Raw genomic sequence first — 53,325 nt, 5'->3', positions numbered from 1 at the left:
CCCTCATAATTGGGATTTTCAATAATAGGTCTTGGAACCATCAGCTTTTCTACACCCGGCTGGCGAAGCTGACGTTGTTCTGGCACAGTAATTGGAATGTCTTCATAACGTGTGATTTTCCCGTAGTTTGGATACATTGGATAACCTTGTTCATCTGTGTTTTTTTGATATTTTTGAGACATAGTAGTCCTCCTCGAAATATCCATTCTTCGTTACTTTATGTAGTATGGGCTAATCAAGTGCATAGTCAACCTCCATTGTATAAATACTATTGCTGGTACGGGCTCAATACTTTGAAAGGTTGAATAAGGTGAAGGAATAAGAAAAACTCTAGGGAGGTTATCACTTTGTATTATTATAGTCCAGAAGTAAAATTTTTGTTGGTGGATCATTCTGATGAAAAGATTGAAATGGTATACGATTCCAACCCTCATACTTGGCAAATGCCTAAAATCGGACCTAGACCGCCATATTATTGTAATCCACGGTATGGACAGTATTATCCTGTTATTTAGTTGTATTTTAGTTTATAAGAAACATACTCCTGTAAGTGTTTTGATTAGAGTTGTTTCTCTTTACATCTGATAATACCGTGGCCGTGGTAAGGTAAATCTTAAAATAGAATATTCGTGTTTAATCTCATTATTTCTTTCCTAATTCGGAAAAGGATTGAAACAATTGAATTTATTATTACCTTTTTAGCAGCATTTGTTTTAATATTTTGTAGGAAACTAATGCTTATTAAAAGGGCGCTTTAATGAAGTGACTAAAGCCTAATTTCTCACTTATAACACCGAGAAAATAGGCTTTTTTATATTTGGATTTCCTTAACGTTGTAAATATGCATTTTCCTGACACTACCCCTATACAGAGAAACGCCATACAAGTGAATTATTGTAGAGGATTGTCCGTTAAATGCAGTTTAAATCAATGAGAAGTTGGGCAAATATGTTAAATAATACCCTCCCCATCAGCAGAAAAAACAGCAGGGTAAACAACTTGTTTGTTACAAGTACGTTTCAACAGTTGCGCTTTGGTATGTTGTTGAGATCCTTAATATTAGGAGCAAGACAATGGTTAGTGAAAAAACACAATGATGAAAGGCAAATTCTAAGGAGAGATAGAATGAGTGAATTCAAAACTAAGATTCCAGACCTTTCTAATTAGTAAAGTAACAGAGAAAAACCTTAATAAAGTAGTTGTTTATGATCTTTGGACGCAATGCCCTGAATGTGGGGCAAATGAAAGTGAGCTAGCCCCAGAAGATCTTCACTTCTCATAATTAAGGTTTAATTCATATGGCATCTTGATTCTTTCTATCAAGATGCCATTCTCCTATCCACTTCTTCTTTGATATTTGGCTATTGATTATAATTATATTACTCCTACCTCACTGACTCAATCTCTATTCTTGGTTTAGCGTTATACTAATTACTTACCTCGACATCTACTCGCCTATTACAATACCAGTTATTCAAAGAAAGCCTCCTAATGCTTTAGCATAATGGGCCACTCGGGCTTAGTGATCGGTCTGTATAAACACCTCCCTCAGCCTCTGCTGTACACTTTATTGTAGAAGCCTTTAAGTGTGGGTTTAGCTTATGCTTTTACTTGAATTACTTGTCTCGCTGACAAAAATTTGTATCGTCAGCCCATCAGATTTTTGTGAGGACTTTCAATATATATTCTTTAGTCTTCTGCATTGAAGCTATTTTCTTTTCTTTCAAATTCTGGATAAGCTATTGATTTGGCTTCTCTCAACTCCTCCCTATCAGAAATCGCGGATAATGTTTTATCAACTATGTTATAATAACCAGCTTTATTATCCGTTATAGAAGCTATTTCCCATAGAATATAATAAAATTTCTTACGATCCAAACTGTGCACATATTCTTGTTCAAAACCTTTAACCGTATATACCACAAACTCCCAAACAGACTGATGATCTCTTGCCCTCACAGCTTGAGCGATTGCATGAAGGACATTTAATAAATCCATGGTAACCACTATATTTTTCCTTGAGTAATGTCGTATAGAGGCAAAGCTGATATACAAATAATCTTCGAATTTTAAACTCTTTAGTATAACACGAAGATTACGCTGATTATCTACTAGATAAGGAGTAAAGTTTGCGTTCTGTGAAATATTTATCAGCAAGTCCCCTAGTTGGTAGATCGTACCAGATGCTGTTTTTGGATCATGGTTACCTAAAGCTCGTATAGCAATTTCTACAAATTTATTTAGGCTAAATTCAATATCTTGAATTTCTGTTTGCTTTTTTCCAAATCGAAACATATCCATATATTTTTCTATATCAATATTTTCACTTGACGCACTTTTCTTCCAATAGGTGAATAACGGAGTAGAATTAAATACAAAACTACCCACTTTGTATTCTAATCTTAAAACTATGGCATCCTTTTTTGCTTCCTGAATTAGCCCAATAAAATCAACCTTTTGCAAATATCCAGAATTTTGAATTACCACCTGGGTTCCTTCAGATTTAGGGATATCCTCTTTAACTACATTTATGTTTTCAACACGGTAAGTCTCCAATACTTTTATTAATGAATTATCCATAATATTTATCGATTCCGTTTTCATATCTAATGTCATGTTTGTTATTTGTAACCAGGTAATTATATGGTTGATAAAGACCACAAAAGCTCCTAGTGAAATGACAGCTACAATAGTTGCGAAAGTCGGTATAAAAAAGTAGTTTGCTTCTTTATTCAGAAATAGTAAGCTCAGAAGTACATATAAAAAGCTTCCTATAAAAATCCCTAACGTCCGTTGAGTTCTCTTTGTAATCATAAAGTTTCTTAAGATTCGGGGTGAAAATTGACCAGAAAAGGTAGTAAGCGCGGTCAACACCCCATAAAAAGTGAAAGAAGTTAGTGATAGAAGACCAGCAGTCAATGTACTTAAAATGTTGCGAGTTAATTCATAACTTGGATTTAAGAATGAAGGAACTAGAGAGCCAACATTCATCCAAAGATCAACCCATGAAGTAAAAAGAAATAGTATAAAGGCCATCACTGAAAAAATAACAGGCGTCAGCCAAAGGTTAGAAAATTTATAAATCCACCTTTCTCTCTTGGACATATTAAAGTATTTTTTTGTTTCTTGTTTTAAATTCACTCCCATTATTAAAAATCCTCCATCCTTCGCTTCCCTAATATTATTAATTCAGGTAATATGGTACATATACTGACTAAATTACGAATACACAATGATTTTTAAATAAGTAGAGGAGGGAATAGAAAACGTCCCCTAGCGAGGAGGCAGTAAAATGGCTTTTTCCTACAACTATGAATACGACAAGTTTGGAAAGTTTTAATTTCCGTAAACGTCCTTCTAAATCCAAGAATTACTTTGAGTAGACCTTTTCTCTCTGGGGCCATGTTTCCAAGACCTCTATATCTTTAATATCAAAAGCTTTACCTTCATAAGATGCTGCGAAATCAGCACAAAATCGGCTAAAAATCCTTCTTGTAATTTACCTTTCACTTCTTCTTTGAATTCTAGTTGTGCGGAAATTTCAGTATAAGCTTTATAGATGGTGTCGATGCTTACTTTTTCTTCTGGCATCCACCCCCATATAGGCTGCCTCCCTGATCTAAATTGCAGGAAACATTTGAATCATGGGAACAGGGGACCAATTGGACAATGCTATTGAACAGGAGGAGAGACTCATATGCGCCATCGGATCCTCCATGCTCAGGTTCTTGCTCCTGATCTACTCGAAAAGCTGACAGAAATTAAACCATACTTAGAAATTCAATCGGGATTTATGATGAGTGAATATAATGATACAGCGAAATGGGTTTTGGGAAGAACGAGTAAATTATTGCAATATATGGAATACGGTTAATAAAAGAGCGATTCCATATACGTGCAGTCCAGACAAGAGCAACTTCTACGCCCTGTCACCTATTGCATGCATCGTTACCTGAAGATTATTTTCATCTACCAAACGTAATATATCTTTTAATTCTCTTTGAGAGTAATTTAGGATGCCATCTGTATCAGGTTTATCTGTATATGGTTTCCTTAATGCAGTTGTATGGATGGGCTGTGTGCCATCAAGAAAAATCTTAATAGCTCCTACCTTAACCCATGCGTTCCATCTCCCATGCGCATATTTGATTCCTCAATGAAATTCTTTATATCATTTATGTTGAAAATATAATGATGAAGTTGGACATCTATGGTAGCTTTCCCTCTTCCTCGAGTTCTGTATAGGTATTCTATAAAGTCGAAATGAACCAACATAGTTTAAGTCATCTGTATGTACAGAGGTTATCCCTATTTTCAGTCAATCTCCATCTTCAACAGCTTCTTTTATCTCCTTTTTGATTTTTGTCTGAAGTGGAATTTATTAAAATGTACAACGTCATTCTCCTCCATTTTTTCATGATTGAATTTCTTCTTGACCAATTTTTTGATTTCTTAAGACGTAATCTCTCTAAAACCCAATTCTTTATCCATCAATCCAAACCTAAGTAAATGAAGATGTGTATCATTAAATGAGGGAGCCAGTGTCTTTCCACGCCTTTGATTATTTCCGTATTATCATCTTTATCGTAGGGACCTTCCTTAATTTCTCTGAACTTGCCATTATCTAAAACAGCATGATACAGTCCATTTTCATGCTCACTATTAAATGGCTTGTATAATCGGACATTGTCAATTACCTTCATCTCTTCTTCCTCCTTGTGCTTCTATTCTGTTAACAGTTAACTGTTTCCCCGTATCCTTTGGTATAAACGTAAACAGAAAAGCAATTAAAGATAATTACATTTTGTTTTATTCAGATGACCTTTCGATATTTTTATCATTCAGAAGAGGGAAGTTCTACCGAAAATGGCAATACAGAAATTAAAATAGAAAATGGGTGAACGTTTCCTGATCATAAAATAAATTGAAAACAAGGATAAACCTAGGCTGAACTGCTATAACCATAATAAACCAAGGTCAAGTAAAACAGCCATCTTAAAAATCGGAAATTATGTTGAATAAAATCGGTTTATTTTTGAAAGGGGGAATGGGGGAACCTATATCTTTTAAGATATATTTGAATGGATTTACTACTAATTACAGTAATTGTCATTCCTTAAAGCATCCATCCTCCTTAATGATCCTACATTGGACAATTTGTATATCCTCTTTTGGCAGTTTACATTTTAATGCGATCTCTTTTTGGGTTGTCTCTCTTAACTTCCCTTCTCTCTTATATTCTTTTTCAACCGTTATATTTTCAATTATTTTAAATAATTGTGGACGATCCAATTCACTTTTTTTATGATAATTAATCCATTCTACTTGCACTAACATTTTTATCACCCTAACCTTTGTAATATAGATGATGACTGACAAGAAAATTCCACTCCAATAATAGGCGGTTCCTGTATTATTAAGTGAACCAACCACCTAAATTCATTATAGTTAATTTCTTAAAGTATTTTTCTTAGTAATCTTCAGTTTTTTTTTCACTTTCCTTCTTTTTTTGTACCCTCTACTTCACGGCTGTGGATCAATATCACGATTGGGGTCCTTCTCCTTCAGTTTCTGTTCAGGAGAAAGTACGTCCCGCTTTTCTTGCTTCTTATTATTTTCGGCCATAAATAATATTCCTTTTTAAACCTATTGGCTATTAGTGGGCATATCCAGCACCATAACTGCCTTTTTCAAATCATGGTTGACCTGCTCTTTCACATCATAGGTATGATACAATCATATATGTGACAACCTTATGATCCATATCAATCGCATTATTTAGTTATTTTTCTAAAATTTTGTGTACTTCAGGACGAGCTGTTTCTGTAATGGCCACAGAATAATTTCTAACGGCCGTTTTTCTAAAACCAGCAAGTCTCTTGCGATAACTTCATCAGTAATTAAATCTTTATTGTTGATTTTATTTAATAATCCAGCCATGATTTCATCCTCCTTTTTTTATTTAGCTTCTTCAAGAATACCCTTCAATTCTTCTATAGCTTCCTGGGCAACTTTAGCGTCTTCCTCAAGCAGTTCCTTCAACCCACTATCCGTCGCTAATCCCTGCATTAGTGAAGATTTAGCCGCGCAAGCAGATTTTTTATTGTCAGCATTTCATGTACTTCCAATATTTCATGTTGAGTTGAGTATAATTGTTGTTTTTAACCATGTAACATCCTCCTTTTATTTATAAATTCCACTCTTTTCCTTGCTCTTTGGCGGTGTGCCATGCATATAGGAAGGCGCTGATTTCAACTCTTACTTTCCACCATGTACTTGCGGTTCTTTCACATAACCAAACCTTCTCCATCTGGGGTTTTCCCAGACATCCAGCTCCCCTCTTTACTTTCTTCTCCTTCAGAGAAGTTAAGTAAATCATAAGAGAAATCAGTGGCTTCCCACTCTTTTGGCACAGTGGACGACGGAACGGTCGTTTCATGTTCCTCTTCCAGCTCCTTGAGAGCCGCGATCCATTGATTCTGATGCATCGTATCAAAAGAATCCCTCCTTATAATTGAAAGGCATTATTTTAGGATGTCTTAATCCAATACGCTGCGTCATTATCTGATGGAGACGGTGGGAACTGTTCTCCTTCATTAAGTTTGATAGACTGTTTACTTTTGCTCGTGTTCCCGTTCACTAGGCTGTCCACTTTATATGTTCCACTTTCGGGAGGCTTTTTCACCTGTTTTAAATTGCTCATTCTTTGCCATCTTAAAACACCTCCATTGATTATTTAATATTTTACGGCTAATGTGGCTTCTCTCAAATCAGGCATTACGAGTGGAGCCGTTTCCTACTTTATGACCACCTTTTTGGCCGATTTTCTCATTATTCCCCATATTTCCAGCTAGGGGTTTCTCCACCCTTTCGAGGATACTTTCAAAAGTTTCTCACTATACTCTTATGCCACTTTTCCCCGCTTTTCGACCAACTTCCTCTGTAGTTACTTCTTTGATTATTTGTTGTCATGTCGATGGACCTCCTATAGAGATTTATCGTGTCATATAGAGTGCTTTCTCGTTTATCTATTAAATCAAACCAAATCTTGCCATGTAATATTATTGTAATACCTTATTTTCATTCATAGCCCTCAAAACCATAAATAGAACTTCCTAAATTTGGCGTAACGTTTTTCCCATCACTGTTTTTGGTGTTTTAAGTTTACAAGCTCGAGAGGCAGGAAATAGAAGCATAAATCCATTGAAGAAAGGAGTTTTAAAGAAATGGAGCATGTTAAAGCTTTATTAGTCAAAGGTATGTTAACGTTAGTCGCCCTTTATTTAGTATTAGGTGTGGGGTACGGAGCTCCTTTCGTTGGAGTATTGCTACTCACTCTTGTGCTTGGGCTCGTGTCCTACTTTTCAGGAGATCTCTTTATCCTTCCAAAAACAAATAATTTAACAGCCACATTCTCTGATCTTGGTATAACATTTCTTATCGTGTGGCTGCCGTTAGTTGGTTTATAAATGTGGATAGATCAGCCGTCGTGGCAGCATTATTTTCAGCCGTCATTATTGCTATTGCAGAGTATGGATTTCACATTTATTTAGCTTCACATGTTTTACCCAAGAATACTCGTGTACGCTCCTATACGCACTAAGCATTACCCATGAAACACAGCTCCTAACTTTCAATCGGGAGGGCATCGCAAAAGGGTCACATGAGACGCGGGGAAGCAGCTTTTTAAAAGGAAAGAAGAAATTCCAATAAACTGAAACGAAATTGTAACAAGATTCTTTCCTTCATTAGGTCTTCTAAAAAAACTAAGCTAAGAGGCATGCCCACCTAATTCTTATCTTTAGTGGTTAGGGGAAACTTTCTTTAACTCTAATCAACACCATGGGTGAAAAAATTCTTCCCCAGGGGTTCTTAAAATTCAGTTAATGGGATACTCTATGTAGCGCCTCATGCTTCACTTTAACAAAGTTATAGGATATATGATTATATACCATAGATATTGTTTGAAGTGGCCCGTAAAAGTAAATGTAATTTAATGTAAACAAAAAATTAACTAGAAAGGTGGTTGGAAGATGACAGCATTAAGAGAATATATGAATACCGACTCGGTATCTCGTGAAGCGTCCGACAACTTATCTACGCTTGCTAAATGTATAAAACAAGAAGATATTGGTTTTGTGCCTATTAAGATCGAGATATCGTGGTTAAAGGGTTAGCCAACGGCTCTCCTGAAGATTTAAAAGCTTCCGATGTTATGACAGAAAGAGTTGTGACAGGGTCTTCCGACATGGAAGTAGCTGAAGCAGTTCGGCTGATGCAGGATCATCAAATTCGCCGCCTGTTAATTGTAGATGAAGATAAATTTAGCGGTGTGGTCAGTATAGGAGATATTGGAATCAAGGGTGCAGATAAAATAGCAGGCAATATTGTAAGGGAAACAGCCAAAGAAACAAGTAACAATTAAAAGATTATGATCGATAGATATAGTTATAAGAGTAAAACTATATCATTAAACTAAAACCTCCTAAAGTACATTAAGAAAATATGACATGTAGAAATCAAGTTTAAATTACCCATTATGGGTGGTAAATATTTATATACATTTTAAGGAGGTATATGAAATGGCTAAGAATAACAATCAAAACAAAAACCAAACCATGACAACGGAAGAAGCAGGCCGTAAAGGCGGAGAGAAGGTAAGCCGCAAATACGATCAAGAACACTTTGAAAATATTGGTCAAAAAGGTGGAGAAACTACCGCTCAAGAGCACGATCAAGAATTTTACGAAGAGATTGGCCAAAAAGGCGGAGAAACTACAAGTAATAAGTACGGAGAAGAACATTATGAGAAGATAGGTAAAAAAGGCGGCCGCAACTCAGGTAATGGTTCTAACAATAACTAAGTCGCAGCCGCTTGTTCAAATAAAGCTAGGTACTTTATTTAATTAATACAATTATAACGGAGGTGTTTGACTATGGCCAACAAACAGTTTAAAACAGGTGAAAAAGCTCCAGAATCCGGTAACTATAAAGTCGATAACCTTGTAAATGGAAATAAAACAGATGATAATACTGAAATCAGCTTAAATGTAGGAGATCAATTCCCACCTTCCCCATCTGAAAATGAAGCAGCTTATTGGGTAAAATCATCTTAATAGTTTTCTAAAATTACCCTGCCTTACGTGGATCAACACAAAAGGCAGGATAATTTTTTGCATTTGAGTTACTAATTGGCATGTTAGTAGGTTATTATTTACATTATCACCTTCATTTAATTATAAAACTTTAGTAAAAGCCGGATTACATTGCTCATAGACTAATTAGTACCTCTTCTACTTCAACAATTCCCCTCATTATCCATACATTACATATACGACATTAATCTAATTTAGTCTCAAACTGTCTGTTATTTCAAAACGGAGTCTTCAGCTATCCTCCCTCTATAAAGAATGGACAATCTTACGATTTCTCTGGTTTTCTTAGAATTTCATAGTTATCCATATCGATTCCTTATTTAAATAATGGAATTAAGTTGTATTTATGTCTAATTTTTACTTTTAGAGCCTGACCGTTTACACCCAATTGCTTATCTTTTAAAAAAATGGGTTATGACTGAATTATGAGTGCACTTATGGATGTCCACAATTCTCATGGAGGTGAACCCTCCCATGTCTCACAGAGTCAATGCTCTAAAATTCCTTCGTACAACCTTTCCATGAGGTGGATGTCAGTAATGCTGCCCGACAGGATCAACGTCCGTAGTATAGTTGGTTTGACTGACTAATCCGTGCTCCAAATGTCTCCATAACTAAAATATCTAAGACTCCAAAAAACTAAGCTGCTGTCTGCAATTCTTTCATATGAGGAATATCCCTTAACATCTTCTCTTCACTAAACTCAAATTGTTTCTTACCAATGGCAAACAATATTCTTATTAGCTTGTTACACAAGGCAATCATGGATTGCATCTTTTTAAGAGGATTGTTGGGTCGTTTCGTATAATATTCATGTAGGGATTTAAAAGCAGAATTCTTGGCGACAAGAGGCATGACGACTTTAAACAAAAGGGCTCTCAATTTCTTTCGGCCTCGCTTTGTAATTTTCGTCTGACCTTTATGTTGTCCTGAAGTATTCTCTTTCAAATTCAAGCCTGCTAACTTTATAATCTGACGGGGATGAGAGTAGTAGCTAAGGTCTCCGACTTCTGAAAAGAACCCAACCACAGTGTCTCTTCCTATGCCTGTGATTCCAAGCATTTGTTGCACGCCAGGCACCTGTTCAAGTAGAGAGTCCATTCTGGACTCAAGCTCTTCCAACTTTTGATGGATCAATTGATACTTCTCTAACAGGGTATGGAGTTCTAATTTAGCCATATCCGAACCTTGACGAATGCCTACTGAACATCCAGCCACTCGCTTTAATTCCTGCATCTTCTCTAAGCCTACGCCACGTTTGACTGTCTTTCGAAGGTGCATCATTAGTTCTCGATCTGTGAGGTTCATAAGTTCATGTGGAAGTAAGTTAAGTTTCAATATTTGAAGAGCTGTTTTACCTTCCCAATTCTTAAACACGGTTAATAATTCAGGGAAATTACCGATCAATCCAGTTATGGATTTGTCCCTGCACCACTTGAAGGTCGACAGATAGAAGATCGCGAATTTTTTTGGCCCCACGGAGTTCTGCATAAACTCCTTGCGGAATGTTTGATTCAGCGTATCTCCCATCTTTCACTAATTGTGCAATTACCTTCGCATCCTTGATGTCATTCTTTGTAGGTGAATTATCATCCAACTCTTTCGATTTCTTCACATGTGAAGGGTTCACGACCACGAACTTGATATCCTACTCCGTTAAGAAATGAGCTAGGTTGAGCCAGTAATGACCGGTAGGTTCCATACCAATCAAGATTTGGTTCATATTATGATCAGTAAGTAACTGTTGAATCCAGTCAAGTAAGCTATTGAATCCTGCTTTTGTATTCTCGAATGTTAGAGATGATCCTAGTTCTATACCTCTAAAATCTTGAGCTCGTGCGACATGATTGTGTTTCGCAATATCTACGCCTACAATTAGAGTTTGCGAAGTTATTTGAGCAAGTTTCGTATTTTGGTTATAATTCATTTCGTGGCCTCCTGGTATATGAGTTTGTCCTTTGTGCTGGCCAGCTACAGGACATATCTATCATACCAAGAGATCATTTTTTGGTGAAATACGATATTTCTTCATAACAGGAATGCTGCCCGTTAGCACAATAAGCGATAGCCACTGTGCAGCTATTGCCCCGTCTCTGAAGACTTGTTCCGAGATATCTTGAAACAGATTTTAAACTAAAGTACCCGTTAGTCATTCATGTAGCGCAAGACCAGTGCTACACCACAGAGAATGAAAATGGACTTGATCTGACTATACTGATTCTACGGCTGGATGAGGAAGGTCGATCAACTTTGGTGAGTTAGAGCCCTTCCGTTAGTCTGACTCCTTCGACCACGGTGCATCACAGACTGTCGCTCCCTTACGGGAAGCACTCATGGTAGATTAATCCTTTTCTGGTTGTTGCACCAGCCTCCAATAAATTTTTGCCGTAGAAAGGATGATTTCAATGGATGTCATCATTGAAAAAGCCTGTGGTATGGATGTCCACAAAGACAACATTACTGCATGTATCATCACTCCAGAAGGAAAGGAGATTAAAAACATTTTCAACTAAAACGGTATTTTTGATCCAATTGGTTGACTGGATTAAGGAACATAGGTGTACCCATGTGGCAATGGAAAGTACAAGTGTCTACTGGAAACCTATTGTCAATTTACTAGAAGCAGAAGATATTGAGTTTTTAGTTGTGAATGCCCAACATATTAAAGCTGTACCTGGACGTAAAACAGATGTAAAGATGCTGAATGGATTGCCAAACTATTACGCCACGGTTTACTCAGAGCTAGTTTTATACCAGACCGAATCCAACGAGAGTTACGTGAACTTGTTCGTTATCGTCGAAGCATCATTGAAGAGCGTGCTAGACAACATAATCGGATTCAAAAAGTTTTAGAAGGAGCTAATATCAAACTTGGTTCTGTTGTTTCCGATGTTATGGGAGTATCAGCTCGTGATATGCTTCATGCAATCGCCGAAGGCGAAGACAATCCAGAAACACTAGCTAACTTTGCAAGACGAACAATGAAAAAGAAAAAAGACGAACTTAAGCTTGCGCTTAAAGGTTATATTAGTGATCATCAACGTCTCATGATAAAGACTATTTTAAACCATATTGATTTCCTAACCGAACAAATTGAGATGTTAGATCGAGAAGTAGCAACTAGGGTAAGTATCTATCAAGAAGATGTAGAGCGCTTAGATTCCATTCAACTAGAATGGCTGAACAAATGCTTGCTGAACTTGGAACAGATGTTAAGAATCAATTTCCTAGTGTATCCCAAATGTGTTCTTGGGCAGGGTTAGTTCCTGGAAACAACGAAAGTGCAGGAAAACGGAAATCCTCTAAAACTAAGAATGAAAACAAATACTTAAAATCAGCATTAATTGAAGCAGCTCATTCTGTCAGAGGGTCAAAGAATTATCTTGGCGCACTTTATCGTCGTACTGCTGCACGAAAAGGTAAAAAACGAGCAGGAATTGTAGTCGCTCATGCGATATTACGTATCTCTTACTATCTATTAACCCGTAAAGAAATGTATGTAGATTTAGGAGAAGATTATTTTGATAAGCAAAAACAACAATCTATTATTCGGCATTCACTACGAAGACTAGAACACTGTTTCAATTGTAGAACCAGAAGCATCTTAAACTCATCCAGTCAACTTCAATAGATATTTGAATTGGGGCGCACTTCCTTTTAAAAAACAATGTGCTGCGTCTTCTTTAGTTTTGTCTTTTTACTGATATTGAGTAAGTTAATTTTCATGGTAGTTAAAAGGATAAAATAACGTTGACGTTGAATTATATATTAAATAATCAAGGGCCTTTTTTGTTTAAAATGAAAAACTAAAGGGGTATTCTAATGAATAATATTTTTGAAATCACATATACCGATGAAATATTAAATCGTATCGAAAACTTAAATGTAAATTCACAACCAAAATGGGGAAAATGGATGTCTCTCAAATGTTAGCTCATTGCTCATCTTTCCAAGATATCGCAATGGGATATTCTTTCCCCCCAAGAGGTTGGTTAGGGTTATTAGTAGGTAGATTTGCAAAACCCATCTTTTATAATGACAAACCTTTAGACCACAATATGTCGACTATTCCAACCATTTTAATTACATGTAAAAGAGATTTTGGAATAGAAAGTGAAAAACTGAAACAAAAAATAATAATATTTCAAAAGAATGGACCAGAGGCCTGTACAGATCATCCACATCCTTTTTTCGGAAAACTTACTTCCGAACAATGGGGAAAAGGAATCTACAAGCATCTTGACCACCATTTAAAACAATTTGATGTCTAATGACAGGCGTTTAAATATATCGTACCATCTTATTAAAGTAACTTTCTCCGTCAGTTAAATAGTTTATTGCCCTGATATCCCTTGTGCTTATGTAATAAAGGGCTGAGGCTCTATTCTATTAAACAATTGCCCCCGTTGAATACTCGACTTTGAGCAGGATTCTTTTCACTCTTTGTTTAAATAAGTTATCTTAGTTCATTTTATAATATCCCTTTTGGTTTAGGTTCCACCTAGAAAAAGGCCACGAAAAAGTACCAAATACCTGTTGATATCCATTCGCCTATAAGTGTATTAGGTCCTAAAGAATGGTCAAAAGAGATAAGAACCATTAATAAATAAATTTAACTCTTTCATAAATACGAAAGGGCTGCTGTATTCATCTTTATCATTAGTAACAGGCATAAGAAGGCCCCGCAACGCTCCATTTAATGGTGGCATTCTTTTCATTGCCATCTCTCCTACACCTTTCTTAACAAGCTGCTCTTTTATTCCAAGTGCATGAATCAGTATTGGGCCACCTTCCGCACCATAAGTTTTATAATTATTAAAAATATAGGGAAAGGAAGCAGCTAGTCACAGTGCAATCCTTTCCTCGGATATGAAAGTACTTATTTTGATTTAATTCCTGCGCCACAAAGGGGTACGATTATTTTTTCTTCTGGTTCTTTCTTATATTTTAAATATCCAGCATAATTTGCGGCTGTTGTCACTTCAACATAAAAACCTTTATCACTAAGTTTCGCGCGGGCACTCAGAATTTCATCTTCTTCAATAGTTATAAAATCACCATTAGTTTCGCGTACAGCTTCTAAGATTTGCGGGGAACGCGCTGGTGCTGCTATAGCTATCCCTTCTGCTAAAGTGTCTTTATTCATAACACGCTGGGCTGATAAATCCCCATTGTTGAAAGCCTCTACTAGCGGGGAACAGTTTACTGCTTGTATGGCAATAATTTTCGGCATTTTATCGATTAAGCCATTGGCAAGTAACTCTTTAAAACCATAGAATGCACCTAGTAGAAGCGTACCGTTACCAACAGGAATAATTAATGTATCGGGCGCACCATTCAACTCCTCGTAAATTTCGTAGGCATACGTTTTCGTTCCTTCATAAAAGTAAGGATTATATACATGACTTGCGTAAAAAACTGCTTCTTCATTTACCGCTTGTTGGGCAGCTTCTGCAATATCTTCTCGTGACCCCTGAATTTTCTTGATCGTGGCACCATGAGCTTTTACTTGTGCCATTTTTTTTGGAGACGTTTCATCCCTTAAATAAATGTCGCAAGCTATATTGCAACGTGCAGCGTAGGCTGCGATGGCAGTGCCAGCATTCCCACTACTATCCGCAATAACTTTTGAGACCCCCAATTCTTTCGCCTTCGTCATTAAAACTGCAGCTCCTCTGTCTTTAAAGGATAAAGTAGGCATCATATAATCAACTTTTACATACGTATTTGGTTCAAGAGTGTCTAGTACAATTAAAGGGGTTTGACCTTCTCCCATTGTTATGGATTTCCATGTCTTTGATTCCTTTTGGAATGGCATGGTTTCTAAGTAACGCCATAATGAGTTCGGATAGCGATTCCATGAGTCCACATTTATTTTAGGAGTGTCTTTTTCCAAATTTAATAAACCGCCACACGTACATTTCCATATAACGGATGTGATAGCATGCTTTTTTCCACAATTATTACAAATATATTGTTCCATCCTTCATCCACCCTTTAGATATTTTTATATATAATAGATTTTTTTATATGCTCGTTCCAAAAAAATTTATATATACGTTGGTATCCATTTCAATTTTTAATCCAAAAGTAATTTATTTGTTTTGGTAAGACCGTACGAGCCGGTTACTTTAAAAATACTTTTCATTTTTTCTCCTTAATTTGATTTATTTTTGATTTCATCTAAATAACTGTATACGGTGACCTTAGAAATGCCTAATAAATCTGCAACCTTATCGATAGATCCTTTCATTGAAAAAATACCTTTTTCATCCATAAATCGAATCAATTCAACTTTTTCATGACGTTTCATAGCGGGATGAGCACTATTTTGAATAATTTGATGGATCAGTCCATCAACGATTTCTTCCACATTTTCAACCTCAGGGCTTCGTTTCTCTTCTTTCTCTTCCCCTACATCTGGTGTTGGTAAGAATGTATTCATTAACTGTTGTATTTGATGTAATGCCTCAACATCAAAATTGATACAGAAAGCCCCGATTACTTTCTGATTGAAGTCACGAATTAACGTTGTTGAAGAACGAATGGTACGCTTATCTTCTGTAACAAATGTATATCCTGCCAGGTAATCTTCTTTAAAGTCTTTTGATTGTAATACCGTGCTCACGAGATGATCAAAGGATTGACCAACTTCCCTTCCCGTTACATGATTATTTACTGTAAAAATGACGGAAGCATGTGGATTTGTTAAGTCGTGTATGACAATTTCACAATGATGTCCAAACATTTCAGACGTAGATTTTGCTAAAGGAATGTATTTCTGCAATATTTGTTTCCTTTCTTCCATGTCACTCTACCTCTCCTATTAATTCATACCTTTTTATATAAAGATCCGATCAACTTTTTTGATAGTTTCAGAGCAGCTTCTACTATCGTATTTAGGGTTAGAAGGATATAAAATTCCAATTGACTAATCCATCTTAACATATAAAATTTTATATGTTAAAGGCGAAAAAATTAGTTTGCGTAGATTTTTTTATAAAGTCAGGTTTATTTAGGAGTACTGCTTCTCATTCCATTAATTTTAATTCCAGGGGATTACACATTAATTATCTCCTTTTCTAAGCGTGAGTCTTACCCATTATCTCGAGATCAAGTCTTCCTAAATCCTTCCCTTAACTTGAGGACTCAGTTTCGGGATATTTAAGGACTATTCAAAGATTCATGCTAATTCTTCTAGGGCTTTTTGCATATAGATGAAAAAGGGTCACTAAAATTCGGATATTTCCATTCAAAATAGAAATAAAGGTCCAGCCCTTTGATATCAAGGAGTTAAGTGATGACAGCAACGTCCAGTAACTCCCTTATATCCCTTACCGATCTTTATCTCATTTTCTAGGGAGCAACATGATTCAGTATGGCGGCAGGATTTCTTAAATCCATTATTTTTAGGATGACGTTTGATCATGGAAAGGAGTTTTTCTATGCCCATCAAGCCATTTGCTTTACAGCGTGGAGATACGATCGGTATTGTCACATTGGGAAGCCCTCCAGAAAGAAACGAGGTTGAGACAGGTGTAAAAATGTTGGAAGATATAGGGTTTAATACAATCCTTAGCCGTAATGTTTACGCCCGAGATGGTTTCTTAGCAGGTACTGAACAAGAACGCGCTATGGATTTAATGCACATGTTTGCCAATCCTCAAGTGAAAATGATATTACCTTCCAGGGGAGGAGTAGGAGTTGCTGGAATACTTCCCTATCTTGACTATTCATTTATACAGAGAAACGCAAAGATTATAAGTGGTTACAGTGACATGACGGTGTTATTGAATGCATTGTATCAATTTGCCCATTTAACTACTTTTCAAAGTCTTATGCTTGTTGATTTCAATCCAAATACCCCCAATTATAATTTTAATCAATTTTTTTCTGCCGTTTCCTCCTCTACACCAATTGGACAAATACAAACTCCCCCTGACATTCCTTTAAAGAGCAGAATACCAGGGAACGTCACTGGGCCTATTGTTGGCGGTAATCTTACATCACTCATTGGCACTATTGGTACTCCTTTTGAAATAGATACTCGAGGAAAGATCCTGTTGCTTGAAGATACACATGAACCCATTAATACAATTTTTAGATATATTGAACAATTAAGAATGTCTGGGAAATTCCGGGATTGTATTGGAATCGTTATGGGCGAATGCACAGAGTGTGATGAATCTTATGGGAAGACGTACGAGGATTTGATTAACGAATTTATAGTCCCCTTAGGTAAGCCGCTTATGACTAATCTAACCACCGCACATGGCACTTATAAAACAGCCATTCCTATTGGGGCGATGGTCAACTTGAATACATTCAATAACACCCTAACCGTTCTCTCCCCTACTACGACTCCTTCTTTCTACTGAAAAAACAAATGGTTATGGTTTGACTTGATCATCTGCTTCAAACACACCATATCTAGTAAACGACCTTAGGTTACTAATTGAGTGTTTGACCATTGAATAAAAAACGCTTGCTTCCGCCGCTGAAAATTGGATGGAATATCCCATTTTCAGGTGGAATGCATTCGTACTATATGTTTTCAACAATGCATATCTTATGAAAGGTAATGATCTAATCATCAGGGAGGTTTAGCCATGCCATATTTCAACGTGGAGGATCAAGTAGATTTGTATTATGAAGATGGCGGGGATGGGACAGTAGTCTTATTCATTCATGGAGTGTGGATGAGCAGTCGTTTCTTCAAAAAACAAGCCGATTATTTCAGAAAGAATTATCGAGCGATTTTACTCGATTTAAGAGGGCATGGTCAATCTTCCAAGGTTCATCATGGTCATACCGTTGCTAATTACGCACGGGATTTACATAGTTTCATTGAACATTCACAGCTGAAGAACGTCGTCCTTATTGGTTGGTCGATGGGCGCCTTCATTGTCTGGGATTACCTCCAACAATTTGGTGAGAAAAACATCAAAGGAACGGTCATCGTTGATGAATTACCCTCTGACTTCAAATGGGATGATTTCCCTATGGGGGCTTTTGATTTCCCAACATTGATCCATCTCATGCGAGAAGTCCAAAACAATCAGGACGGTTTTCTCAAGCATTTCATTCCCCTGATGTTCAAGAAAGAGTTACCTAAAAAAGAATTGGAATGGATGCTTGAAGAAACAACGAAGGTCCCGGCATCGATTGCAAGTGCAATCCTTTTCGATCAGACGGTGGTCGACTACCGGAAGCAATTCAAGGACATCAAAGTGCCAACTCTGTTGTGTTTCGGCCGAGAGGATAAACTAATCCCGGTCGAAGCAGGGCACTACCTTCAAGAACAAATCGATCATTCCCGCCTCGTCTTTTTCGAAGACAGCTGTCATTGTCCATTTTTAGAAGAACCCCATACTTTCAATAATGTTGTAACAAAGTTCATTGATTCCCTTTAAATAAAATCCCTAGATAAATTATAAAAAACCGGTCGTTTCGGAGAAAGCTCTTTCCGAAACGACCGGTTTTCTATTTAATGGTAATAGTCTGTTAGTTGGTTTGTAAGCCTGATTCTGTTACCGGTTCTTGTTCTTCCTTTTTCGGCGCACCCGTGATGAAGAAGGATAAAAGAATCCCCACAATCGCAATAATCGTTGCGACCATGAAAGCGACATCGATTCCATGGATCATAGAATTGGACATGATTTGTTCACGCGTGGCACCAGCTGAAGGTTCATAATCTTTTGATGCATTGGTCATGACTGTAACTAAAAGCGCTGTGCCAATCGATCCTGCGATCGTACGCATCGTATTGTTCATGGCTGTACCATGAGGAATCCATTCGTTAGACAATTGGTTCAGACCAGCTGTGGACACAGGCATCATGACCATCGCCACTCCCATCATCCGGATCGCATAAATAACTAAAATAAATGAGTAACTCGTGGTTGCTGTCAAGTTCGTGAATACCAAGGTTGCCCCTGCAATTATCGTCAGGCCGATAATGGCTAACCAGCGAGCCCCTACTTTGTCAAAAATTCTACCCGTAATAGGGGACATCACGCCCATAACAATGGCACCTGGTAGAAGCATTAGTCCAGATTCAAACGCTGTAAATCCACGCATTGTTTGCATGTATATGGGAAGTAACAATTCTGCTCCCAACATAGACATCATCACGATCATACTGATGACTGCGGCCAAGGAGTAAATTTTGTTTCCAAACACTCGGAATTCCAGAATAGGTGTGTCTAAACGGAATTGTCTTATGATAAACGCAGCCAGTGATAGTACACCGATGATGACTGCAATATATACATTTGCACTGCTCCATCCATCATTACCCGCACTGCTTAAACCATAGAGAAGTCCGCCAAAACCAAAGGTTGATAGAATGATAGATGTAATGTCAATCGTTGGGTTCGTCTGTTTCGTAACATTCTTAAGAGCAAAAACACCAAAGGCAATCGCAGCCAGGGCAATTGGAATAATAACCATAAATGGTACACGCCATGAGTATTCTTCAACAAGGTACCCAGAAAGTGTCGGTCCAATGGCAGGTCCAAAGGCAATGACAAGACCTGCCATCCCCATCACGGCCCCTCGTTTTTCAACCGGGAATATCATTAACATAACGGTCTGCATGAGCGGCATCATGATACCTGCCCCACTCGCTTGAATTAGGCGCCCTGCCAGCAATACTGGAAAATTAGGTGCGATAGCTGCCACCACTGTGCCCAAGGTAAAAAGGCTCATCGCCGTGAAAAATAAGCTTCTTGTCGTAAATTTCCCTATTAAAAAAGCCGTAATCGGGATCATTACTCCATTCACGAGCATAAATCCTGTCATTAACCATTGAGATGTACTAGCTGAAACATTTAATGTTTCCATAATATTAGGTAAAGCCGTATTCAGTAATGTCTGATTTAAAACGGCTACAAAAGCACTGACTAATAATACCGATACAATCGCTATTCGATTAATCGGCTGTTCTTCTTTTGTATGATCCATCTGCTGTTTAATTTCAGCCATTTTCTATTCCTCCTTCTTCCTATATGGAGATCCCTCTTTTCAGAAGGTTCAGTTCAATCGTGAAATTCTTCATTGCTTGTTCTTTGGATAATCCTTTCGCAAAATGCCTGATGATATTGTTAAACATCAACATACGTACGAGATGGATAGCATGATAGAGTTCCTCTTCATCCTCCGTGTTTAACTGCTTCTGATCAATGTACTCCTTAATAGTGTTTAAATACCTTAGAAACTTATCTTCAGTTTCCCCGTTTGTAAATGTGCTTTGAATTTTATGATTCATGTTTAAGAACACATGCTTGAAAAAAGAGCGATTTTCCTCTTTTTCAAACTCCTCCAAAATCAGTCCAAACAACCTGGTTGTGGCTTCAAAAATATCGCCTTCTGACTCTTTAAGATAAGCAATAAACGTCTCTTGCCTTTGCTTCGAATGATTTTTTAACAAGTAATAAAACGCATCTTCTTTATCCTCAAAATACTGATAAAAGCTGCCCCTCGATATTCCACACATTTTTATAATGTTGGAAATAGAGGCTTCGTGTAAGGGAGCTCTGGAAAACTCGATTCTCGTAGCCTCCAATAAAGATTGCTGTTTATTTTCAGGTAAATTAAAAAACGTCTGTTTTGGCATATCCTATCCTCTCCCCACAATGTGACACAGTGTCACATACAATTGATACTTTGCTATCCTAAACCCTGAAGAAGAAAAAGTCAACAAAAAAAGTGACACATTGTCACTTTTTTGAAAAGCTTTTACATACGTTTGTCCTTTTTCGATTTAAGATGGTTGTTTCAGCTTCGTATTATTCAAATCTACCTTATGCATCCGACCACACACACGGAACTCATTCGTGTTTAGGCGAAAGTAGTGGCGTGCACCTGTATAAGTGGTGTACCAGAGATTGTTGATCACCAGGATTTCTCCTGTTTTTCTATCTCTCTTGATCGGATGAAAAGAAGAGCCAAATGGATCACTCTTCTTTTCGATCACTCCTAAATTCTCTTGATCATCCAACCAAATGGCCAAAATATCCTGCATACATTCCGCCTCCTTTTAGAGAGGAATCAAAGACAAATGCCTTTGTTCTTCCATTCTGATGATTCCTTTGTTACTTATTACGACTTCTAGCAGGAGGAACTTTCTTCGAAAAGATCCACCTTCGTCCTGGTTCAACAACCAAAAGATAGCTGTCTGTTTCTTCCTCTCCAATAAATTTTCGTGCAGACGCTCAACCGGATCATGCTCCCTGGACGTCACCCCTTATGTAGACAAAAAAGCAATATGATCGCATGTTTTTTCCCCATTGATTCCCTTGATAAATGGCAGTACGCTGCGGCCAACCTTAAGAAAAAAGGCACCCGCTTTTTGTTCCAATAAGGGAACGCCAAGAACATCTGTATAAAACTTTTCTGATAGGTTCTTAATGGAACTGACTCCATATCTATCCTCCTCCTGTGTACTATCTTAAGAATAGCGGATTCCTTTAAAAGAGGCTTCAGGTACCCGTAGGATATCTTCTACGACTTAAGTTGGAAATCGATCACTCAAATCGTTCAGAAACATCCGAAACTTCCAACTTCATCACCCGTATATATAAGGGGAAAAGGAGTGATCACTCCGTATTTCCAGAGAAAGACTTTTGGTTTTATGTACTGACTTGGGGGCCGATTCTATTTATTCTTTTCATTTACCTGTATGGTGGTGAACCCATCGGTTTTCAACTGATCTCTTACCGGGATCCTTTAGGCTATGTCATCACAGCCCTCCTCCTCTTGTTCCTTCTGTGGGTTTGGTTTGACACTGGGTATAAAATCGAAAACGGTCATATTAAAATTTATTCTGGACCATTCAGGAAAAAAATTAAGATCTCCAAAATCACGAAAGTGAATACAACAAAAAGCCTATCCTCAGCCCCTTCATGGACACGGAACAAGCTGGAAATCCTATATGGCCATTACGATTTTATAAACCTCTCCCCTAGGAATAAAAGGGAGTTTATTCAAGCTTTACAAAAGGAAAACCCGCAAATAAAAATGGACCAAAAACTTCAGCGCCTTTATGGCTGAAGTCCTCTGTTTTCAACTACTCCCATGGACCATTTTTTGACTCCTTTGTAGAGCCAGAACGCACTCCCCTCTATCAACAAGTAATATTTTTCTAAATGAAAAGGGATGCTCCTCCCTGCCGTTCATTCCTCCGAATTAATCAACAAGAACGGGGCATCACAGAATACATCCCCATTATGTAAAAAAAAAGAACAACAAGTCACCTGCCCCTAATCATCTGGAGGTAGATTGAGAAGGTCTCTGGGTAAACTTCTTCCTTCCACCTTTAACCATTTCGTCAAGATTCGCCAAATCCCTCCCAGGATTAACCAAAAAATCATCCTTATGGAAAGGCCCGGGATACGTGGTTGTTTTTGTTTCCTTTTGCAAATCATCATCCACCACAATCACTTCCCGCTCAGGAGACGAACGTGGACAACATGGGCAAGAACCGCTCTAGATTCTTCGTCTCATTGCGTGCAGGAATATATTTGTGTACATCGATGTATACGTACATGTTTTTATAGGAAAAGACATTTTATGATAGAATAAGAGCTTCGTAGTTAGAACGGCAATAATCGCTACCCACATTTCGAACACCTCCATGTGTTAGGAATCTGAAAAAGTGGATGATCCATGGCGTTATAAAATATCCGCAGGTCTCTCATTTTCCATGAGAAAACAAATCCGCAAACCCACTCGCACCTCCCGTCAAAACTGAAAATGTAGACGGGTTGGCCAAATCTTTGCTCATCCTTTGCTTTTTTAATAGAAGGGAAAGAGTACTAAAAAATACTGGAAGGAGCAGATGTCAAAAGTGAATATGAAGGTGTTTGAAGAATTGAGAAGGCGTTAGAAATAGGGCAGTTGTTCGTCAAAGAAATGAGAAAAACGGGAAGCCAGTAAAAACTACCAACCTATTATTCTTTGCCACGCTCTTGCTTTTCCTTTATAATATCGGTGAATATCAGGAATAGGCATCGAAGAAAAAGCAGGTGATCCATTGTTAGAATATAAAGTATTAGGGAACGATCCTTCTAAGGAGTATGTCCTTTTTCTGCATGGGATCGGTGGCAGTGCCAACATCTTCTTTCCACAACTGAAGACCTTTAGAAAGTCCTTCAATCTCATTGTCGTCAACTTACCCGGGCACAAGAATTCTCCAAGCCTGGCCAGTTACAAACAAAAATTCTCATTTGAACATGTAACGGAAGACATACTCGATGTCCTGGATGAAATCGGTGTGGACAAAGTCCACTTTGTCGGCATTTCTCTAGGATCTGTGATTATACACAAAATTTTGGAAGTTGCTCCCCATAGGGTGGCCACTGCTGTTTTAGGGGGATCCATTACACGTATTAATATAGTCGGCAGATTCCTTCTTCTATGGGGGACCCTTTTGAAAAATGTCACCCCTCATTTATGGTTATACTCCCTCTGTGCACGAATTCTCATGCCGAATCACAACCATAAAGATTCCAGGGATGCCTTCATCCATGAGGCTTCCCAGATGAAGCGGGAGGACTTCCTGGGATGGTATGACATTGTTTATACGGTGCCCGACACTTTCAAAAATGTAGAAGCAAAGGCTTCACACATTCCGAAACTCTATGTGACAGGAAAAGATGACCATATGTTCAAAAAAGATATCATGAAAGATACTAAGAGCCTTTCCAATACATCCATCCTCATTTTGTCTAACAGCGGTCATGTCGTCAATTTAGACCAGCCGGATGTATTCAATGAAGCGGCCCTTTCTTTTCTTCATTCCCATGGGGAAATGGATGTAACAAAAATCGAAGACAACATCATTTATACAAATCAATGAGTTCACTGAAAGGGTTCGTTGCTACAGGTTCCCCAGAAACGTATGATCATAACTCAACAAAGAAGAAGCGCTTAAGAGCAGCGCTTCTTTTTTATTGGACTTTTTCAACCTATCCTTTGTAGGAAATCTTCCCTGTTTCAAGCAGTTCTTTCAACCCCCTGAACATCAAATTCCAACCCTGTTCAGGTCCGTCATGGTACTCAACGAGCGCTCTTTCAACATCAGTCCATCCTTCCTTATGGGGAACGTTAATTTCCTGGAGAGCCATTTACTTATCAACTCCGAGTTCAACCATTCATCAAAAACACGAGCTGGTGCAACAGCGAATGTCCGTTTCATTTCCCAGTATGTGCTCGAGAGATTTTTCGTTATAATGGCTCCTTTTTTATTTTTCCCTTAAGGAGGCGGAACCTCATCCCTTTTGTAAACCGACCCCTATTTCTGAACAAGGTCACGCCAATAACGCAAAGAGGTGTACTTTTTCGCTTCTTCACTTCCATAGCCAGGCTCTTTATGTGAAAAAATGAACCCGCGTGCTTCATAAAAAGGGACCCCTTTGTCATTGCCCTCTTGAACAGACACCCATTGCTTCGTAGCTCCGTACAGGTCTATTTGCTGTTTGGTGAAGGTATCGAGGAGCATGGTGCCGATCCCTTCCTTTTGTCTGGAAGGGTCCAGATACAGAACATACAATTCTGTTTCCGTTTTATCCACCATCCCACCCCCGCAGGCGCCAATGACTTCATCTCCCTCTATAGCTACCATGTACCCACCCCATTCTCTTCCTGAAGGTATTACTTCGTCCAAAATGCGTGCGGGTGTATAAAATTGTTCAATAATTTCTTCTATATAATGCTCAGGATAAATACCGGCGTACGTGGCACGGTTTCCTTCCGTACATACACGGACAATGCTATCTACATGATTGGGACCGGCTGGTAAAATACGAATCACAACGTTACCCCCTCCTATCGATCTCGTTATTTTATAACATTTCATACGATCTAAACGTTCATAGGGACAGGTATTGGATGCATACCTTCATAAAAAGTGTAAAAAAGGAGGGACGAGATGTTCATTCATGTCGTACAATTTGGGGATTCCCTATGGCAGGTGGCCAGACGTTATGGCGCTGATCTCCCTCAAATCATTTTATTAAATCGGCTGAACGATCCGGATGTGCTGGTTATTGGTCAGGCACTCGTCGTCCCTGAACGAAATAAAGAGTATGTTGTCCAGCAAGGGGATACCCTATGGACGATTGCTAATCGTCACGGCGTAAGCGTTCAAAACCTAGCGGAAAAGAACAATATTCAAGACCCTTCTCTCATTTATATCGGCCAAATGCTGCTTCTTCCTTATATAAATGAAACGGTTCAGCAAGGAGATTCCCTATGGGAGATCGCCAACAGGTACGGGATCTCTGTTTCACAACTAGTGGAAACGAATGACATTCAGAATCCAGCGCTCATTCCTATAGGCATGCCCATAAGAATTCCATCTCCCTTAAGACCTGTGAAGGAAATCAACGCCTATATCACCAGAACCAATGCGGCAGGCGCTCAGGAAGTAGCCGCCCTTGGAAATCACTTCACCTACCTCTCTCCATTTTCCTACAGCATTCAAGAGGATGGAACTCTTACAGAATTAAACGATGAGGCGGTTTTACAGGCGGCGTCTGCCCAGAATGTTGACCCGCTCCTAACAGTCACCAATTTTGTCAGAGGCGACTTTGATTCAGACCTTGCTGCGACCTTTTTACGAAATCCTTCTGTTCAGGACACATTTATTGAAAACGTATCTGGCCTTATCCAATCCAAAGGCTACCAAGGGGTCAACTTTGATCTTGAATACGTCTATCCAGAAGACAGAGAGAATTACAATGCCTTTTTGAGGAAAGTAGTCAGCCGTTTCAGACCGGAGGGATGGTTGGTATCGACCGCGCTTGCCCCTAAAGTCCACGAAAACCAGCAAGGGTTGTTATATGAAGCCCATGATTATAAAGCCCATGGAGAAATTGTTGATTTTATCGTGTTGATGACTTATGAATGGGGATGGGCAGGCGGCCCTCCCTTAGCGATTGCCCCCATAAATAACGTCAGAGAAGTGCTCGATTACGCTGTTACCGTCATCCCGCGTGATAAAATCCATATGGGAATACCCTTATATGGGCGCGACTGGAAGATTCCATGGGTGCAAGGAACAAATGCCCGAACCGTCTCCCCTCAGGAAGCCGTCCAGCTGGCTGCTCGATACGGAGCAACCATTGAATACAACGAAGAGTACCAGGCCCCTTTTTTCCATTACACAGACGAACAAAATCAACAGCATGAAGTCTGGTTCGAGGATGCCCGCAGTATACAGGCCAAATACGATACGATTGAACAATATGGCTTAAAAGGAGGAAGTTACTGGGCGCTCGGCATTCCCTTCCCACAAAACTGGCCGATCTTACAACATCATTTTAAGGTGCGTAAACAATAACCACCTGCCCAGGTACGCACTCTTTGTCTTTTAAACGATATCCTTCGATGGATATAACGATCATAGATAGACGGACCGGCTGACTTTTTTAGACTGTTGCATCAAATTTTTCCCTTTAAAGGAAAGCACATTCTATTATTTCAAAAACCCTGCTTGCTGTTTCTTCACATTTTCCTTATGAAAAGGAGAGCGGGGGTCTTCATCCACGACACTAAATGTATTCTGATCAAGGTCGTAGAAGTCAAAGCACTTCATTCCGCCGAAGTCCTCCATATCACTCGTAAGAACCCCGGCCTCATTGAGTTCCTTGTAAGCCGAATGAATGTCCGCGGTGACAAGATTAAAATACACATTCTTTTGGTTCTTTTTTACGTTAAATTCCGTAGGCTGCGACTTGTCAACTTCGATTAAACCAAGCTGAACAGAACCTTGGGGAAAGAAAAAACCAACTCCCCCCTCCCATGAATCAATTTCTTCCACTCCTAAATGCTCGATGTACCACTCTTTTGCCTTTCCTAGATCCGTCACAGGAATAAATACACTACCCACTTGAAACATGACGCCTCTCTCCTTTTTTATATAATCAGGTACAACAGGTTGCATTCCCCAACTCCACTCCTTCCCTTTTAAACGATCCTTCGGCGCCCCCCAGTCTTTCCCCCTAAATTCAACGAGCGTTTCATCCATCCGCAAACCTATGTTTCCTCTTTTCCACAACTGAACAGCCAAATCCTTTTAAATGCCTCATCTTTCGAATGTCCCCACACTTCAAAACTGTGGTTGCCAAATGAAGACGCATCATATAGAATCCATATGTAACTTCAGAATTCAAACCATTTTAAGGAGATTCAAGATGGCACACTCTATACAAAAGAATGGATCCAATTTCTTTGACAGGCTTACTCCATTCCAAATCATCGTCCTATTCTATGCATCTGCTGTAATCATATCGACTGTGTTAGTAAGTTTACCTTTTCTACATAAAGAAGGCGTCCAACTAAGTTTCATAGACGCTTTGTTCACCGCAGTTAGTGCCGTCAGTGTCACTGGCCTTACTGTCGTTTCAACAGCGGATACATTCAATACACCTGGATATTTTGTATTAATGTTTGTCCTGCAATTCGGGGGCATAGGAGTCATGACCTTAGGTACATTTATATGGTTAATGCTAGGGAAGAAAATAGGTTTGAAGCGAAGAGAACTGATAAAAACCGATCAGAACCGTTCTACGTTTGCGGGGATGGTTAAGCTAATCAAGCAGATTCTTCTCATCATCATACTTATTGAATGTATAGGAGCGATCATTCTCAGCATTTATTTCACTCAATATTTTCCTACCGTAGGAGAGGCGATCGTTCAGGGAATGTTTGCTTCGGTGAGTGCCACCACAAATGCTGGTTTTGATATCACTGGTGTGTCGCTTGTGATGTTCGAAAATGATTATTTTGTTCAATTTATTAATATTCTTTTGTTAACTCTCGGTGCTATAGGATTTCCAGTTCTTATAGAAATCAAAGATTACCTGACTCATAAGCAGACAAGCTTTCACAATTTCTCCTTGTTTGCGAAGCTCACTTCTATCACATTTGGTGCGTTAGTGGTTGTTGGGACAGTGTTGATCTACATTCTTGACCGGAATCACTTTTTTGCAGATAAATCTTGGCACGAGGCCTTTTTCTTTGCGCTTTTCCAATCCGTCACGACGAGAAATGGCGGCCTTGCCACCATGGATGTTGCAGAATTCAGTGCACCTACATTGCTTGTGATTTGTGTCCTCATGTTCATAGGGGCTTCCCCAAGCAGCGTAGGGGGCGGGATAAGAACAACTACTTTCGCCATCACCCTTTTGAGTGTCATCGCTTATGCTCGTGGAAAAAGCAATGTGCGGATCTTTAGAAGAGAAATTGACCCGGATGATATCTTCCGGTCTTTCATTGTCATTAATACCGCCATTACCATAACAGCCACAGCTGTTATTCTATTGAATTATTTCGAACCTCAATTCTCCTTCATGGAAATACTGTTTGAGGCCTGTTCTGCTTTCGGGACGACAGGATTATCAATGGGAATAACTCCTGAACTACATCTGTCAGGGAAACTCATCATTATTACCCTTATGTTTATTGGGCGAATCGGAATCTTTTCTTTCTTATTCATTATCAGAGGAAAAGTCATCAAAGATAAATATCATTATCCAAAAGAACCAATGATTATTGGCTAACACCTTTACCACTCAAGGAGTGATCATCATGAAAAAAACTTTTGCCGTTATCGGTCTTGGGAGATTTGGGGGAAGCATCTGCAAAGAACTCAGCCGTGAAGGAATGGAAGTCTTGGCTTTAGATCTCGATGAAACCAAAGTGAATGAATACAGGGAGATCGTCTCACACGCCGTTATGGCTGATTCTACGGATGAATTTGTCCTAAAAGAACTAGGGTTTACAAATATTGACCACGTCATTGTAGCCATCGGTGATAACATACAGGCAAGTATGTTGACGACCTTAATTCTAAAGGAAATGGGCATTAAAATGATCACCGTAAAAGCCCAAAACGATTACCACGAAAAAATATTAAATAAAATAGGGGCCGATCAAGTGGTCCATCCGGAAAGAGATATGGGCCGGCGAATTGCCCACCATATCATTTCTGACAACATCCTCGATTACATTGAGCTTTCCGATGATCACAGTGTCGTGGAAGTTAAAGCTGGGGAGAAAATGGGAGGCCAGACCCTTATTGACCTGGATATTCGCGCTCAGTACGGTTGTAATATTGTGGCCATTAAAAGAGGCAAAGAGGTCATAGTCTCCCCGATGGCCGCTGAAGAAATAACCAAAAGCGATGTGCTGATTGTCATCGGAGCCGATAAGGATATTAACCGTTTCGAAAAACACCTTGTGGTGGAAGGCTAACTATTTATATCAAATGAAGGAACGACCTGACTCGCTAAATAAACAGCGGGGCAGGTCGTTTACATTATAGAAGCCAGTCAAACCACCGCCCATGTCCATCCGTTTCCCCTATCGTTCTTTTTTCCACCTTCCCATCCCTATACAAATCCATGTGAAGTTTCCGGTCTTCCATTTGATTATATAAATGGCACACATCTCTGTAGTCTCCGATAGCATTCACGTTTTGAATAAACTCCCTCTTTTTCTCGGGAGTCATTTGGTTAGCGACATGGGTATGATAAATACAGACGACCGTATCCGAAGAAAAACTTTGAACTACATTCGACAGCATAGTGACCCCATCCCCCTCGATCAGCGGCGGAGGGGTTAACCTTAATTGCTTGACAGCGGCTTCAAAGGTGGCCAGCCTTTCTTTATGCTCCGGCCAGATTAAAGATTTCAGCCATAAATAGTCCGCTTTCTTTGTTACATCACTGATATGCAGGTCGATACCTACACGCTCCTGAACAATTGGGACTTCCTGCAATAAATCAGCAGGTGGCATCGTCCCTTTCCTTATATGAGAACTTAGATGAACAGAAGCAACTTTCCTCCCATAGAGTTGGTTATCTCCGTAAGAATAAGAATAGCGATCCCATAATAGTTGAAGACCGGCACTTGTCCCTATTTCAATTAGGGAAAGCGGTTTCTTTGTTTTCTGATAGAGATGACAGAACAAAGGATAGAGATAAGCACAACGTCGAACCTCATTTGTCTGTACTCGTTTTGTATGGAGAATCTGTTTGATTTCTCCCTTATATGTCAGACAAAAATCTTTAAATGTCCGGAAAAGCCCTTGATCCATGCTCCTCTCGTTATCACTAACACTAGGATAGAATTGTTTTAAGCGATGGTCTTTTCCTTGAATCAGTAAATAATGGACCGCTCCCAAAAACAAATTCGGAATTGGCTGGCTTTCTCCTGCATCGCAGCAAATATCCAACAGTTCCTCATCTTTGGCCATGTGGAATGACAGATGCTTATAAAGCTCACTTGAACCCTCACACTCCAAAACAGCAAAATCGCTAAACTTGCGGGCTGTTCTTTCCTTATTCAAAACACCTCGCCCCTTTCTTCAAACGTAAGATTCCTTTTTCCATTTCCTCCGTACACTTTTATAGAATCATAGGTAAGCGCCTTCAAAAACCGTCCTATTTTCCTATGTTTAACGATTATTCTCCAATTTTTTCAAAAAGAATAAACCGTTTCCCCATCCTCCTCCCTAGGATTTCGACACTTCATTTCGTTTTTCTACATTCAATTTATAGGAAAATCATCCTTCCCTTCTCGATACTTGGAAATCTATCATTTCCATAATATAGTACAATAGGATGGTAGTTCCAATCATTTCAAGGAGGAATAGATATGAAAAAGAAGGCCGCTTCTATTATGTTAGCTGCAGGATTAGTCATCAGTGCTGCACCTGCCAACGTTTTGGCAGATCCCCCGCCCCCCTAATGAACAGGCAGACCATGCGTTCGATAACAAAATCATTAAAAAGATCAGCCCGGACCGACTTTATGATCGGGTAGCCCTGCTCTCAGAAAACCCTCGTGAGGCGGGAACACAGGGAGAATATGACGCTGTTCAATACATTAAAAAAGAATTTGAAGCCTACGGCTATGAGACTGAATTACAGCCGTTCACTTTTCAAGCCTGGGATGGCGGGACACCTGCCATAGAAATTAATCACATATCTTTTGATGGAGATGTGCATACATTTAATGGTTCAGTCAACGGATCTGTCGAAGCCCCTATAGAACATGTAGGTTTAGCAACAACAGATGAAGTCTCTGATTCTGTAAAAGGCAAAATAGCCTTGATAGAAAGAGGATCCATCTCCTTCTATGAAAAAGTTCAAAATGTTTATGACAAAGGGGCTGTTGGTATTATCATGTATAACGGAGCGGGCCAATCTGGCAATGACTTCGGTTATACATACGAGGGTCAGGATATTCCTGCTATAGCTATTAACAGGGAAGCAGGCTTATCCCTTGTTGAACAGCTTCAATCAGAAGAGGTCATTGGAAATGTGACTGTCGAGGACGCAGGTACGATTGATCAAACCTCTTATAACGTCATTGCCACAATGAAACCACACAAAAATAAAGATACCGGCCAGATTGTCACAATCGGCGCACACCATGATTCTGTTGCAGGAGGCCCTGGTGCCAACGATGATGCTTCCGGCGTCTCAGGCGTCCTCGAGCTGGCTAAAGTCCTGGCTAAGACCCCCACAGACACAGAACTCCGCTTTATGACGTTCGGGGCAGAGGAAAAAGGATTGATCGGCTCCTATCACTATGCCAGCACCTTGAGTGAAGGAGAGGTCGACCGGATTGCTGCCCACTTCCAGATGGATATGATCGGCAGCCGCGACGCAGGAGATCTCATCATGTTCACCCCTGATGGGAATAAAAACCTCGTAACAGACCTGGGCGCATCAGCGGGAGCTCGAGTGGCTGAAGTTGTGGAATACGGGCAGCTTGGCAGAAGTGATCATGTCCCATTCTTTGAGCGCGGCATACCAGCAGCCTTGTTTATCCACGCACCGCTTGAGCCGTGGTACCACTCCCCTCAAGATACATTAGATAAAATCAGCAAAGAAAAACTGACTGAAGTGACAGAAATTGTCGGATCAGCCGTCTACCAAATCGCACGACCAGATACACCAGCCCTTGAAAATGCCCGTGTAGCCCCGGGGCCCGTGCACTATGAGTTTGATGATCGTCCCCTTTAAAATATAAAGCCAGCTTGCCTTCGTCGTAAGCTGGCTCTTGTCATTAAATCTTTGTTTGAAGACTTCTTCCCCAAACCCCCACCTATTTTTAAGATCTGAAAAATCAAATTAAAGGCTGTATCTTTTCAGGCCAAACCCGTAAGCTAGCGGTCATCCCACCGGAAAAATCGTGAAGCGAGGAAGATGGAAACGGCCGAGATTCCAATCAGGATGCCTACTTCAAATCCATACTCAGTAATCGGAGCCTCATTCCACGTACCGCGGAGCAACTGAATGACATAATAAAGCGGCAGGACTTTGGATACATATTGAAGAACGGTCGGCATCAGCTCTAACGGAAAAGTAGCACCAGATAAGAACAGCATCAAGTTCAGGAAAAGTGAGCTGATGGCGGCTGCCGCTTGTGTATTTTTCGCAAGAGACGTGACGAATAAAGCAAATGGGAAGAAAGCAAGAATACTAATCACTAAAGCAAGAAGGGTACTGCCAATATAAAGAGGCAGTTCCAAATCATACATCATCATACCGAAAACCATAAGCAGAACCGCGGATATGAAGAAAATCACTGTTCCCTGGACTGTATGAGCGGCAAGAATCTTCCATGGCTGAAGCGGGGTTGATTGATACCTGCGCAATACACCGGTTTCCCTATACCCCGCAAGTACAGTCCCCAAGGTGAAAAAGGAGGTCGTCACAATATTCACCCCGATCCATGAGGGGATAAACAACTCTGCGAAAGAAAACGGACCGGTTATACTCCCACTGAACATAGATCCAAACAGCCAAATCATCGCCACAGGAAAAAGGAAGGTCCAAAACACACTCAGTCGATCACGAAAGAACATCTTTGTTTCCAAATGGGCCAGTTTCATGACAGTGCTCATCCAGTTTTCTCCTTTTTCAAATATTGAACGAACAGATCATCAAGGGATCCGCGCTCGAATTTAAAATTTCTCAGTTCCATTCCTTCTTCATCACAATATTTAAAAATCTGATAGGCCGTCTGTTGAAGATTTTCACTGAATACTTTGAACTCATGTTCTTCTTTTTCCACTTTTATAACATCACCGAGGGAGAGAAGAGAATCATAAGAAACCTCTTCACTTTCAAAACGGACATAATGGGTCGAGACATCATCCAGAAGTTCATTCGGCGTATTCAATGCTTTTAATTCTCCGCTGTAAATCATCGCCACCCGGTCACATAACTTCTCCGCTTCTTCCATATAGTGTGTCGTTACAACGATGGTACTTCCCTTGTCTCTTAATGTCCGAATCATTGCCCACAACTCTCGTCGCGCATGGGGGTCAAGCCCCATACTCGGCTCATCCAAAAACAACAACTCCGGCTGGTGCAAAGTAGCAAGGGCAAGAGTCACCCGCTGTTTCCAGCCCCCGGATAAATCCTCAAAGCGTACATCCAGTTTTTCTTGGAGACCCAGCATCTCGATCAGTTCGTTCTTCTGTGTCTTCCCCTTATAAAAGCTCGCAAACAAATCCATGGCCTCTTTCACTTTCATTTTCTTTTGAATGGATGTCGCCTGGAACTGAACGCCGATGCGATTATTCAGCTCCCGCAACTGTTTAACAGGATGAAGACCCAGGACCTCGACTTCTCCTCCACTCGCCTTCTGGATCCCTTCAAGGATTTCCAGTGTTGTCGTTTTCCCTGCTCCATTGGGGCCGATGATACCAAAGATTTCTCCTTTTTCTACAGTGAAGGAGAGGTTTTTGACCGCCTGCGTTTCACCAAATGTCTTGGATAAATGGTTCACCTTAATGACATGCTCGATGGGAATCACTCCTTTTCTCTTCTCCATACGAATTGTTTTTTGAAAAGTTCCACAGTTTATGAATTGGTAAAAAAAGCTCCCTTTCATCCTATGTAGAGAAGGAAGCTTCTTGTTGGATATTCACAAAAAATAGAGGAGGAATCAATTGGATGTTGACGGGAACCCCTTCTTTCAGGATCCCCCTCCCTCATGCGCCACTCCTCTAAATCCATAAAAACCGACGGTCACGCGTTTCACATTCTATGTCCCCCCTTTATTAAACACAAAAGGAAGACCCTCATGTGGCCTTCCTGATGTAAATTCATTTTATTCTTATGAATCAGTGCCTATCTTGTATTTAAACAAACAGCGGAGTTTTTGTCAGGCTGCTTCATACGCATAACCATAGACAAGCTTACCCGCTTACCCTCTATAAACGCTATCACATGTTCCAGCCTCTGGTTCATAAAAACAATGGTTTTTAAATTGACCAGCAAAAGGTTGGCCGTACCATGTCGGCGGACAGGGACCGCTTGGGTTGAAATACCAAAGGCCGTATTTTGCTGGGTGCTGCCTCCAAAAATCTAAATTCTTTTTTGCCAGCCTTTTCTCAGTCGACCTTGCTCGGTTATAAAAAAGATTCCCTTTTTGAACAGCTTCGAAAGAATAATTTCCTCCTTGAACGTGATAAATGACATCTCTTATTGACCTTACATCTCTGAAGTCTAAGCAATCCGCTTGGGCACGATTAACGATGATATTCCCTACATATAACATCCCCTGTTTGCCTTCACCTTCAGCCTCTGCTCTCATCATCCTTGCCATTAAGGCCACGTCTGAATCGGTGTATTGTACTCTTGGCATTTTTTCACCCCAAAAGTATTGTATGAAAAAAGCCCGTATTGATGTCATTATTTTAAATATTTCCTGATTTTCCACCCTGACGTCCTGTAGATCATCTCTTTAATGGAACAAGCCGGATTCCCGTGATTTCATTTTTACCTGCTTGGTCCTCTTGTGTAAGGGTCCTTTCAGGAATATACCGATCACAAGAAACACACCAGCGAAGATGCTTAAGAACGTAAGATCTGTTTGAACACGAGCGGCTACGATTCCTCCTACCGCTTCACGCATTAAATCAACGGCATACGAGAAAGGAAGAAATGGATGAATCGTTTGGAAGAACTCAGGGAGCAGCGCTACTGGATAGGTTCCTCCAGATCCGGCAATCTGCAGAACTAGCATAACGATAGCGCCCGCTTTCCCGACATCCCCAAGTACAGACACTAGTGTAAACACAATAGTCATAAATACAAAACTAGTGGCTAAACCAAAGAGCACAAAGGGCACAACCGCGCTCACGTTAACATTCAATAAGAACACATTCCCTAATGTGACGACAAGGGTTTGTAAGAAACCAATACTGACAAAGGTTGCAAGTTTGCCGAAGTACTGTTCAAAGCTGCGGTATTCCGCCATGCCGACAGGATCTGTTGATAATAAAGAAACAAGTAGTAAAGCCCCCACCCATAAGGAGAGAACGGTATAAAACGGTGTCATACCTGTTCCATAGTTTTCGATGGGGAACAAGGCATTTTTATTCAACGTGACCGGTTCTTCAAAAAAGTTTTGCTCTGCACCCGGGTCATTTTTTAACAGATCAATAATTTCATTAATATCTGTTTCCCCTTGAATCTCACGGATCCGGTCGGCCATCTGATTCACTTTTTCATTGACGTATGGATACTCATTCAGCATATATTCGAGAATATCCTGCCCTTCTTGAATATGGCCTTCCGTGTTGTTCAATATGCTTTCCACTTCAGGGATGGTGGATTGAATATCGGATAAGATCGACCGTGCATTCGAAAGAGTCTGCTTCGCCTGCCCAATCTCCGCCAGCACTTTCGGCTCAATGTTTTCGTTATACTCCGTTAAAAACGCATCAATCTGATCGGCCGTCTCTCCAGATCTCTCTTCCAAAGCCGTAAGCGTATCATTGATTTCCTTTTGCTTATCCGTTATTTGCTGCTCTATTTGACTACTATCTGATTGAATCGTTGTTAACGCTTCTTCAATGGCTTGAACATCAGCAATCGCTTGGTCGATAGTTTCCTGAGGAACGGTTGAATTCCCCTCATTATTTTCGCCATTGTTACCTTCTTGATTTTGTTCATTGTTCTGCTGTTGTTCTTTCACTTGCTGTAGCAATTGTTCTACAGCTTGAAGGTTCTCGAGTGACTGGCTGGTTCGATTGCTAATCCTGTCTTTGATTTCCGTCACTGTTTCTAAGTCCAAATCTACAGACTGCACATCTTTGAGAAATCCATTGACATCTTCCGCTGTTTTTTGCGCTTTTTGTAAATCCTCTTTCACTCTTGGAGACAATTCGTTTAAACGCTGTTCGGCCTCATTGATAAAAGCCGTCGTTTCATCAATCGTACTGAGCCCCTGACTTGTCGTTTGTTCGGCCTGCGGAATCAGATCCTGCACATCATTGATGACAGATGCGGCCCTTTGTGAATCTGAATACGCACCTGAAATTAAATCATGGATTTCCGGCAGGTTTTCTTCCAATTTAAACACATACTCTTCAAACCGTTTAATGTCAGGAAGATCGTTCTCTAATTCCATGCCAAGATCATTGAACAGTTCAGCTACCGTACCATTCACTTCGGAAATAAAGTGGCTCGTAATCTGGTCTACAATGACACTTGCCCCTTTCTCCGTAATCTTCGGGGCAATGGCATTAATCTTTTCGTTCACATAATATTCGACTTCGGATTTTTTCGGTTCATCACTTATGACACTTCCAAGTCGTTCTGAAAAATTTTCAGGAATAACGATAACCGCATAATAATCCCCGTATTCAAGCTTGTCCATCGCTTTATCACGTTCGGTAAACTGCCAGTCAAAGCTATCTTCATCCTTTAAATTCTTAACCAATTTATTCCCGACATCAATTTCCTTCTCACGGACAGTCGCCCCTTCATCTTCATTGACAATCGCTACGGGAAGCTGATCGGTTTGACTATAGGGATCCCAGGAAGCCTCAATATTAAACCAGGCATACAGAGATGGAAGGATGGTCAAACCGCCAATTAAAATAAGCGCCACCCAGTTAGTGGAAATGTTTTTCCAATCATTGCTGAATATTTTCCATATGTTTTTCATTTTAGATGCTCCTATACGTATGTTCTCCATGATGAATGGTGGATGATTATATTCCACAATTTTACTTTCATTTAAGCTCCAAAAGAAATTATATAGGATTGTTTGAAAAGTAAAAAGGAGAAGGCACTGGATTTTATCGTGAAGCAGCTGCCGAACCCGCACTGTAAAAAGGATGGCTCTATTAAAAAAATTTATTCCTTCTCCCAAAAACCGGGACTGTTCTTTTGTTCTCACCTGTTTTTTGCACTGTCACTCTAATGCGTTATTGTGACGGGGTCTGAGCTCGATAAATCAATTTGCTGCTTCCTAGTTAAAACACTTTTTTCTCTTGGACATTTGACAGGTCCGACTTTTTAGACGATCTCCCTCCTCTTACACTGAAACTATGCATGATGATACCGATGATAATGATCCCTATCCCAGCCATAGCCACATTCCCAGGTAACGGACTTGCCAAAAGTAGGCTTTCCCCGCCCACCACAAATAGAACTTGTGTAGATTGTGTAGCTTCAACAGCGGCAAGCTTACCTTGATGAAGTCTTACTCGATCTGTCGCAATAAAAAATAAGGTGGTTGCAATGACTCCAGAACAAACCGCTACAATAAAGGATTGGATGAGCTGTTCTTGTGAGGGAGCACCGACTTTGAACAAGGCGAATAAACAAAGAATCAGCCAAAATGGAAGACTCGCGATAGTCATTCCTAACACTCGCTGAAATGTATCCAGACGTCCCCCACAAAGCACCATCATCTTACGATTACCAAGCGGATAGGCAAATGAGGCCACTAACACAGGAAGTATACCTGCTAATGCCTCACTGAAAGTCAAATCGCTCACCTTTTGAAATTGAATCAGCATAACCCCGATGAGGATAATGGTCGACATAAGAAGAGCCTTTTTTTGTATCTTGTGCCGATGGGTGGTAAGCCCATTTTCGGTTTGGACGGTCGTGTAAAAAAGAGGAGCAACTAAAATACCGCCTAAAATCGTTACCTGCCAGGTACCTGCTACAAGCCAGCCAGGTCCATAGGCAGCCGCATACGTTAATGGCGCATAAAAGAGCACAAACCCCACAAAGCTCCACCCTAACCATTGAAAGGGATGAGTTCTTATCTCTAAGAGCACTTGTTTTATGTTATGTCTTATTAGTACAATAAATAATAAAAAAGGAACCATGAAAATAAAGCGTAATGATGAGCTCCACATCCAGCTTCCACCAGACACCTCCATGGAACGATTCAATACGAATGTAACGGCAAAGAACATAGACGCTGTAATCCCAAGGAAAATTTCCTTCATATAAAAACCAACCTCCCCAATTCAAGTATATTAAAATATACAATCAGTATAGCATAATATACCAAAACCATTTTGTACAAAAAATAATAGAAATTAAAGGGGGACCCAGTGTGAGCGATTATAAAGTATCAGAAGCAGGAAAGATTACCCAACAAGTGGGGATGACATTAAGGGGGATCCGGAAATCCCAGGGCATGAGTTTACAGGAGTTAGCTGAGCGAACGGATGTCAGCAAACTAACATTAGGAAAGATTGAAAGAGGAGAAGCGAACCCTTCCTTAACGGTGATTTGGAAGATCGCTAATGGTCTTTCTATTCCCATCTCGGCTTTACTCGCTGAGAAACAAGAGGTGGTTCTTTCAAGAAAAAACGAAGGAAACAAAGTATTGAGCGGCAATGAAAACCTTACCCTTGAACCTATGTTCACAAATAGCGGCTACGGGTCCTTAGAAACCCATCGCGCTTTCCTAAAGCCAGGGGGCGACTATTTCGCAGAGGCTCATCAGCCAGGTGTGATTGAATATGTAACTGTTATGGAAGGAAGCGTGACGGTTCACATTCAAGAGAAGACGTATGAATTAAATACGTATGATTCCATTAAGTTTAATGCAGACCAAAGACACGGCTATATAAACACATCTTCCCTGCCAGCCGTCTTGCACTTTGTTATGATTTATTCGAATCAAATCTAAAGCCAAAAGCGGAGCCAACTATTTATTAGGCTCCGCTATCTATATGTTCAGATCGATACATTTTTCTCATTTATTGAAACAAGTGATGAAACAGGCGGTCTTTATCTTCAAAAAATTGTTTCATGATCGAGTAATGACTCGTCGCTTCCAAAGTGGTTTCTTCCATTCCTTCTTCTGTAAGCTCCAAAATCTTTGCCCTCGGGAAGGCCATTAAAATAGGGGAATGGGTAGAAATAATAAATTGTGAGCCTTGTTGGACAAGATCATGGATTCTTGCCAACATCGACATTTGACGCAATGGCGATAACGCTGCTTCCGGTTCATCCAATATGTACAGCCCTTCCCCTTGAAAACGTTCCGTAAAAGCAGCAAAGAAAGATTCTCCATGGGACTGTTTATGCAAGGATGTCCCTCCATAAGAATGGATGGCCCCTATTTCTTCAATATTGGTGGCAACATTATAAAAGGTTTCAGCCCTAAAGAAAAAAGAATCTTTCGGCCTTCTCCCCCCTTTCACCAATTTGAGATACTCATCCAGATTGGAGTGAGAGTTATAAGTCGAAAAATTAAAATTTAAGGTACCTCCTTCTGGATTAAAGCCGAAGGCGATGGCTATTCCTTCCAGCAAGGTAGATTTTCCCCTTCCATTTTCTCCTATGATATAGGTGACATTGGGATGCAGCGACACCTCTTGAAAGTTCCGAATTACCGGGAGATTCATTGGAAATTGGCGATAAGAAGTGATGTGTTCACGTTTCAAATCGATGGAGCGAACATATTGGGAGTGTTGATTTAAAACAGCCACAGATACCCCCCTTTCTTCATTTTTTATATAGTTACTTCATGACTTGTTTATCTGTCGGCATAACCACAGCTGCAGCCAGATAGATCAGCCAGGTGATGCCGCCTGTAAAGAATCCGGATACAACGACGACAATTCTCAGGATACTTACATCAATATTGTACAACTCACTCAATCCACCAAGGACGCCTGATAATTGTTTTTCATCTGTAGAACGGTAGAGTTTTTTCATTAGGATGACCTCCTCTTATTGTTTCATGCTTTCACTGTTTACGATAGAAGCCCCTTTATAGTTTCGCTAATCCCTCCTTTACGGTTCACCTATCCCAATGGCGAGAACTAGAAAATACATAAAGCCAAGAACCCCTCCATTCAAAACTGTCCCCAGAATGATGCCAGTAACTATCTTGGAAAGAAAGGCAGAGACAATGCCGGCAATGAATAGGGTCCCTATGGGTAAAAACAAACGCAGATCTGCATTAGGACCTCTCATAATAAAAAGTAACAGCGCATTCCCAGCAACCATCGGCAAAGAGATTCATACCCACTTATTCATAACGCCCTCCTTTTATTCTCTCCCCTGATTTTATTTTCTCTCTTCCTGTACCATTCATAAAATTCGCTGGCCCAGGCATTCGGCACATCATCCATAGACGTATGTCTTACAGGGTTCTCCCGGTTCACCATATTCACAGAAGCCAACCCTAACTTCTTTTGAAATAGATTTCTAGAGACCATTACCTCTAAAAGTTTCTCTCTCTTTGTTAAGAAGAGGTGAGATGTAAATCCACCAAATTGGAACTGTATAGCAGACTCATCCATGACATACTTGGAGTGATAATAATTGAGAATTCTAGATACGCCAATGAACACGAAAAGAAGCACCGAGGCCATAACCCAAAATGACTCAAAACCGAACGGATCAGGTTTGACAAAGAAAAGAATGACCGTACTAATTATCCCCAGCCAGCTCACCCTTAACAGCCGAACCCAAAATGCTTGTTTAGGCAGTCTCTCCATGTGCCCCTGCACCTTGTAACCTGGTAACAGCTCCTCAATCAGCAAATGAGCCCGGTCTACAGATAGAAAAGGGTACAGAGAACTTACATCCGTATCCTCCTCACTGCCGCCCGCACAGATGAGCTTCACGCCTGCAAGTCCCATCAGCCTTTTCATAAATGTTTGCTCGATTAAAACGGCCTGAACTTTCTCTTTGGTTATTGAAAAGTAACTCTCATCAACGAACCCTTTGGTGATATAGATTTTATCCGGATCCGATGCTATCTCATATTTTCCATATTTCACTATTGTCCGGCCTATGCCGAGTACGACGGCCGCAAGTATAAAAACAGTCACAGCAAAAACGGTAAGAAGAACAGAATCCAGAATCGTTGATAATACCCCCTCCGTCTTGGATTCCCAATGAAAGTCTTCCATTTTTGAGAGTAAGGAGGCACCCAGAGGGATGATAGCTAAAAAACTGAACGATGTAAAAGATGCCTTAATGATTTCCTTTTTCGATGATGTGAAGTGAACCGCTCGATCCACTTTCTCCCCATCCACCTCATCTGTATCTATTTTCGTTGTTTCCCCTAGCACATTCATTCCCTCCTCCGCAGATTCCGATGCAGGGGGATGGAATTCAGAGGAGGGTTGTTCTCCCTTTTTGTGTTCAATTTTCCGCTCAATTTTATCTGCTTCGGAGACATCCAGGGCCGGAAATTTAATCGAACTTTCCTCTCCCTGGACACTTGTTTCCAGTGTGAGAGAAGTGACACGAAACATTCGATGTAACCACGTATTTTTTCTTTTCACATGTTGCACTTTTGAATAAGGAACCGTTTGCTTTGTGGTCGTGAGATAACGGCGTGTTATTTGAAGCGTTTTTTCTTCCAACGTATACGTCCGGGACTTCCATTTAATCGGAATCGAAATGAGGCTGAAGATAAAGAGACCCACCAGCGCATACCGACCATAAAAGAACATCCAAGAATCAGATCCTCCTTTTATGATAAAAAGGAATACAAAAAAGAATAGGCTGTTTTTTATCAACCTTCCCATCTCAAACACCATCATAAAGGGGTGAAACCGTCTGCTTGCCTCCATTCTCATTCCTCCTCCACTTTTGCATATGTCGCAATCTGATTTCTAAGCTCAAAAGCGACTGCTTCAGGTAAAGCAGGAATGACATGAATGGATCCCATCGTATGAATTTTTATCGAATACAATTGATATTTCCTAAGTAATGGCCCCTGGTGCGTGGAAACAGACTGAATCTTCGTCATCGGTATGAGCTGATGTTCCTCATGGAGTGCACCTGATTTTAATTGTAGGAATTCTTCATTCACATCATAACGCCAGTGTTTATATAAAAGCACAGCTTTAAAGAAAGACCACACAGTCCCGCTCACAGATAAGATTGTAAGGGCGATTAATAACCATGTGGCCCATCCATACCATGAATAATGAGAGTCAAGAAAGAACAAGACACCAAGCAAGATGAATCCCGTCACGTTGATTAACGTTTCGCTGATCACCCAGACCTTCACACTGTCCTTGGATAATTGTTTCGTTGGGGAACTGATAATAGTCTGCATTTTACTATCTCCTTATAAGCATAATCCTTTCATTCTTCTTTACGACAAAAATTTACATTTGGTTTCAAAAAAATAGAAGGACTCAAAACAAGTTTTCTTACACGTCTTAATAAGGATTCTCCTTCTTCACGTAAAAAGGCTTAGAGAATTTTCCTCTAAACCTTTCACATAAATGCTATGATCCTTCTTTAACGGAAATCCTAAAAGACCCTAATTCTCGGAACGTTCGGTAAATAAGTTCTCTTTCATCGCATATATAGCTGCCTGGGTCCTGTCGTGGACTTGCAGTTTGCTCAATAGATTACTCACATGAGTTTTAACCGTCTTTTCTGTTATGTACAAATCGCTAGCAATCTCTTTATTGCTTTTCCCAAGGGTAATGTGATAGAGAACATCCTTCTCTCTTTTCGTTAATTTAAAATGGACATCGGGTTTCTTGTTCCCCCCGTTCCCATTCATCTGTTCCAAAAGGAGATTGGTAGCCTTCGGATGCAGCAGCTTTTCGCCTATCGATGCGGCCTGTATCGTTTTCACTAGTTCATCTGGGTCGACATCCTTCAATTGATACCCAACTGCCCCTGCCTGCAGTGCAGGAATCACGTGGTCTTGATCAGAATAGCTTGTAAGAACGACAACTTTAGCTTGCGGATACCTCTCCCTCAACTTCTTCGTCGCCTCCACACCGTCCATCACAGGCATCATTAAGTCCATCAACACCACATCGGGTTTTAGTTCTTCATAACATTTCAACGCTTTTTCACCATCTTCAGCCTCTCCGACGACCTCGATATCGGCCTGTGTGTTCAAAAAAAACTTCAAGCCTCTTACGACAACCAAATGGTCATCCACAAGTATTACTTTAATGGTCATCATTGCTCCCCCTTCATTCATTTCGATACGGCAGGAAAATACTCACTTTTGTCCCTTTTCCCCGTTCACTTTGAAAGGAAAAAGTCCCACCTAAGAGTTCCGCTCTCTCTTTCATGCTTGTTAAGCCGAGGGTTTGTCTACTTCGACTTTTTGGTTCTTCGACCCCTGCCCCGGCATCTGTCACGATCATCCCGACCCCTTTTTCCGTTTCATAAAATTGAATGGCGGCCACATTTATTCCCGCATGCTTGGCGATATTGTTCATCGCTTCCTGGCCGATTCTCCAAAATGTTTCCTCCATTGTCCGGGACCAATCGGGTAAGCGTTCCACATCAAAATGGAGTGCCAATCCAAGGTGTTCCCCATACTTTTTCATTGCTGACAACACCCCTTCTTCAAGACCAACCGGACGAAGCTGCCAAATCAAGGAGCGCATTTCTTTCAAAGATTTTTGGGACATCAACCACATCTCATCCATCAGTTCCCCGAGGGAAGGATCATACTTCGTCACCATTCCCTTCGCCCCTTTCGCTGTCAGGGAAAGGGAAAACAATTTCTGGTTAACCGAATCGTGCAAATCTCTCGCCAAACGTTTCCGCTCTTCATGAAGCAGCAGTTCCTGACGTTTTTCCTGCAGGATAATACTTTCATACACGAGGGAGAGATGTCGTGCCAACGCCTGGAAAATTTCCTGCTCACGAACGCGGAATACTTCGCCTTTGGCTGGACTTATCCACACCACACCTAATACTTCTTGCTGCCGTGTAATAGGGACAACGGCTAAGCTTCCTTCTTCTCGAACTTCCGCTTCTGTTTGATGGGCGAAAGCAAATGGTGGTGGATCACCCGTCCATTCTTTTATGTGAAAACCAATGGAAGACCACTGAAAGATGTCTCCCCCTTTGGCACAAAATAGATCGCGAAGCTCTTCCAAATCGTTTGCCGCCCCTAAAATACCCACAAGCTCATTCAGTTTTTCATAATTTTTCGCCCGCTTCTGTTCTTCCTGATAAAGCCGAGTGCGGCGAATCGCTGTACCGATCTGATAACCGAGAGACTGAAGCAGGGTCAACTCTTCCTCAGAAAAATTCTCCTTGCTTGGGGAAGCCACATTTAATACTCCGAAAGAATCTTCCCCGTCCCCTAATGGGATGGTCGCATGGTGTGTAATCCCATTGGTATCGCCCCATGAGTTTTGGATGGCATCATTCAATCGCTTACACTCAATAATATTAACCGGCCGGTCCAATTTTCCATTACGGTACCGGCTTAAACAATAACAATCACCACTGCACATCGGCTGGTACTTCCCCCAGGACAACGCAGGCGGCAAACCGTGATGAGCGGCTAACACATAGTCTCCCGGCTGATTCACAAGAAATACCCACCCTGTCTCCAATTTCGTTAGTTCGAGCAGCTCCTCTAAAACACTCTGAAGCATCATCGTCATGTCATTACACCGATTGAGTGTTTCTGCGATCACTTTCATTATGTTCAGCTCTTCTACACGTTTAAATTCACTCATCCCGCCCCTCCTTTCTAAGCGATTCCTCTTTACATAGACGAAAATGAAACAGACTCTTGGCATCTGTTGGATATAAAGTCCCTTACCAGTTGATCGAGCTTCGTTTCTTTTTGTTCAGAAAGTCCACCGCTTCTAAAATCGATCGGATCAAAAATCAATTGCTCTGGCACCACATCTGCATAAAGCCCACGTCCCACTGTGCGCATTTGGTTAAGAGCATTGATCCCCCCTTTTCCTCCACCAGAGACAGCGAGCAATAAAGTAGGTTTCTGGTGAAAGTGATGGCTGCTTAAAAACTCCAACACATTCTTCAACGCGCCACTCATCCCATTATGGTATTCCGGTGAAACCCAAATAAAGGCATCCGCTTCCTCTGCTACCCTTCGAAGCCATTGAACAGATGGATGTCTGCCCTGCTCCTCTTCTCCATTAAATAAGGGAAGCTCCAACACACTTGTATCAACCAATGTTCCTTTTAGCTTATGTGCCAATTGTTTGGCTACCACTTTAGTTAATCCGTTTTTTCTAGGTGTTCCACTAATGATCGCTATATTCATTTCTCATAACCTCCTTATCTATAGATTATGGGAATATAGCTTTATCCGTATCAGGGAGAAGGGGGAATCTTTTCTACAACTATGGACGGAAAACAAATGTTCTTTATCCATTCATACAAAAAACACTTGAACCTTTTCAGATTCAAGCGTCTCTCGCTTTTCACTTACGAAACAGGGAAAGTATTCTTTCAAATGCGCCTTTCCCATGTTTGACAGAATGTTCAAGTCTGTGGTTGAAATCATTTTGGGCACGCCATTCCTTTTTTTGTTCCTCGCGCATCTCCTGAATTTCTTTTTGCAGAAACTCACTCTTCTCCTTTTCCTGATTCAACAACTCCTCATATTGTTCCTTTTGTTGCTGCATCATTTTATCCATCTTCGTGTGGGTCTTTTGGGAAAAGTTCCCGACACCTGAGCTAATAACATGGTGATCCTGTTTCAATCTTGCCACAGTGGTTTTCAACTCGTTCATATCATTTTGCAACTGCACGTTCATCTCTCTTGATGCTGCTAATTCACTTGCAAGGAAACGGAACATCTCTTTCATCTGAGCGGAGTCTTGGATTCCGCCATCATATGTATCGGATAGCGCCAGCTCACGAGTTTCATAACCGGCAAGCAGTGCCTGCTGTTCCTTTACAATTTCTTTTGCTTCATCCTCTTTCGGCAGTTCCGTATCACGGATTTTCTTCAATGCTTCTACATCTGACTTTACAAAAATCCGCCGGTCGCCATCTTTGAAAAACTCATAACCGTTCTGCTCCAAAAGCTGCCCATACCTTCTGACTGTCGTCGTTGCGATACCGACCTCTTCTGCCACTTCTTTGGTGGAAAAAGCACGTTCGTTCGGTTGTATATCGTGTCGCATTTCGGGCCTCCTTTTCTATCAATATGAAGGGTTTGCGTACGTTTGGCAAACATCGTTATCTCTATTATAAAAGGTTTTTGTCCATCTGCCCATCACATTCCGTTTTTATTCGACGTCCGTTTACAAATATCTTAACAAACCACCTATCTCTTCTCACAGGCTCAGTCTTTTTACTTACCATCCAAACGAATCCTCTCATCCCACGGGTGACGAGTCCCCTTTTCCAAGTTGTTATAGAAATTTCTCCATCCGTATATCTGCCCACATTTGCCCATTCCAGTAAGTAAAATCAGGAATTCTTGCCATCTCTTTATATCCCAGTTTCCGGTACAATCTATGCGCGTGTTCATTGAATTCAAACACGCCTAGTTCCACCCGCTTGATTCCGCGCTCTTTGATTCTCTCTTCTAGATAACGCATCGCTTCAAAGCCAATCCCCCGCCCACGCCCGGCGGGTTCACCAATAGAAATCCCGATCCACGCTGAATGCTGCCTTTTGCTATATAAATGGCCAGGATTCACCATAAAATTCGCTTCTCCCACAAGCTCACCATCGGCAAAGACCAAATAGATTTCATGATGCTCAAGTCGCTGCCGGAGACTCTCCACGCTAACCTGATGTCTGCTTTCCAGAGCTTCCTTATCTTTATTAGGACGGATCATTGGAATAAGATCCGGATCATTTTCCCAACGGTGGTAAGCTTCGGCAATGGCCTCCGTTGGTTCAGATAATTGTTCAAATGTCGTGCCCATGATGCCCTCCTTTAATCTCAGACGTTCCCCCGTCTATTTTCCCATACTATAACTTTCGGCACTTCCCCCCGGTATATGGGAGTATCTTTCATAACCAGTTTCTGTTTATTGAATCTGAGCCGGCCCCGTGCTAAAGCACAGGCACCATTTCAAGCGCATAGCCGAACAGGAATAAGGATTTTAAAAAACTCGTCTTTTGACTTTTAATAGCCAAAGGACGAGTTTTTTTTCGTATCTCTCTACCTTATTATATCGATCATTCTCCTGACAAGCTTTCAGGGTTTAGTGGAAGTTTCTTCTTCTTCTGCTTAGCTTATCACAAAAATTCTATTCCAACCCGTTTGAATGACTCCCTAGTTCCATTTTTTGAATGCTTTCCACACTTTTCTCCACTTTTGTTCTCCTTGAGAATCAGATTCAGAACGCTGTTTTTGCCATTCGTTATAACTGGCAATTCCAATCAACACGAGACCAGCGATTAATAAATAGACCCACCAAGGAACATTGCCCCAATAAGGACGGGTTTGATAAAGAATATTGAAAATCATTACCCCCATCCCGACTAGAAAATAAGATTTAATCCGCAGTTGCATCCCCGTGACCATGGACAGGAGAGAAAGCCCGCCGATGATCCACGCATCCCAGATGGTGTGACTTTGTATCGCATCCACCACAAGATAACCGGCAATGAAAAGAAGAGCAGCAAACTGAACCCAGTTCATCACTTCTTTAGAAGCCGACCAAACGCGTCTTCTTAACAACGTCAGGACTCCTATGATAGGGAGCACTTCAAATTCTGCTAAAAACAAATCAGGAGCTGGCTCGCGATATGCTTCCAATATCATCAGATAAACCACATACATACTGGCAGCTGCTCCGCTATAGAAACTAGAACGCACCCATTTTTCAAACCAGCGGTTCGCCCCAAGGAACAACCATCCGCCTAACAACAGCACAGGTAGAATACGGATCCACACACTTTCATCCCAAACCGTGTACCGGCTTAAATAAGCGATGTAGGCAAGAGCTGCCCATGAATAAGCGTCTGCCCTTGTGCCGGGACCGACCAGACGCTCATGGAAAATCCTCCCCATTCCTGCAAGGGCTGCGATACAAGTAACAAGGGCCGAGGTCAGAGGTAAAAGGCTCCAGGAAATATCCGCCTTTTCCCAAACAACAAGTGTTAACCCCAGGGGAATGAAGCGCACAAGCCACCATTCTCTCTGGTGAAGAAAGAAAAGAATGAGCACGGCATAGCCGAGACCAGTCAGCAACACTGGAGGTCCTGTCACAACCTTTTCGGTAACGATCATAATCAATCCGAAAATGGAAAAAGGAACGATATACCCTTCCACACGTTTTTGCCAAAGGGGTGGGATCACCCACCAAAGGAGAGAAAAAAGAATGCTGCTCACGAAAAAAGCGTATTCCTTTGGAGTGTTTTCCCATAGACCATAGGTGCTCGGCACTGTCAGAATCTGCAAAAATACGTTTGACATTGCCGCATAAAGCATTGTCTGTACTTCCCATTCCCGTACGGCTGCCCATGAACTGAACAAATAAACCACGAGCGGGACGATTAATATAAGCGGGTGAACAGGATTTGAACCCATTTGATTCAACAAGATAAGTCCAATGACTAAGGGCTGGATAATATGACCGAGCCAGTAAAAATACGGACGTATTCCGGGCCATTTCTTTTCTCCTGCCTCCCCTATAACAAGAAGAACCACAGGGGCAAAAACAAGATAAGTAAGTACAGATGAAAAGGCCAATAATCCGAATGGTTCGATTAACGATAAATAAAAGGCAAAAGCAACAATAGAAACGCATCCCCAAAGATAAGACTTACCTGTAAATTGAACGAGCAAATACATCATAGCCATACCTACGAACAATAACAACGGACGGACGACCATCACATCAACCTGAACATTCGTAAATAGGGAGAGCATCGCCAATATATACGTCCCTTGGGCCACATAGAACGTTGAATTTGAAATCATGATTTCCTTTAACCGCCTCCATATATAATGGAAGGCGATGAGAATAAGGGCAGCAATGGCTAGATGAGAGGATATAGAAAAGCCATCTTCATAGGCTGGAAAGGACTCAAGTACTTTCGGGTAAAAGGTGACAGCAGCTGAGACTAACGCCATTGGAAGTACCCAGACGGCGGTGTTGCTCGTCTTTGTATTTATTGTCCCTCTTTTTACATAGTAAGCCGTAATACTAACCATCAGCAACATCAACGAGCTGTAATCGTACCGTGCTTCACCAAGACTAAAATACAAACATCCTGTCAGCATGAACAATGCGGTGTAAAAACTACTTTCTTTGACTGAAGCTAACCACCAGGACCTTGTCCAGACCCCCACATATAAAAGAAGCAGAATCGCACTAAAAAACAGGAAAACAAACCAGGGACCTGTCTGAATGAAGTCCCAGAGCTGTGCCATGCTTATGAAAAAGAAAACCGGTGTCAGATAGGTGAATAACACATAATTAGTCAAATGGGAAAGAACCAGATAATTGATCGTAATTACGCCATAAGCTGATAAGAGAATCCAGGATCCGGCTTCTTCCTGAATCAAAATGCTCTCATACGTCATATAAAGAAACGCTAAGAAAGAAACCACTCCGCTGGTATACCGGAACACTTGATTAATAAACGTATGCCTTTGGAACGCGTAAGCAAAACCAAGATACAGCATACCAACCAGCGCATAAACAAGTTCATCCATGACGACAAGGGGCGTATTTTCAACAAGCTGGTATACGGCGTAAACAATCATTACGGAAAAGACAAATTGATACTCCCGCGTTTTATAGACAAATACCATTGCCATGTAGACAGTAGCTGTCAACAAAACGTTGAAACTGTAGAACAGTTCACTTTCGAAAAAGAACAGCATCAATAAGGTGGAAAGGACAAGATTCAACTGTGTAAACAATGGAACTTCTGTGGTAAATAATTTAAAGGTACCGTGAGTTCGATAGCGTGTATAGGCCCAAAGTAACGCTGCATTATAAAGCATCAAACCAAAATAGAATATATCCACCGACAACGGAAGCGCACCGAGGGCAAAACCAACGGAAAGAGACAAAAACAAGAGTGAAATCCACACATATAGGCGAGAACGGTGGACAAAGGCATGACGAATATAAAGGGGAAGCGGAAGCCCTGTCCCTATCAAACCAAGCAAATGTCTCCCTTTTCCAAACAAAGAAATGGATGAACCGAGAAGCTCAAAATAACCGACCGCAACGATAATGATCGGTAGTAAGAGGCTGCCCAACGTCAAAAACGCAAAAGCCGTCTGTTTAATCTTCAAAAAGCGTCCCGTTCCATAACTGAGAATAAAGAAAAAAAGCGAGACAAACGAGATGGAAACAACTTTTGTGACAGCCCCCATCTGATCCCACTGGCTTGTAGCCACAATCAATCCTGTCACAAGTAAAATCGCCACACCTAAAATGAGTGACCATGTAATATTACGCTCTCTTATCTGTTCTGGGGTGCGCTCGTTCTTCTTCTTTTTGACAAGCAGCATAGGACGCTTGGACTTGACTGGTTTTGCCCGTTCACTAGTTGTAACCTGCTCACGAATCGTCGGCTCTTTTTTCTGGGATTTGGAATCAGCAAGATAGGCACCGCGTGCATGAAGGAGTCTTGTAAATTCCTCATTCGTTATGTAGCCATTTTTTCTCATGTGCTCAAGTTCTTCTCTAAAGACTTTCTGTTTCTCCTCCTTTGATAAAGACACCGCTCTCCCTCCCTCAAATTTTATGTGTAATTTTACACTTGACTATAAAAACCATCCTGAATTGTTCTATTCGTCATTGTAGATAGATATGTAAAAGGGCTCTTTTCATCGTGTATATTTTGGAATATTTTACTAACTTTATTGTAACATGTTTCTTTTGGTTCCCTGCACAAAAAAATCTCTCCCACCATGTGGGAGAGATTTACGGGAAATTATTGGGGGTCTTAGATGATTTCATCAAGCGTTTTCTCAAGTGTCGGATACTTAAACTCAAAACCAGCTTTCTCTAAACGCTCAGGAACAACCCAGCGGCTTTTCAAGACGAGTTCAGTTTCCGTTTTAATCAACGCTGATCCGATTTCAAGCATCCACTTAGGTGCAGAAAGTCCGAAATTTCGGCCAGCTTTCCCTCTCATTTGCCGCATCAATTCATCATTGGTTACAGGGTTTGGGGATGAACAATTGAACACACCGTCCCATTTTTTGTTTCCTTTCAAAAACCATGTAATTCGGAAAAGGTCCTCCACGTGAATCCAGCTGAACATTTGTTTTCCAGACCCCTGTACACCACCAAGCCCGAACTTCACAAGGTTTCGATAAGGGGTCATCACGCCCCCATTTTCTCCGAGCACAATCGCTGTGCGTAAAGCTATTTTTCTTGTAGCAGGCAAATCAATAGCAAAAAAGTTTTCTTCCCAGTTTGTCGCTACATCAACGGAAAAACCCGAGCCGATTTCACCTTCATTTTCAGTCATAGGCCGGTCCTCTGCATGTCGGTAAATGGTAGCGGTACTTGAGTTCATCCATACTTCTGGAGGATTTTCACACTGCCGTATAGCTTCGCCAAGAATGGTCGTGGTGACTATTCGGGAGATCATAATTTCGTTCTTATTTTTTGTATGATAACGGCAATTAACAGATTTCCCGGCAAGATTGATCAGAATGTCTGCCTCTTCGAGAGCTTCGATGATCCCTTCCTTGTCATCCCAAGATCGATAGCCTTTTTTCCTTGAAATCACCTCGACCGTATACCCCATCTCTTTATATCGGCGCTGAAAATATTCCCCTATGAATCCTGTTCCACCTGCTAAGACCACTTTTTTCATCTGGTAAAACTCCTTTTTTATCCAGTCATTTTCTTATCCATTTCAGAAGCGTTTTTTTAACGACTCCCCATTTATTTTAGGAAAATTTAGACTCCTTGTACAATTTTTATGAGCAAGTGACCATACTTTCCAAACCACTTCCCCTCTCCTTTCATCCACATACAGGAACTCCGATGACAGAAAAAGTTCCCCCACCTATACTAGAATTAGAAAGTCACATAAAGGGGGCTGTCAGAAGGTGAAGATTTTAATAGATATTAATGAGCAGTATGAAGAAACAGAAGTAACGGTTCGCTGCAAAAAAGTGGATCGTGCGAGTAGAAAAATTCTGGATGCATTAGAAGAAGAAACCAACCTTCTTATAGGTACTTCAGGTGAAAGGCAGCACATTCTAAAACCGGATTCGATAGATTTCTTCTACACAGAACTAGAGATCGTGCACGCCTCAACAACAAACGGGGATTATAAAATGAAGGAAAAACTCTATGAACTGCAGGACCGACTTCCCTCCCAACAGTTTATCAGGATCTCCAAGTCCGTCATTGCCAACTTATATCATATCAGTCATTTTGAGCCTTCCTTCCACGGGACAGTGATTGTCTATTTTCACTCTGGGAGAAAAGAATATGCTTCTAGACATTATGTCAGGAAGATCAAGAAAATATTAAATATGAATAGGAGGAATCGATCATGAAGACGTTTTTATTCCGAAGCTTTATCGGCATCTTTTTTGGCGCTTTTCTCGCTGTCCTTATGACTTATTCCATCATACTCTTTGGAGACATACGGGTCGTTGACGGTGATTTGTTTATCCGCCATTCACTTGGCAGTATGTTCTGTGGCTGGTTTTTCTCCGTGACTCCTTTATTTTTCGAAATAAGTAGACTTACCCTTCTACAACAGACTCTTTTACACTTTGGGACCGTCTTCCTTCTTTATTATGTATTGAGCTTTGGAATCGGCTGGGTCCCTTTAGATTTCACAAGTGCACTGATTGCGATTTTACTGTTTCTCACCATTTATCTTCTCATTTGGACCGGCTTTTATATTTATTTCAAGGCCGAATCTAAGAAACTGAATGAGGATTTAAAACATTTGCCTTAAGAACTGAACTTGCGCTAGATCCCTGTCCTATACAAAGAAGCTTTCAGCAAAAAGACCACTCAGCTTCTTTATGTCTGAGTGGTCTTTTTCCCTATAAAGCAAGAAGCTCTCCATCGGCGTCATAATATTCTAATACAGCATCGACATAATAGTAGAGTAAGCATCCAGCGCCTTATCACATTGCTGCGATAGGTTTCCTAATGCTCCTCTCCGAACCGGACTTACACGTCTCCATGTATCCGGCTC

General features: G+C 40.6%; 52 protein-coding genes and 5 pseudogenes. 20 read left to right on the top strand and 37 right to left on the bottom strand.

Going from position 1 to position 53,325, the window contains the following annotated elements:
* The 3 genes and pseudogenes from BLW54_RS19035 to BLW54_RS20530 form a co-directional block, all read right to left on the bottom strand.
* A pseudogene (locus tag BLW54_RS19035) lies at positions 1 to 182 on the bottom strand (NAD(P)-dependent oxidoreductase); the annotation flags it as partial.
* Positions 183 to 1,689: 1,507 nt separating this feature from the next.
* Entirely contained in the window at positions 1,690 to 3,147 is a 1,458-nt protein-coding gene (locus BLW54_RS19025; RefSeq protein WP_074736283.1) for a DUF2254 domain-containing protein, read from the bottom strand.
* A 270-nt stretch (positions 3,148 to 3,417) separates the two neighbouring features.
* Positions 3,418 to 3,591, bottom strand: a complete 174-nt coding sequence (locus tag BLW54_RS20530; RefSeq protein ID WP_139254224.1) for an amidohydrolase family protein — start codon at positions 3,589 to 3,591, stop codon at positions 3,418 to 3,420.
* Positions 3,592 to 3,697: 106 nt separating this feature from the next.
* Between BLW54_RS20530 and BLW54_RS20830 the strand changes: the two genes are divergently transcribed.
* On the top strand, positions 3,698 to 3,874 hold the full coding sequence (locus BLW54_RS20830; protein WP_167358841.1) for a hypothetical protein: 177 nt from the start codon (positions 3,698 to 3,700) through the stop codon (positions 3,872 to 3,874).
* Positions 3,875 to 3,919: 45 nt separating this feature from the next.
* On the opposite strand, the gene BLW54_RS21355 is transcribed toward BLW54_RS20830, so the two are convergent.
* From BLW54_RS21355 to BLW54_RS18990, 6 genes are all read right to left on the bottom strand, one after another.
* Positions 3,920 to 4,096, bottom strand: coding sequence for a hypothetical protein (locus tag BLW54_RS21355; protein ID WP_439330204.1), 177 nt, complete (start codon positions 4,094 to 4,096; stop codon positions 3,920 to 3,922).
* 394 nt (positions 4,097 to 4,490) lie between these two features.
* On the bottom strand, positions 4,491 to 4,703 hold the full coding sequence (locus BLW54_RS19010) for a hypothetical protein (protein WP_074736281.1): 213 nt from the start codon (positions 4,701 to 4,703) through the stop codon (positions 4,491 to 4,493).
* 406 nt (positions 4,704 to 5,109) lie between these two features.
* Positions 5,110 to 5,337 (bottom strand): hypothetical protein, encoded by a 228-nt coding sequence (locus BLW54_RS19005; RefSeq protein ID WP_074736279.1) that lies wholly within the window; start codon positions 5,335 to 5,337, stop codon positions 5,110 to 5,112.
* 453 nt (positions 5,338 to 5,790) lie between these two features.
* Positions 5,791 to 5,940 carry a hypothetical protein gene (locus BLW54_RS21070; protein ID WP_244153549.1) on the bottom strand — a complete coding sequence of 50 codons (150 nt, stop codon included), beginning with the start codon at positions 5,938 to 5,940 and terminating at the stop codon, positions 5,791 to 5,793.
* Between the two features lie 347 nt (positions 5,941 to 6,287).
* The gene (locus tag BLW54_RS18995) at positions 6,288 to 6,488 is read right to left on the bottom strand and encodes a manganese catalase family protein (protein ID WP_074736277.1); all 201 of its coding nucleotides are present in this window, start codon (positions 6,486 to 6,488) and stop codon (positions 6,288 to 6,290) included.
* Positions 6,489 to 6,529: 41 nt separating this feature from the next.
* Entirely contained in the window at positions 6,530 to 6,703 is a 174-nt protein-coding gene (locus tag BLW54_RS18990; protein ID WP_074736275.1) for a YjzC family protein, read from the bottom strand.
* Between the two features lie 523 nt (positions 6,704 to 7,226).
* On the opposite strand from BLW54_RS18990, the gene BLW54_RS21410 reads away from it, so the two are divergent.
* From BLW54_RS21410 to BLW54_RS18970, 6 genes are all read left to right on the top strand, one after another.
* Complete coding sequence (locus BLW54_RS21410; protein WP_439330203.1) at positions 7,227 to 7,469, top strand: DUF2512 family protein; 243 nt, start codon at positions 7,227 to 7,229, stop codon at positions 7,467 to 7,469.
* A complete protein-coding gene (locus BLW54_RS21405; protein WP_439330202.1) occupies positions 7,445 to 7,603 on the top strand; it encodes a DUF2512 family protein in 159 nt (52 codons plus the stop codon). The genes BLW54_RS21410 and BLW54_RS21405 overlap by 25 nt, the downstream gene beginning before the upstream one ends.
* Positions 7,604 to 8,033: 430 nt before the next feature.
* On the top strand, positions 8,034 to 8,177 hold the full coding sequence (locus BLW54_RS21065; protein WP_244153548.1) for a hypothetical protein: 144 nt from the start codon (positions 8,034 to 8,036) through the stop codon (positions 8,175 to 8,177).
* On the top strand, positions 8,162 to 8,425 hold the full coding sequence (locus tag BLW54_RS18980; protein WP_244153547.1) for a CBS domain-containing protein: 264 nt from the start codon (positions 8,162 to 8,164) through the stop codon (positions 8,423 to 8,425). Before BLW54_RS21065 ends, BLW54_RS18980 begins: the two co-directional genes overlap by 16 nt.
* 157 nt (positions 8,426 to 8,582) lie before the next feature.
* Positions 8,583 to 8,864, top strand: a complete 282-nt coding sequence (locus BLW54_RS18975; protein WP_074736273.1) for a general stress protein — start codon at positions 8,583 to 8,585, stop codon at positions 8,862 to 8,864.
* A gap of 72 nt (positions 8,865 to 8,936) precedes the next feature.
* The gene (locus BLW54_RS18970; RefSeq protein ID WP_074736271.1) at positions 8,937 to 9,116 is read left to right on the top strand and encodes a YjzC family protein; all 180 of its coding nucleotides are present in this window, start codon (positions 8,937 to 8,939) and stop codon (positions 9,114 to 9,116) included.
* A gap of 678 nt (positions 9,117 to 9,794) precedes the next feature.
* Here BLW54_RS18970 and BLW54_RS18965 read toward each other — a convergent pair.
* Positions 9,795 to 11,082, bottom strand: a pseudogene (locus BLW54_RS18965) (IS110 family RNA-guided transposase).
* 478 nt (positions 11,083 to 11,560) lie between these two features.
* On the opposite strand from BLW54_RS18965, the pseudogene BLW54_RS18960 reads away from it, so the two are divergent.
* Together BLW54_RS18960 and BLW54_RS18955 are read left to right on the top strand one after the other, a co-directional pair.
* Positions 11,561 to 12,786, top strand: a pseudogene (locus tag BLW54_RS18960) (IS110 family RNA-guided transposase).
* A gap of 191 nt (positions 12,787 to 12,977) precedes the next feature.
* Positions 12,978 to 13,426: pseudogene (locus BLW54_RS18955) on the top strand (DUF1569 domain-containing protein).
* 309 nt (positions 13,427 to 13,735) lie between these two features.
* Here BLW54_RS18955 and BLW54_RS20825 read toward each other — a convergent pair.
* The 3 genes from BLW54_RS20825 to BLW54_RS18945 form a co-directional block, all read right to left on the bottom strand.
* A complete protein-coding gene (locus BLW54_RS20825) occupies positions 13,736 to 13,873 on the bottom strand; it encodes a hypothetical protein (RefSeq protein WP_167358840.1) in 138 nt (45 codons plus the stop codon).
* A gap of 161 nt (positions 13,874 to 14,034) precedes the next feature.
* Positions 14,035 to 15,138, bottom strand: coding sequence for a threonine synthase (locus BLW54_RS18950; RefSeq protein ID WP_074736269.1), 1,104 nt, complete (start codon positions 15,136 to 15,138; stop codon positions 14,035 to 14,037).
* A gap of 174 nt (positions 15,139 to 15,312) precedes the next feature.
* Positions 15,313 to 15,963: a helix-turn-helix transcriptional regulator gene (locus BLW54_RS18945; RefSeq protein ID WP_074736267.1), complete on the bottom strand. Its 651-nt coding sequence runs from the start codon at positions 15,961 to 15,963 to the stop codon at positions 15,313 to 15,315.
* Positions 15,964 to 16,600: 637 nt separating this feature from the next.
* On the opposite strand from BLW54_RS18945, the gene BLW54_RS18940 reads away from it, so the two are divergent.
* Positions 16,601 to 17,533 carry a S66 peptidase family protein gene (locus tag BLW54_RS18940; protein WP_074736265.1) on the top strand — a complete coding sequence of 311 codons (933 nt, stop codon included), beginning with the start codon at positions 16,601 to 16,603 and terminating at the stop codon, positions 17,531 to 17,533.
* Between the two features lie 231 nt (positions 17,534 to 17,764).
* Complete coding sequence (locus BLW54_RS18935; RefSeq protein WP_074736263.1) at positions 17,765 to 18,568, top strand: alpha/beta fold hydrolase; 804 nt, start codon at positions 17,765 to 17,767, stop codon at positions 18,566 to 18,568.
* A 91-nt stretch (positions 18,569 to 18,659) separates the two neighbouring features.
* Here the strand turns inward: BLW54_RS18935 and BLW54_RS18930 are convergent, their stop codons facing one another.
* The 3 genes from BLW54_RS18930 to BLW54_RS18920 form a co-directional block, all read right to left on the bottom strand.
* The gene (locus tag BLW54_RS18930; protein WP_074736261.1) at positions 18,660 to 20,141 is read right to left on the bottom strand and encodes an MDR family MFS transporter; all 1,482 of its coding nucleotides are present in this window, start codon (positions 20,139 to 20,141) and stop codon (positions 18,660 to 18,662) included.
* 19 nt (positions 20,142 to 20,160) lie between these two features.
* A complete protein-coding gene (locus BLW54_RS18925) occupies positions 20,161 to 20,772 on the bottom strand; it encodes a TetR/AcrR family transcriptional regulator (RefSeq protein ID WP_035510383.1) in 612 nt (203 codons plus the stop codon).
* 147 nt (positions 20,773 to 20,919) lie between these two features.
* On the bottom strand, positions 20,920 to 21,180 hold the full coding sequence (locus BLW54_RS18920; protein WP_074736259.1) for a hypothetical protein: 261 nt from the start codon (positions 21,178 to 21,180) through the stop codon (positions 20,920 to 20,922).
* Positions 21,181 to 21,671: 491 nt separating this feature from the next.
* Between BLW54_RS18920 and BLW54_RS21350 the strand changes: the two genes are divergently transcribed.
* Positions 21,672 to 22,208: a PH domain-containing protein gene (locus BLW54_RS21350; RefSeq protein ID WP_083391578.1), complete on the top strand. Its 537-nt coding sequence runs from the start codon at positions 21,672 to 21,674 to the stop codon at positions 22,206 to 22,208.
* Between the two features lie 982 nt (positions 22,209 to 23,190).
* On the top strand, positions 23,191 to 24,015 hold the full coding sequence (locus BLW54_RS18905; RefSeq protein WP_051744211.1) for an alpha/beta fold hydrolase: 825 nt from the start codon (positions 23,191 to 23,193) through the stop codon (positions 24,013 to 24,015).
* Positions 24,016 to 24,124: 109 nt separating this feature from the next.
* Here the strand turns inward: BLW54_RS18905 and BLW54_RS20300 are convergent.
* Together BLW54_RS20300 and BLW54_RS18900 are read right to left on the bottom strand one after the other, a co-directional pair.
* A pseudogene (locus BLW54_RS20300) lies at positions 24,125 to 24,274 on the bottom strand (SRPBCC family protein); the annotation flags it as partial.
* Positions 24,275 to 24,450: 176 nt separating this feature from the next.
* On the bottom strand, positions 24,451 to 24,969 hold the full coding sequence (locus BLW54_RS18900) for a GNAT family N-acetyltransferase (protein ID WP_074736257.1): 519 nt from the start codon (positions 24,967 to 24,969) through the stop codon (positions 24,451 to 24,453).
* A 117-nt stretch (positions 24,970 to 25,086) separates the two neighbouring features.
* Here BLW54_RS18900 and BLW54_RS18895 point away from each other — a divergent pair, with 117 nt between their 5' ends.
* Positions 25,087 to 26,499 (top strand): LysM peptidoglycan-binding domain-containing protein, encoded by a 1,413-nt coding sequence (locus BLW54_RS18895; RefSeq protein WP_074736255.1) that lies wholly within the window; start codon positions 25,087 to 25,089, stop codon positions 26,497 to 26,499.
* 135 nt (positions 26,500 to 26,634) lie between these two features.
* On the opposite strand, the gene BLW54_RS18890 is transcribed toward BLW54_RS18895, so the two are convergent.
* The gene (locus BLW54_RS18890) at positions 26,635 to 27,186 is read right to left on the bottom strand and encodes a VOC family protein (protein ID WP_244153550.1); all 552 of its coding nucleotides are present in this window, start codon (positions 27,184 to 27,186) and stop codon (positions 26,635 to 26,637) included.
* A gap of 166 nt (positions 27,187 to 27,352) precedes the next feature.
* On the opposite strand from BLW54_RS18890, the gene BLW54_RS18885 reads away from it, so the two are divergent.
* Positions 27,353 to 28,720 carry a TrkH family potassium uptake protein gene (locus tag BLW54_RS18885; RefSeq protein ID WP_051744212.1) on the top strand — a complete coding sequence of 456 codons (1,368 nt, stop codon included), beginning with the start codon at positions 27,353 to 27,355 and terminating at the stop codon, positions 28,718 to 28,720.
* A 28-nt stretch (positions 28,721 to 28,748) separates the two neighbouring features.
* Entirely contained in the window at positions 28,749 to 29,414 is a 666-nt protein-coding gene (locus BLW54_RS18880; RefSeq protein ID WP_035510373.1) for a potassium channel family protein, read from the top strand.
* A gap of 64 nt (positions 29,415 to 29,478) precedes the next feature.
* Here BLW54_RS18880 and BLW54_RS18875 read toward each other — a convergent pair whose 3' ends face one another.
* Positions 29,479 to 30,510 (bottom strand): DUF2332 domain-containing protein, encoded by a 1,032-nt coding sequence (locus BLW54_RS18875; protein ID WP_035510372.1) that lies wholly within the window; start codon positions 30,508 to 30,510, stop codon positions 29,479 to 29,481.
* Positions 30,511 to 30,867: 357 nt separating this feature from the next.
* Here BLW54_RS18875 and BLW54_RS18870 point away from each other — a divergent pair, with 357 nt between their 5' ends.
* A complete protein-coding gene (locus tag BLW54_RS18870; RefSeq protein WP_244153546.1) occupies positions 30,868 to 32,193 on the top strand; it encodes a M28 family peptidase in 1,326 nt (441 codons plus the stop codon).
* A 143-nt stretch (positions 32,194 to 32,336) separates the two neighbouring features.
* On the opposite strand, the gene BLW54_RS18865 is transcribed toward BLW54_RS18870, so the two are convergent.
* From BLW54_RS18865 to BLW54_RS18845, 5 genes are all read right to left on the bottom strand, one after another.
* Positions 32,337 to 33,077 (bottom strand): ABC transporter permease, encoded by a 741-nt coding sequence (locus BLW54_RS18865; RefSeq protein WP_035510369.1) that lies wholly within the window; start codon positions 33,075 to 33,077, stop codon positions 32,337 to 32,339.
* On the bottom strand, positions 33,074 to 33,985 hold the full coding sequence (locus tag BLW54_RS18860; RefSeq protein ID WP_035510813.1) for an ABC transporter ATP-binding protein: 912 nt from the start codon (positions 33,983 to 33,985) through the stop codon (positions 33,074 to 33,076). Before BLW54_RS18860 ends, BLW54_RS18865 begins: the two co-directional genes overlap by 4 nt.
* Before the next feature lie 402 nt (positions 33,986 to 34,387).
* Entirely contained in the window at positions 34,388 to 34,828 is a 441-nt protein-coding gene (locus BLW54_RS18855; RefSeq protein ID WP_035510811.1) for a cell wall hydrolase, read from the bottom strand.
* 99 nt (positions 34,829 to 34,927) lie between these two features.
* Positions 34,928 to 37,138, bottom strand: a complete 2,211-nt coding sequence (locus tag BLW54_RS18850; RefSeq protein ID WP_208598929.1) for a YhgE/Pip domain-containing protein — start codon at positions 37,136 to 37,138, stop codon at positions 34,928 to 34,930.
* A gap of 310 nt (positions 37,139 to 37,448) precedes the next feature.
* Positions 37,449 to 38,438: a DMT family transporter gene (locus BLW54_RS18845; RefSeq protein WP_074736253.1), complete on the bottom strand. Its 990-nt coding sequence runs from the start codon at positions 38,436 to 38,438 to the stop codon at positions 37,449 to 37,451.
* Between the two features lie 110 nt (positions 38,439 to 38,548).
* Between BLW54_RS18845 and BLW54_RS18840 the strand changes: the two genes are divergently transcribed.
* Positions 38,549 to 39,130: a helix-turn-helix domain-containing protein gene (locus tag BLW54_RS18840; protein WP_074736251.1), complete on the top strand. Its 582-nt coding sequence runs from the start codon at positions 38,549 to 38,551 to the stop codon at positions 39,128 to 39,130.
* 70 nt (positions 39,131 to 39,200) lie between these two features.
* Here BLW54_RS18840 and BLW54_RS18835 read toward each other — a convergent pair whose 3' ends face one another.
* From BLW54_RS18835 to BLW54_RS18780, 12 genes are all read right to left on the bottom strand, one after another.
* Positions 39,201 to 39,935, bottom strand: a complete 735-nt coding sequence (locus BLW54_RS18835; protein WP_074736249.1) for an AAA family ATPase — start codon at positions 39,933 to 39,935, stop codon at positions 39,201 to 39,203.
* A 31-nt stretch (positions 39,936 to 39,966) separates the two neighbouring features.
* Positions 39,967 to 40,164, bottom strand: coding sequence for a PspC domain-containing protein (locus BLW54_RS18830; protein WP_035510360.1), 198 nt, complete (start codon positions 40,162 to 40,164; stop codon positions 39,967 to 39,969).
* 78 nt (positions 40,165 to 40,242) lie between these two features.
* Entirely contained in the window at positions 40,243 to 40,458 is a 216-nt protein-coding gene (locus BLW54_RS18825; RefSeq protein ID WP_074736287.1) for a hypothetical protein, read from the bottom strand.
* Between the two features lie 26 nt (positions 40,459 to 40,484).
* Positions 40,485 to 42,038, bottom strand: a complete 1,554-nt coding sequence (locus tag BLW54_RS18820) for a PH domain-containing protein (protein WP_074736247.1) — start codon at positions 42,036 to 42,038, stop codon at positions 40,485 to 40,487.
* 2 nt (positions 42,039 to 42,040) lie between these two features.
* Positions 42,041 to 42,529 (bottom strand): PH domain-containing protein, encoded by a 489-nt coding sequence (locus tag BLW54_RS18815; RefSeq protein ID WP_074736245.1) that lies wholly within the window; start codon positions 42,527 to 42,529, stop codon positions 42,041 to 42,043.
* Between the two features lie 210 nt (positions 42,530 to 42,739).
* Positions 42,740 to 43,399, bottom strand: coding sequence for a response regulator (locus tag BLW54_RS18810; protein ID WP_074736243.1), 660 nt, complete (start codon positions 43,397 to 43,399; stop codon positions 42,740 to 42,742).
* 13 nt (positions 43,400 to 43,412) lie between these two features.
* Complete coding sequence (locus BLW54_RS18805) at positions 43,413 to 44,924, bottom strand: GAF domain-containing sensor histidine kinase (RefSeq protein ID WP_074736241.1); 1,512 nt, start codon at positions 44,922 to 44,924, stop codon at positions 43,413 to 43,415.
* Between the two features lie 29 nt (positions 44,925 to 44,953).
* Positions 44,954 to 45,481, bottom strand: coding sequence for an NADPH-dependent FMN reductase (locus BLW54_RS18800; protein ID WP_074736239.1), 528 nt, complete (start codon positions 45,479 to 45,481; stop codon positions 44,954 to 44,956).
* Positions 45,482 to 45,641: 160 nt separating this feature from the next.
* Entirely contained in the window at positions 45,642 to 46,349 is a 708-nt protein-coding gene (locus BLW54_RS18795) for a MerR family transcriptional regulator (RefSeq protein ID WP_035510343.1), read from the bottom strand.
* A 231-nt stretch (positions 46,350 to 46,580) separates the two neighbouring features.
* Positions 46,581 to 47,102, bottom strand: a complete 522-nt coding sequence (locus BLW54_RS18790; protein WP_035510341.1) for a GNAT family N-acetyltransferase — start codon at positions 47,100 to 47,102, stop codon at positions 46,581 to 46,583.
* Positions 47,103 to 47,455: 353 nt separating this feature from the next.
* Positions 47,456 to 50,869: a hypothetical protein gene (locus BLW54_RS18785; RefSeq protein WP_074736237.1), complete on the bottom strand. Its 3,414-nt coding sequence runs from the start codon at positions 50,867 to 50,869 to the stop codon at positions 47,456 to 47,458.
* Between the two features lie 224 nt (positions 50,870 to 51,093).
* A complete protein-coding gene (locus tag BLW54_RS18780; RefSeq protein ID WP_074736235.1) occupies positions 51,094 to 51,975 on the bottom strand; it encodes a TIGR01777 family oxidoreductase in 882 nt (293 codons plus the stop codon).
* A gap of 238 nt (positions 51,976 to 52,213) precedes the next feature.
* Between BLW54_RS18780 and BLW54_RS18775 the strand changes: the two genes are divergently transcribed.
* Positions 52,214 to 52,669, top strand: coding sequence for a LytTR family DNA-binding domain-containing protein (locus tag BLW54_RS18775; protein ID WP_074736233.1), 456 nt, complete (start codon positions 52,214 to 52,216; stop codon positions 52,667 to 52,669).
* On the top strand, positions 52,666 to 53,079 hold the full coding sequence (locus tag BLW54_RS18770) for a DUF3021 domain-containing protein (protein ID WP_074736231.1): 414 nt from the start codon (positions 52,666 to 52,668) through the stop codon (positions 53,077 to 53,079). Before BLW54_RS18775 ends, BLW54_RS18770 begins: the two co-directional genes overlap by 4 nt.
* The last annotated feature ends 246 nt before the right edge of the window (positions 53,080 to 53,325 follow it).

Source organism: Halobacillus karajensis (assembly GCF_900108515.1).
Classification (GTDB): domain Bacteria; phylum Bacillota; class Bacilli; order Bacillales; family Halobacillaceae; genus Halobacillus; species Halobacillus karajensis.
Note: the sequence above shows the minus strand (reverse complement) of the source record. Positions and strands in the feature narration are given on the sequence as shown.

Coding starts and splice junctions, on each gene's coding strand:
- BLW54_RS19025 (WP_074736283.1), bottom strand. CDS start 3,147: ATGGGAGTGAATTTAAAACAAGAAACAAAAAAATACTTTAATATGTCC.
- BLW54_RS20530 (WP_139254224.1), bottom strand. CDS start 3,591: ATGCCAGAAGAAAAAGTAAGCATCGACACCATCTATAAAGCTTATACT.
- BLW54_RS20830 (WP_167358841.1), top strand. CDS start 3,698: ATGCGCCATCGGATCCTCCATGCTCAGGTTCTTGCTCCTGATCTACTC.
- BLW54_RS19010 (WP_074736281.1), bottom strand. CDS start 4,703: ATGAAGGTAATTGACAATGTCCGATTATACAAGCCATTTAATAGTGAG.
- BLW54_RS19005 (WP_074736279.1), bottom strand. CDS start 5,337: ATGTTAGTGCAAGTAGAATGGATTAATTATCATAAAAAAAGTGAATTG.
- BLW54_RS21070 (WP_244153549.1), bottom strand. CDS start 5,940: ATGGCTGGATTATTAAATAAAATCAACAATAAAGATTTAATTACTGAT.
- BLW54_RS18995 (WP_074736277.1), bottom strand. CDS start 6,488: ATGCATCAGAATCAATGGATCGCGGCTCTCAAGGAGCTGGAAGAGGAA.
- BLW54_RS18990 (WP_074736275.1), bottom strand. CDS start 6,703: ATGAGCAATTTAAAACAGGTGAAAAAGCCTCCCGAAAGTGGAACATAT.
- BLW54_RS21410 (WP_439330203.1), top strand. CDS start 7,227: ATGGAGCATGTTAAAGCTTTATTAGTCAAAGGTATGTTAACGTTAGTC.
- BLW54_RS21065 (WP_244153548.1), top strand. CDS start 8,034: ATGACAGCATTAAGAGAATATATGAATACCGACTCGGTATCTCGTGAA.
- BLW54_RS18975 (WP_074736273.1), top strand. CDS start 8,583: ATGGCTAAGAATAACAATCAAAACAAAAACCAAACCATGACAACGGAA.
- BLW54_RS18970 (WP_074736271.1), top strand. CDS start 8,937: ATGGCCAACAAACAGTTTAAAACAGGTGAAAAAGCTCCAGAATCCGGT.
- BLW54_RS20825 (WP_167358840.1), bottom strand. CDS start 13,873: ATGAAAAGAATGCCACCATTAAATGGAGCGTTGCGGGGCCTTCTTATG.
- BLW54_RS18950 (WP_074736269.1), bottom strand. CDS start 15,138: ATGGAACAATATATTTGTAATAATTGTGGAAAAAAGCATGCTATCACA.
- BLW54_RS18945 (WP_074736267.1), bottom strand. CDS start 15,963: ATGGAAGAAAGGAAACAAATATTGCAGAAATACATTCCTTTAGCAAAA.
- BLW54_RS18940 (WP_074736265.1), top strand. CDS start 16,601: ATGCCCATCAAGCCATTTGCTTTACAGCGTGGAGATACGATCGGTATT.
- BLW54_RS18935 (WP_074736263.1), top strand. CDS start 17,765: ATGCCATATTTCAACGTGGAGGATCAAGTAGATTTGTATTATGAAGAT.
- BLW54_RS18930 (WP_074736261.1), bottom strand. CDS start 20,141: ATGGCTGAAATTAAACAGCAGATGGATCATACAAAAGAAGAACAGCCG.
- BLW54_RS18925 (WP_035510383.1), bottom strand. CDS start 20,772: ATGCCAAAACAGACGTTTTTTAATTTACCTGAAAATAAACAGCAATCT.
- BLW54_RS18920 (WP_074736259.1), bottom strand. CDS start 21,180: ATGCAGGATATTTTGGCCATTTGGTTGGATGATCAAGAGAATTTAGGA.
- BLW54_RS18895 (WP_074736255.1), top strand. CDS start 25,087: ATGTTCATTCATGTCGTACAATTTGGGGATTCCCTATGGCAGGTGGCC.
- BLW54_RS18890 (WP_244153550.1), bottom strand. CDS start 27,186: ATGGATGAAACGCTCGTTGAATTTAGGGGGAAAGACTGGGGGGCGCCG.
- BLW54_RS18885 (WP_051744212.1), top strand. CDS start 27,353: ATGGCACACTCTATACAAAAGAATGGATCCAATTTCTTTGACAGGCTT.
- BLW54_RS18880 (WP_035510373.1), top strand. CDS start 28,749: ATGAAAAAAACTTTTGCCGTTATCGGTCTTGGGAGATTTGGGGGAAGC.
- BLW54_RS18865 (WP_035510369.1), bottom strand. CDS start 33,077: ATGAGCACTGTCATGAAACTGGCCCATTTGGAAACAAAGATGTTCTTT.
- BLW54_RS18855 (WP_035510811.1), bottom strand. CDS start 34,828: ATGCCAAGAGTACAATACACCGATTCAGACGTGGCCTTAATGGCAAGG.
- BLW54_RS18850 (WP_208598929.1), bottom strand. CDS start 37,138: ATGAAAAACATATGGAAAATATTCAGCAATGATTGGAAAAACATTTCC.
- BLW54_RS18845 (WP_074736253.1), bottom strand. CDS start 38,438: ATGAAGGAAATTTTCCTTGGGATTACAGCGTCTATGTTCTTTGCCGTT.
- BLW54_RS18830 (WP_035510360.1), bottom strand. CDS start 40,164: ATGAAAAAACTCTACCGTTCTACAGATGAAAAACAATTATCAGGCGTC.
- BLW54_RS18825 (WP_074736287.1), bottom strand. CDS start 40,458: ATGGTTGCTGGGAATGCGCTGTTACTTTTTATTATGAGAGGTCCTAAT.
- BLW54_RS18820 (WP_074736247.1), bottom strand. CDS start 42,038: ATGGAGGCAAGCAGACGGTTTCACCCCTTTATGATGGTGTTTGAGATG.
- BLW54_RS18815 (WP_074736245.1), bottom strand. CDS start 42,529: ATGCAGACTATTATCAGTTCCCCAACGAAACAATTATCCAAGGACAGT.
- BLW54_RS18810 (WP_074736243.1), bottom strand. CDS start 43,399: ATGACCATTAAAGTAATACTTGTGGATGACCATTTGGTTGTCGTAAGA.
- BLW54_RS18805 (WP_074736241.1), bottom strand. CDS start 44,924: ATGAGTGAATTTAAACGTGTAGAAGAGCTGAACATAATGAAAGTGATC.
- BLW54_RS18800 (WP_074736239.1), bottom strand. CDS start 45,481: ATGAATATAGCGATCATTAGTGGAACACCTAGAAAAAACGGATTAACT.
- BLW54_RS18795 (WP_035510343.1), bottom strand. CDS start 46,349: ATGCGACACGATATACAACCGAACGAACGTGCTTTTTCCACCAAAGAA.
- BLW54_RS18790 (WP_035510341.1), bottom strand. CDS start 47,102: ATGGGCACGACATTTGAACAATTATCTGAACCAACGGAGGCCATTGCC.
- BLW54_RS18780 (WP_074736235.1), bottom strand. CDS start 51,975: ATGAAAAAAGTGGTCTTAGCAGGTGGAACAGGATTCATAGGGGAATAT.
- BLW54_RS18770 (WP_074736231.1), top strand. CDS start 52,666: ATGAAGACGTTTTTATTCCGAAGCTTTATCGGCATCTTTTTTGGCGCT.